Origin of the sequence: Dryocola clanedunensis subsp. sulfonylureivorans, assembly GCF_016756775.1 — a bacterium.
Classification (GTDB): Bacteria; Pseudomonadota; Gammaproteobacteria; order Enterobacterales; family Enterobacteriaceae; genus Dryocola; species Dryocola clanedunensis.
The window spans coordinates 56,121-113,791 of sequence record NZ_JAERMU010000009.1 but is presented as its reverse complement, the minus strand read 5'-3'; the positions used below and the strand labels follow the sequence as shown (position 1 = coordinate 113,791).

General features: G+C 52.2%; 52 protein-coding genes and 7 tRNA genes (1 of these 59 only partly in view). 47 read left to right on the top strand and 12 right to left on the bottom strand.

The window, feature by feature from the left end; translation table 11 throughout:
* Window positions 1–240: 240 nt before the first annotated feature.
* Both speF and potE read left to right on the top strand, forming a co-directional pair.
* Window positions 241–2,400 carry an ornithine decarboxylase SpeF gene (gene speF / locus HYQ67_RS11340; RefSeq protein WP_202303795.1) on the top strand — a complete coding sequence of 720 codons (2,160 nt, stop codon included), beginning with the start codon at window positions 241–243 and terminating at the stop codon, window positions 2,398–2,400.
* 31 nt (window positions 2,401–2,431) lie between these two features.
* Window positions 2,432–3,751 carry a putrescine-ornithine antiporter gene (gene potE / locus HYQ67_RS11335; RefSeq protein WP_202303794.1) on the top strand — a complete coding sequence of 440 codons (1,320 nt, stop codon included), beginning with the start codon at window positions 2,432–2,434 and terminating at the stop codon, window positions 3,749–3,751.
* A 40-nt stretch (window positions 3,752–3,791) separates the two neighbouring features.
* On the opposite strand, the gene pgm is transcribed toward potE, so the two are convergent.
* Together pgm and seqA are read right to left on the bottom strand one after the other, a co-directional pair.
* A complete protein-coding gene (pgm, locus tag HYQ67_RS11330) occupies window positions 3,792–5,435 on the bottom strand; it encodes a phosphoglucomutase (alpha-D-glucose-1,6-bisphosphate-dependent) (protein ID WP_202303793.1) in 1,644 nt (547 codons plus the stop codon).
* 22 nt (window positions 5,436–5,457) lie between these two features.
* Window positions 5,458–6,012 carry a replication initiation negative regulator SeqA gene (gene seqA / locus HYQ67_RS11325; RefSeq protein ID WP_202303792.1) on the bottom strand — a complete coding sequence of 185 codons (555 nt, stop codon included), beginning with the start codon at window positions 6,010–6,012 and terminating at the stop codon, window positions 5,458–5,460.
* A 168-nt stretch (window positions 6,013–6,180) separates the two neighbouring features.
* On the opposite strand from seqA, the gene ybfF reads away from it, so the two are divergent.
* From ybfF to fur, 4 genes are all read left to right on the top strand, one after another.
* Window positions 6,181–6,951 carry an esterase gene (ybfF, locus tag HYQ67_RS11320; protein WP_202303791.1) on the top strand — a complete coding sequence of 257 codons (771 nt, stop codon included), beginning with the start codon at window positions 6,181–6,183 and terminating at the stop codon, window positions 6,949–6,951.
* A gap of 131 nt (window positions 6,952–7,082) precedes the next feature.
* Window positions 7,083–7,364 carry a LexA regulated protein gene (gene ybfE / locus HYQ67_RS11315; RefSeq protein WP_202303790.1) on the top strand — a complete coding sequence of 94 codons (282 nt, stop codon included), beginning with the start codon at window positions 7,083–7,085 and terminating at the stop codon, window positions 7,362–7,364.
* A 181-nt stretch (window positions 7,365–7,545) separates the two neighbouring features.
* Window positions 7,546–8,076: a flavodoxin FldA gene (fldA, locus tag HYQ67_RS11310; RefSeq protein WP_202303789.1), complete on the top strand. Its 531-nt coding sequence runs from the start codon at window positions 7,546–7,548 to the stop codon at window positions 8,074–8,076.
* 300 nt (window positions 8,077–8,376) lie between these two features.
* Entirely contained in the window at window positions 8,377–8,829 is a 453-nt protein-coding gene (fur, locus tag HYQ67_RS11305) for a ferric iron uptake transcriptional regulator (RefSeq protein WP_202303788.1), read from the top strand.
* Between the two features lie 77 nt (window positions 8,830–8,906).
* On the opposite strand, the gene chiQ is transcribed toward fur, so the two are convergent.
* The 4 genes from chiQ to nagE form a co-directional block, all read right to left on the bottom strand.
* Complete coding sequence (gene chiQ / locus HYQ67_RS11300; RefSeq protein ID WP_202303787.1) at window positions 8,907–9,233, bottom strand: ChiQ/YbfN family lipoprotein; 327 nt, start codon at window positions 9,231–9,233, stop codon at window positions 8,907–8,909.
* A 47-nt stretch (window positions 9,234–9,280) separates the two neighbouring features.
* Complete coding sequence (gene chiP / locus HYQ67_RS11295; protein WP_202303786.1) at window positions 9,281–10,699, bottom strand: chitoporin ChiP; 1,419 nt, start codon at window positions 10,697–10,699, stop codon at window positions 9,281–9,283.
* A 462-nt stretch (window positions 10,700–11,161) separates the two neighbouring features.
* Window positions 11,162–12,829, bottom strand: coding sequence for a glutamine--tRNA ligase (gene glnS / locus HYQ67_RS11290; RefSeq protein ID WP_202303785.1), 1,668 nt, complete (start codon window positions 12,827–12,829; stop codon window positions 11,162–11,164).
* A 186-nt stretch (window positions 12,830–13,015) separates the two neighbouring features.
* Window positions 13,016–14,965: a PTS N-acetyl glucosamine transporter subunit IIABC gene (gene nagE / locus HYQ67_RS11285; RefSeq protein WP_202303784.1), complete on the bottom strand. Its 1,950-nt coding sequence runs from the start codon at window positions 14,963–14,965 to the stop codon at window positions 13,016–13,018.
* Between the two features lie 334 nt (window positions 14,966–15,299).
* On the opposite strand from nagE, the gene nagB reads away from it, so the two are divergent.
* From nagB to HYQ67_RS11225, 12 genes are all read left to right on the top strand, one after another.
* Complete coding sequence (nagB, locus tag HYQ67_RS11280) at window positions 15,300–16,100, top strand: glucosamine-6-phosphate deaminase (protein WP_202303783.1); 801 nt, start codon at window positions 15,300–15,302, stop codon at window positions 16,098–16,100.
* Window positions 16,101–16,126: 26 nt separating this feature from the next.
* Window positions 16,127–17,275, top strand: a complete 1,149-nt coding sequence (nagA, locus tag HYQ67_RS11275) for an N-acetylglucosamine-6-phosphate deacetylase (RefSeq protein ID WP_202303782.1) — start codon at window positions 16,127–16,129, stop codon at window positions 17,273–17,275.
* Window positions 17,276–17,282: 7 nt separating this feature from the next.
* Window positions 17,283–18,503 (top strand): DNA-binding transcriptional regulator NagC, encoded by a 1,221-nt coding sequence (nagC, locus tag HYQ67_RS11270; protein ID WP_202303781.1) that lies wholly within the window; start codon window positions 17,283–17,285, stop codon window positions 18,501–18,503.
* 62 nt (window positions 18,504–18,565) lie between these two features.
* Window positions 18,566–19,318, top strand: a complete 753-nt coding sequence (locus tag HYQ67_RS11265; protein ID WP_202303780.1) for an HAD-IIA family hydrolase — start codon at window positions 18,566–18,568, stop codon at window positions 19,316–19,318.
* Window positions 19,319–19,630: 312 nt separating this feature from the next.
* On the top strand, window positions 19,631–21,295 hold the full coding sequence (asnB, locus tag HYQ67_RS11260) for an asparagine synthase B (protein ID WP_202303779.1): 1,665 nt from the start codon (window positions 19,631–19,633) through the stop codon (window positions 21,293–21,295).
* Window positions 21,296–21,543: 248 nt separating this feature from the next.
* A tRNA-Met gene (locus tag HYQ67_RS11255) sits at window positions 21,544–21,620 on the top strand.
* 13 nt (window positions 21,621–21,633) lie between these two features.
* Window positions 21,634–21,718: transfer RNA gene (locus HYQ67_RS11250), tRNA-Leu, on the top strand.
* A 19-nt stretch (window positions 21,719–21,737) separates the two neighbouring features.
* Window positions 21,738–21,812: transfer RNA gene (locus HYQ67_RS11245), tRNA-Gln, on the top strand.
* A gap of 37 nt (window positions 21,813–21,849) precedes the next feature.
* Window positions 21,850–21,924: transfer RNA gene (locus HYQ67_RS11240), tRNA-Gln, on the top strand.
* A 16-nt stretch (window positions 21,925–21,940) separates the two neighbouring features.
* A tRNA-Met gene (locus tag HYQ67_RS11235) sits at window positions 21,941–22,017 on the top strand.
* A 6-nt stretch (window positions 22,018–22,023) separates the two neighbouring features.
* Window positions 22,024–22,098, top strand: a tRNA-Gln gene (locus HYQ67_RS11230).
* A gap of 35 nt (window positions 22,099–22,133) precedes the next feature.
* Window positions 22,134–22,208, top strand: a tRNA-Gln gene (locus HYQ67_RS11225).
* 86 nt (window positions 22,209–22,294) lie between these two features.
* On the opposite strand, the gene ubiF is transcribed toward HYQ67_RS11225, so the two are convergent.
* A complete protein-coding gene (gene ubiF, locus HYQ67_RS11220) occupies window positions 22,295–23,470 on the bottom strand; it encodes a 3-demethoxyubiquinol 3-hydroxylase (protein ID WP_202303778.1) in 1,176 nt (391 codons plus the stop codon).
* A gap of 122 nt (window positions 23,471–23,592) precedes the next feature.
* Here ubiF and miaB point away from each other — a divergent pair, with 122 nt between their 5' ends.
* The 11 genes from miaB to HYQ67_RS11165 all read left to right on the top strand — a co-directional run bounded on the left by miaB (window position 23,593) and on the right by HYQ67_RS11165 (window position 35,805).
* Window positions 23,593–25,020: a tRNA (N6-isopentenyl adenosine(37)-C2)-methylthiotransferase MiaB gene (miaB, locus tag HYQ67_RS11215; protein ID WP_202303777.1), complete on the top strand. Its 1,428-nt coding sequence runs from the start codon at window positions 23,593–23,595 to the stop codon at window positions 25,018–25,020.
* Window positions 25,021–25,245: 225 nt separating this feature from the next.
* The gene (locus HYQ67_RS11210; protein ID WP_202303776.1) at window positions 25,246–26,307 is read left to right on the top strand and encodes a PhoH family protein; all 1,062 of its coding nucleotides are present in this window, start codon (window positions 25,246–25,248) and stop codon (window positions 26,305–26,307) included.
* Entirely contained in the window at window positions 26,304–26,771 is a 468-nt protein-coding gene (gene ybeY / locus HYQ67_RS11205; RefSeq protein ID WP_202303775.1) for an rRNA maturation RNase YbeY, read from the top strand. The genes HYQ67_RS11210 and ybeY overlap by 4 nt, the downstream gene beginning before the upstream one ends.
* 99 nt (window positions 26,772–26,870) lie before the next feature.
* Entirely contained in the window at window positions 26,871–27,749 is an 879-nt protein-coding gene (gene corC / locus HYQ67_RS11200) for a CNNM family magnesium/cobalt transport protein CorC (RefSeq protein WP_202303774.1), read from the top strand.
* A gap of 7 nt (window positions 27,750–27,756) precedes the next feature.
* Window positions 27,757–29,298 (top strand): apolipoprotein N-acyltransferase, encoded by a 1,542-nt coding sequence (gene lnt / locus HYQ67_RS11195; protein WP_202303773.1) that lies wholly within the window; start codon window positions 27,757–27,759, stop codon window positions 29,296–29,298.
* 366 nt (window positions 29,299–29,664) lie between these two features.
* A complete protein-coding gene (locus tag HYQ67_RS11190) occupies window positions 29,665–30,579 on the top strand; it encodes an amino acid ABC transporter substrate-binding protein (protein WP_202303772.1) in 915 nt (304 codons plus the stop codon).
* Between the two features lie 165 nt (window positions 30,580–30,744).
* On the top strand, window positions 30,745–31,485 hold the full coding sequence (locus HYQ67_RS11185) for an amino acid ABC transporter permease (RefSeq protein WP_202303771.1): 741 nt from the start codon (window positions 30,745–30,747) through the stop codon (window positions 31,483–31,485).
* Window positions 31,486–32,163 (top strand): glutamate/aspartate ABC transporter permease GltK, encoded by a 678-nt coding sequence (gltK, locus tag HYQ67_RS11180; RefSeq protein ID WP_202303770.1) that lies wholly within the window; start codon window positions 31,486–31,488, stop codon window positions 32,161–32,163.
* Window positions 32,160–32,885: an amino acid ABC transporter ATP-binding protein gene (locus HYQ67_RS11175; protein WP_202303769.1), complete on the top strand. Its 726-nt coding sequence runs from the start codon at window positions 32,160–32,162 to the stop codon at window positions 32,883–32,885. Before gltK ends, HYQ67_RS11175 begins: the two co-directional genes overlap by 4 nt.
* 320 nt (window positions 32,886–33,205) lie before the next feature.
* Window positions 33,206–33,577, top strand: a complete 372-nt coding sequence (locus HYQ67_RS11170) for a hypothetical protein (protein ID WP_237391204.1) — start codon at window positions 33,206–33,208, stop codon at window positions 33,575–33,577.
* A gap of 77 nt (window positions 33,578–33,654) precedes the next feature.
* A complete protein-coding gene (locus tag HYQ67_RS11165; RefSeq protein WP_202303768.1) occupies window positions 33,655–35,805 on the top strand; it encodes an FKBP-type peptidyl-prolyl cis-trans isomerase N-terminal domain-containing protein in 2,151 nt (716 codons plus the stop codon).
* Between the two features lie 63 nt (window positions 35,806–35,868).
* Here HYQ67_RS11165 and HYQ67_RS11160 read toward each other — a convergent pair whose 3' ends face one another.
* Complete coding sequence (locus HYQ67_RS11160) at window positions 35,869–36,351, bottom strand: zinc ribbon-containing protein (protein WP_202303767.1); 483 nt, start codon at window positions 36,349–36,351, stop codon at window positions 35,869–35,871.
* Between the two features lie 254 nt (window positions 36,352–36,605).
* Between HYQ67_RS11160 and leuS the strand changes: the two genes are divergently transcribed.
* The 15 genes from leuS to lipA all read left to right on the top strand — a co-directional run bounded on the left by leuS (window position 36,606) and on the right by lipA (window position 52,359).
* Complete coding sequence (gene leuS / locus HYQ67_RS11155) at window positions 36,606–39,188, top strand: leucine--tRNA ligase (protein WP_202303766.1); 2,583 nt, start codon at window positions 36,606–36,608, stop codon at window positions 39,186–39,188.
* Window positions 39,189–39,202: 14 nt separating this feature from the next.
* On the top strand, window positions 39,203–39,820 hold the full coding sequence (lptE, locus tag HYQ67_RS11150) for an LPS assembly lipoprotein LptE (protein WP_202303765.1): 618 nt from the start codon (window positions 39,203–39,205) through the stop codon (window positions 39,818–39,820).
* A complete protein-coding gene (gene holA / locus HYQ67_RS11145; protein WP_202303764.1) occupies window positions 39,817–40,848 on the top strand; it encodes a DNA polymerase III subunit delta in 1,032 nt (343 codons plus the stop codon). The genes lptE and holA overlap by 4 nt, the downstream gene beginning before the upstream one ends.
* A complete protein-coding gene (nadD, locus tag HYQ67_RS11140; protein ID WP_202303763.1) occupies window positions 40,841–41,512 on the top strand; it encodes a nicotinate-nucleotide adenylyltransferase in 672 nt (223 codons plus the stop codon). Before holA ends, nadD begins: the two co-directional genes overlap by 8 nt.
* Window positions 41,509–42,135: an adenosylcobalamin/alpha-ribazole phosphatase gene (locus tag HYQ67_RS11135; protein WP_202303762.1), complete on the top strand. Its 627-nt coding sequence runs from the start codon at window positions 41,509–41,511 to the stop codon at window positions 42,133–42,135. Before nadD ends, HYQ67_RS11135 begins: the two co-directional genes overlap by 4 nt.
* 246 nt (window positions 42,136–42,381) lie before the next feature.
* The gene (gene rsfS, locus HYQ67_RS11130) at window positions 42,382–42,699 is read left to right on the top strand and encodes a ribosome silencing factor (protein WP_202303761.1); all 318 of its coding nucleotides are present in this window, start codon (window positions 42,382–42,384) and stop codon (window positions 42,697–42,699) included.
* A 3-nt stretch (window positions 42,700–42,702) separates the two neighbouring features.
* Window positions 42,703–43,173: a 23S rRNA (pseudouridine(1915)-N(3))-methyltransferase RlmH gene (rlmH, locus tag HYQ67_RS11125; protein ID WP_202303760.1), complete on the top strand. Its 471-nt coding sequence runs from the start codon at window positions 42,703–42,705 to the stop codon at window positions 43,171–43,173.
* A 29-nt stretch (window positions 43,174–43,202) separates the two neighbouring features.
* A complete protein-coding gene (mrdA, locus tag HYQ67_RS11120) occupies window positions 43,203–45,104 on the top strand; it encodes a peptidoglycan DD-transpeptidase MrdA (protein ID WP_202303759.1) in 1,902 nt (633 codons plus the stop codon).
* Window positions 45,105–45,106: 2 nt separating this feature from the next.
* Window positions 45,107–46,219: a peptidoglycan glycosyltransferase MrdB gene (mrdB, locus tag HYQ67_RS11115; RefSeq protein ID WP_202303758.1), complete on the top strand. Its 1,113-nt coding sequence runs from the start codon at window positions 45,107–45,109 to the stop codon at window positions 46,217–46,219.
* A gap of 11 nt (window positions 46,220–46,230) precedes the next feature.
* On the top strand, window positions 46,231–47,430 hold the full coding sequence (gene rlpA, locus HYQ67_RS11110; RefSeq protein ID WP_202303757.1) for an endolytic peptidoglycan transglycosylase RlpA: 1,200 nt from the start codon (window positions 46,231–46,233) through the stop codon (window positions 47,428–47,430).
* Between the two features lie 141 nt (window positions 47,431–47,571).
* Complete coding sequence (gene dacA / locus HYQ67_RS11105) at window positions 47,572–48,783, top strand: D-alanyl-D-alanine carboxypeptidase DacA (RefSeq protein ID WP_202303756.1); 1,212 nt, start codon at window positions 47,572–47,574, stop codon at window positions 48,781–48,783.
* A gap of 111 nt (window positions 48,784–48,894) precedes the next feature.
* A complete protein-coding gene (ybeD, locus tag HYQ67_RS11100; protein WP_202303755.1) occupies window positions 48,895–49,158 on the top strand; it encodes a DUF493 family protein YbeD in 264 nt (87 codons plus the stop codon).
* An 86-nt stretch (window positions 49,159–49,244) separates the two neighbouring features.
* On the top strand, window positions 49,245–49,886 hold the full coding sequence (lipB, locus tag HYQ67_RS11095) for a lipoyl(octanoyl) transferase LipB (protein ID WP_202303754.1): 642 nt from the start codon (window positions 49,245–49,247) through the stop codon (window positions 49,884–49,886).
* Between the two features lie 310 nt (window positions 49,887–50,196).
* Window positions 50,197–51,159, top strand: a complete 963-nt coding sequence (locus tag HYQ67_RS11090) for a YbeF family transcriptional regulator (protein WP_202303753.1) — start codon at window positions 50,197–50,199, stop codon at window positions 51,157–51,159.
* A 234-nt stretch (window positions 51,160–51,393) separates the two neighbouring features.
* Complete coding sequence (gene lipA / locus HYQ67_RS11085) at window positions 51,394–52,359, top strand: lipoyl synthase (RefSeq protein ID WP_202303752.1); 966 nt, start codon at window positions 51,394–51,396, stop codon at window positions 52,357–52,359.
* A gap of 98 nt (window positions 52,360–52,457) precedes the next feature.
* On the opposite strand, the gene tatE is transcribed toward lipA, so the two are convergent.
* Window positions 52,458–52,661 (bottom strand): twin-arginine translocase subunit TatE, encoded by a 204-nt coding sequence (tatE, locus tag HYQ67_RS11080; RefSeq protein WP_202303751.1) that lies wholly within the window; start codon window positions 52,659–52,661, stop codon window positions 52,458–52,460.
* 127 nt (window positions 52,662–52,788) lie between these two features.
* Window positions 52,789–53,577 carry a deaminated glutathione amidase gene (locus HYQ67_RS11075; protein WP_202303750.1) on the bottom strand — a complete coding sequence of 263 codons (789 nt, stop codon included), beginning with the start codon at window positions 53,575–53,577 and terminating at the stop codon, window positions 52,789–52,791.
* Between the two features lie 103 nt (window positions 53,578–53,680).
* Here HYQ67_RS11075 and crcB point away from each other — a divergent pair, with 103 nt between their 5' ends.
* Complete coding sequence (gene crcB, locus HYQ67_RS11070) at window positions 53,681–54,064, top strand: fluoride efflux transporter CrcB (RefSeq protein ID WP_202303749.1); 384 nt, start codon at window positions 53,681–53,683, stop codon at window positions 54,062–54,064.
* Between the two features lie 232 nt (window positions 54,065–54,296).
* Here crcB and cspE read toward each other — a convergent pair whose 3' ends face one another.
* Window positions 54,297–54,506: a transcription antiterminator/RNA stability regulator CspE gene (cspE, locus tag HYQ67_RS11065; protein WP_007373839.1), complete on the bottom strand. Its 210-nt coding sequence runs from the start codon at window positions 54,504–54,506 to the stop codon at window positions 54,297–54,299.
* Between the two features lie 194 nt (window positions 54,507–54,700).
* The gene (pagP, locus tag HYQ67_RS11060; protein WP_202303893.1) at window positions 54,701–55,252 is read right to left on the bottom strand and encodes a lipid IV(A) palmitoyltransferase PagP; all 552 of its coding nucleotides are present in this window, start codon (window positions 55,250–55,252) and stop codon (window positions 54,701–54,703) included.
* A gap of 773 nt (window positions 55,253–56,025) precedes the next feature.
* On the opposite strand from pagP, the gene dcuC reads away from it, so the two are divergent.
* Together dcuC and rna are read left to right on the top strand one after the other, a co-directional pair.
* Window positions 56,026–57,402 carry an anaerobic C4-dicarboxylate transporter DcuC gene (dcuC, locus tag HYQ67_RS11055; protein ID WP_202303748.1) on the top strand — a complete coding sequence of 459 codons (1,377 nt, stop codon included), beginning with the start codon at window positions 56,026–56,028 and terminating at the stop codon, window positions 57,400–57,402.
* Between the two features lie 106 nt (window positions 57,403–57,508).
* Window positions 57,509–57,671, top strand: the start of a protein-coding gene (gene rna, locus HYQ67_RS11050) for a ribonuclease I (protein WP_202303747.1). The gene runs 644 nt beyond the window's last position; only the first 163 of its 807 coding nucleotides appear in the window; the start codon lies at window positions 57,509–57,511; the stop codon falls past the right edge of the window.

Genomic DNA, 57,671 nt, shown 5'->3' with positions numbered 1-57,671 from the left:
TATCTACCTGCCTGACTCTTTATAGGTTTAGTTATTTACCTGCGCCCGACGCTGTCCGCAATAATTTAAAACCAATTAATTTCGGTTGCTGGACCGACGGTTTTTTATTATCTAAAAAAGACAATCGCCACGATCATTATTAATGACCATCGGAACCGCGTTGTCATTTTTCCAACCATAAACAGTTTTCATATATTTTGAATGCTGAAGAGAAGTGCTATCTGAAATATAGGCTACGCCATGAAATCTTTAAAAATTGCGTTAAACCGTACCTGCCCTGACTGTTTTACTACTACCCGCGAAGTCGCTAATTTACTGGCGACCGACTTTGTCGATGTTGCTGCTGTCGTGCTGTCTGTGCCAGACCTGCACAGCGGAATGCTTGAGGAAGTGGAGCTGACCGGCTTCGGTTTACCCATTTTTGTTGCGACGCTTGAAAATGAAATCATCCCGGCCGAGTATTTAACCCGTATTACCGGCGTCTTCGAAAAAAGCGAAACCCAGGCCGATTATTATGGCCGCCAGCTAGAAGCAGCTGCCGTAAAATATGAAAAAAACCTCCTGCCACCATTTTTTGATGCGATGGTAGATTACGTTGGCCAGGGAAACAGCGCTTTCGATTGTCCCGGACACCAGGGCGGACAATTTTTCCGCCAGCACCCAACCGGCAACCAGTTCGTTGAATACTTTGGCGAAACATTATTCCGCTCTGATTTATGTAATGCCGACGTTTCAATGGGTGATTTGCTTATTCATGAAGGTGCGCCGAGCACCGCGCAGCAGCATGCTGCAAAAGTTTTTAACGCCGACAAAACCTATTTCGTGCTAAACGGAACGTCGTCCTCAAATAAAGTCGTTTTAAACGCCCTGCTCACTCCAGGGGATCTAGTTCTGTTTGACCGTAACAACCATAAATCAAACCACCACGGTGCGTTAATTCAGGCAGGCGCCACGCCGGTTTATCTGGAGACGGCCCGCAACCCGTACGGCTTCATCGGCGGGATTGACGCCCACTGCTTCGAAGAGCGCTATTTACGCGAGCAGATTGAGCAGGTTGCCCCAAACCGTATCGGGGAAAAACGCCCGTTCCGCCTGGCGATTATCCAGCTCGGCACCTACGACGGCACCATCTATAACGCCCGCCAGGTGGTGGATAAAATTGGTCATCTTTGCGACTACATTCTGTTTGATTCCGCCTGGGTCGGCTACGAGCAGTTTATTCCAATGATGGCTGACTGTTCGCCGCTGCTGCTGGAGCTGACGGCTAACGATCCGGGGATTATCGTCACCCAGTCCGTGCATAAGCAGCAGGCAGGCTTCTCGCAGACGTCGCAAATCCATAAAAAAGACAGCCATATCAAAGGCCAGGCCCGCTACGTTAACCATAAGCGCATGAACAATGCCTTTATGATGCACGCCTCCACCAGCCCGTTCTATCCGCTGTTTGCGGCGCTCGACGTCAACGCCCGTATGCATGAAGGGGAAAGCGGTAAGCGCATGTGGATGCGCTGCGTTGAAACCGGGATTGATACCCGCAAGCTGCTGCTGAAAAACTGCAAATATCTGCGTCCGTTCGTTCCGGCTACCGTCGATGGCCAGCCGTGGGAGTCGTTTGACACGCCGGTAATTGCTAACGATCTGCGCTTCTTCAATTTCATTCCTGGCGAACGCTGGCACACCTTTGAAGGCTACGCCGAGCATCAATACTTTGTCGATCCCTGCAAGCTGCTGCTCACCACTCCGGGCATCGACGCGCAGACCGGCGAATACGAAGACTTCGGCGTACCGGCGACTATTCTGGCGAACTACCTGCGCGAGAACAGCATCGTCCCGGAAAAATGCGATCTGAACTCCATCCTCTTCCTGCTGACCCCGGCAGAAGACATGGCCAAGATGCAGCACCTGGTGGCGCATCTGGTGCGCTTTGAACAGCTTCTGGAAACCGACGCGCCGCTCGCTGACGTTCTGCCATCATTCTATAGCCAGCATCAGCAGCGCTATGAAGGCTACACGCTGCGTCAGCTCTGCCAGGAAATGCACAACCTTTATGCCAGCCATAACGTAAAACAGCTGCAAAAAGAGATGTTCCGTCAGGCGCATTTCCCACGCGTGGTGATGAACGCCCAGCAGGCCAACATCGCCTTTGTTCGTGGTGAGGTGGATCTGGTGCCGCTGAGCGAAGTGGAAGGCCGGATTGCGGCTGAAGGTGCGCTTCCTTACCCGCCGGGCGTGCTGTGCGTGGTCCCGGGCGAAATCTGGGGCGGCGCGGTGCAGCGTTACTTCCAGGCGCTGGAAGACGGCATCAATCAGCTGCCGGGCTTTGCTCCGGAATTACAGGGTGTGTACATCCGCGAATGCGACGGCCGTAAACAGGTCTGGAGCTACGTGCTTAAGCGCTAATCCTCGTCTACTTTCACAATGAGAAGAAATTATGAGTACTCAGAAAAGTAATAAAATGGGCGTGGTGCAGCTGACTATCCTTACCACGGTCAACATGATGGGCTCCGGCATCATCATGCTCCCTACCAAGCTTGCGGACGTCGGGACTATCTCCATCATCTCCTGGCTGGTAACAGCCGTAGGCTCGATGGCGCTGGCCTATGCCTTCGCAAAATGCGGGATGTTCAGCCGCAAGTCAGGCGGCATGGGCGGCTACGCAGAATATGCGTTCGGCAAGTCCGGCAACTTTATGGCGAACTACACCTACGGCGTATCGCTGCTGATAGCCAACGTCGCGATAGCCATTTCGGCAGTCGGCTACGGCAGCGAGCTATTCGGTACTGTCCTCTCGCCGGTGCAAATTGCCATTGCCACGATCTGCGTGCTGTGGATTTGCACCGTCGCCAACTTCGGCGGCGCACGCATCACCGGGCAGCTTAGCGGTATCACCGTCTGGGGTGTAATTATTCCGGTAGTTGGCCTGTCCGTTATCGGCTGGTTCTGGTTTAGCCCGTCTCTTTACGCCGCTTCATGGAACCCGCACCACGTGCCGTTCTTCAAAGCCGTTGGCTCTTCCATCGCCATGACGCTGTGGGCCTTCCTCGGCCTGGAGTCTGCCTGTGCGAATACCGACGTGGTCGAAAACCCGGAGCGCAATGTCCCTATCGCCGTGCTGGGCGGTACGTTAGGCGCGGCGGTGATCTATATCATCTCCACTAACGTTATCGCCGGTATCGTGCCGAATATGGATATTGCCAACTCTACCGCACCGTTCGGCGTGGCCTTCGCCCAGATGTTCAACCCGACGGTGGGTAAAGTCATCATGGCGCTGATGGTCATGTCCTGCTGCGGTTCGCTGCTGGGCTGGCAGTTCACCATTGCGCAGGTGTTTAAATCTTCTGCCGATGAAGGTTACTTCCCGAAAATCTTCTCTCAGGTTTCTAAAACTGAAGCGCCGGTGAAAGGCATGCTGGTCATCGTTATCTTCCAGAGCCTGCTGTCGCTGATGACTATCAGCCCGTCGCTGAACAATCAGTTCAACGTACTGGTGAACCTGGCGGTGGTGACCAACATCATTCCGTACATCCTGTCGATGGCGGCGCTGGTGATCATTCAGAAGCTGGCGAAGGTGGAGCCAGGTAAAGCGAAGTTGGGCAACTTTATTGCTCTGGTAGGGGCGATTTACAGCTTCTATGCGCTTTACTCCTCCGGGGAGGAAGCGATGCTCTGGGGGGCGATGGTGACGTTCCTGGGCTGGACGCTGTATGGCCTGGTCTCTCCGCGCTTTGAGCTGAAAGACCGTCACATCTGATAAAAAAAGGGAGCGAATAGTCGCTCCCTTTTTTAATAACTTACTTCGCGTTTTTCAGCACTTCGCTGACGATCTCTACCGCTTCCTTCTCAATTTGCTGACGGTGCTCAGCGCCTAAGAAGCTTTCACAATAGATTTTATACGCGTCTTCCGTGCCGGACGGACGTGCCGCAAACCAGCCGTTTTTGGTCATCACCTTCAGACCGCCGATGGAGGCGCCGTTACCCGGAGCGGCCGTTAAGCGCGCGGTGATCGGGTCGCCTGCCAACGTGTCTGCGCTGACCATTTCTGGGGAGAGCTTAGACAGCGCCGCTTTTTGGGCGGAAGTTGCAGAAGCCTGCAGACGGTTATAGCTCGGTGCGCCAAAGCGCCCGGCCAGCTCGTCGTAATGCTGCTGCGGGTTCTTACCGGTTACCGCGGTGATTTCCGCCGCCAGCAGACACATGATGATGCCGTCTTTGTCGGTGGACCATGGCGTGCCGTCGAAGCGCAGGAAAGATGCCCCCGCGCTCTCTTCACCGCCGAAACCGAAGCTGCCGTCAAACAGGCCGTCAACGAACCACTTGAAGCCAACCGGCACTTCCACCAGCTTACGGCCCAGATCTTCCACCACGCGGTCGATCATCGCAGAAGAGACCAGGGTTTTGCCTACCGCTACATCTTTGCCCCACTGCGGACGATGCTGGAAGAGGTAGTTGATAGCTACGGCCAGGTAATGGTTCGGGTTCATCAGGCCCGCCGGGGTCACGATGCCGTGGCGGTCGTAATCCGGGTCGTTGGCAAACGCCAGGTCGAACTTATCGCGCAGCGCCAGCAGGCCCGCCATCGCACACTCGGAGGAGCAGTCCATGCGGATTGCCCCGTCTTTGTCCAGGTGCATGAAGCGGAACGTCTGATCGACATGATCGTTAACGATAGTCAGATTCAGATTGTAGTGCTTCGCGATACGCTGCCAGTATTCGATACCGGAGCCGCCGAGCGGATCTACGCCAAGCGTCAGGCCCGACTTCTGGATGGCGGCCATATCGATAATGTCCACCAGCCCTTCGATGAACGGCTGCACCAGATCCAGCTCTTTCACGTGGCCGCTTGCCCAGGCCTGATCCAGAGAGATGCGCTTAACGCCCTTCAGCCCTTCGGCCAGCAGCGCGTTGGCACGCTCTTCAATCACTTTGGTGACGTTGGTGTCAGCCGGGCCACCGTTTGGCGGGTTGTACTTGATGCCACCATCTTCCGGCGGATTATGGGAAGGGGTAATGACGATACCGTCCGCCTGAGCGCCACCCTTTTTGTTGTGCACAAGAATAGCGTTAGACACCGCAGGGGTTGGCGTATAGCCGTTTGCTTCCTGGACAATAACATCCACACCGTTTGCCGCCAGCACTTCCAGCACGGAGATAAACGCAGGCTCGGACAGGGCGTGGGTGTCTTTTCCGACATAGCACGGCCCGGTGATGCCATTTTTAGCTCGATCTTCAGCAATTGCCTGAGCAATCGCCAGAATGTGAGGTTCGTTAAAGCTATGACGTTCCGCACTACCACGGTGTCCGGAGGTGCCGAACTTCACCGCATGTTCGCTATTACCCACATCAGGTTTCAGCACGTAGTACTGGGCCGTCAGCTGGGCTACGTTAATCAAATCGCTCTGTTGCGCAGGTTGACCCGCACGGTTGTGGTTAGCCATTGGCCCTTCCTTTTGACGCAGATTAAATGGTGCCGCAAACCTTCTCAATCAGCTCCACCGGGAACTGCATTGACTGCATAATGTGTTCAATCATGCTGCATTTACGGCCTGTATTGGTGTTGGTGATCACCCAGTATGGCGTACCTGGCACGTGTTTTGGCTTGGTCTGACTGCCGCTTGCCAGCAGCGTTTGTTCGTTACCCGCAAAGTAGATGCGGGTACGACCATGTAAAGACTCAGTCGCTTCACCAAAGGTTTTTGCATCCAGTTGGTAGAGCGTGGAAAGCACCATCATGAAACGGTTAACGGCTTTCTTTTGTTCTGCGTACTCATCTGAGAGTAGCAATTCACGGACCGCACGGACGCGATCGCGAGCCCGATTCACAGGTTTCTCTTCGGTCGCAGGCGTTGCAGCGGCTTTCGCTGCATTCGCGGTAGGAGGGGTCGTCGCTGCGGGAGTCTGACCGGCGGTGAACTTCAGCATACGCCGTAAAATGTCGGACGCGCTTTCGCCAATGTGCTGCGTGTGGCTGGCAATATAGCGATACAGCTCGTCATCAACTTCAATCGTTTTCATCTTCATCCAGTGCGATATCTTTTCTGAATACAAGTCGCTGGGATTATAGGGGCAAATCCCAACAGCGGGTAGCGCCGCGAAAGCCAGATTAAACTGAATGTTGCGGCGCTGCGGCAGGAATAGCTTCATGATACCCTAACCCTACGAATCAAAAAAAAGAACTTTGCCATGAAATTAAACGCTCGCCTGCAAACTGCGCAACAATTGATTAGCAATTCCTCGATTGTTCTCATCCACGGCCTGTTTGGCAGCCTTGATAACCTGGGTGTGCTGGCCCGGGACCTCGGTAAGGACCATACGCTGCTGCAAATTGACCTGCGCAACCATGGTTTGTCTGAACGCAGTGAGGAGATGAACTACCCTGCGATGGCGCAGGATGTTGTGGAAACGCTGGACGAATACGGCATTGAAAAAGCGATCGTCATCGGCCATTCGATGGGCGGCAAAGTCGCGATGGCGCTGACCTCCATTGCCCCGGAACGTATCGATAAACTGGTGCTGATAGATATTGCGCCCGTCGATTATCACGTCCGCCGCCACGACGAAATCTTTGCTGCCATCAACGCCGTTAGCGAAGCCGGAATCAAAACACGTTCTCAGGCTGCGGCCTTGATGCGCGAACATATAAAGGAAGAAGGCGTGATTCAGTTCCTGCTGAAGTCCTTTGCCGACGGAGCCTGGAAGTTCAACGTCCCGGTACTCTGGAATGAGTACGAGCAGATTGTTGGCTGGCAGACCCTCCCTGCGTGGGATCATCCAGCACTATTTATTCGCGGCGGCGACTCTCCATACGTGGATGAATCCCATCGGGAGGCGCTGCTTGCACAGTTCCCCAAAGCACGCGCTCACGTGATTGCTGGTGCCGGACATTGGGTGCACGCCGAAAAACCGGATGCGGTTTTACGCGCCATTCATCGTTTTATTGACGAAACTGATTAAAAACAGACCGACTGGCCGCAAGTTGTGGCTAACGCGTTGGCGCGCCGGGCCTGCTAATGTATGATGGCGCGCTTAAATGCGCCGGAGCATTCTGCTCGCAGCATCCTGAATTTCCTGTCAGTACTCTAATCATGGCAAAAGAACAAACGGACCGTACAACATTAGATCTGTTCGCGGACGAGCGTCGCCCAGGGCGGCCCAAGACTAACCCGCTAACGCGGGATGAGCAGCTGCGTATCAATAAACGCAACCAACTCAAACGCGATAAAGTACGCGGCCTGAAACGAGTAGAGCTAAAACTCAACCACGATGCGGTGGATGCGTTAAACCAGCTTGCTGATGCGCGTAATATCAGCCGCAGCGAGCTGATAGAAGAGATGTTGCTGGCCCAGCTAAAGCAACACCTGAGCTAAAACACGTCATCCAGCCGTACTATCAAGTCAAAATAGTGAACACTAATTGCCCTGCATGTTGCAGTCTGTGCACAGCAAACGGTTAGCAGTTTCCGCACTGTCGCGTGTTCTGCTATGATTGCCGTATCTGTGGGCAATAAGCCGCCACCATATCATTAAGTTTCAAGAGGTTATTCAACTCATGGCAATCGTAGGCATTTTTTTCGGCAGCGACACCGGTAACACCGAAAATATCGCGAAGATGATTCAAAAACAGCTCGGTAAAGACGTTGCTGAGGTGCGTGACATTGCGAAGAGCAGCAAAGAAGATTTAGAAGGGTTCGACATCCTGCTGCTTGGCATCCCTACCTGGTACTATGGCGAAGCACAGTGCGACTGGGATGATTTTTTCCCAACGCTGGAAGAAGTGGATTTCAACGGTAAGCTCGTTGCGCTGTTTGGCTGCGGTGACCAGGAAGATTACGCAGAGTATTTCTGTGATGCCCTGGGGACTATCCGCGACATCATCGAACCGAACGGTGCGACCATCGTCGGGCACTGGCCAACGGCCGGTTATCACTTTGAAGCTTCCAGAGGCCTTGCGGATGACGATCATTTCGTTGGCCTGGCTATCGATGAAGACCGTCAGCCGGAGCTGACCGCCGAGCGCGTGCAGAAGTGGACTAAGCAGATCTCTGATGAGCTGCATCTTGCAGATATCATCAACGCCTGATGAATCGAGACGCAGGTTACCCGCCTGCGTCTTATTGATAGTTATTACCAATGAAAATAATTGCTACAATTTTGTAACTTTTCCAACTATCCCTGTACAATATCCCACGAGTCACATTTGTTGAAACATCTGCAAATAGCGATTCGGCCACGATTTTTTAGCTGTGTTATGCTTCATACTTACAGTTTCTATTTAGACGTGGTGGTTATATGCATCCTGCATAAGGGTGTATAATGAGACGCATTAATCTTAACGCTCAACTAGTCCGAGCAAAACGTTAAGCAACAGGACAAATTCCGCATGACTGACAACAATACCGCATTAAAGAAGGCCGGCCTGAAAGTCACGCTTCCTCGTTTGAAAATTCTGGAAGTGTTACAGGGACCGGTAAACCACCATGTCAGTGCGGAAGACTTATACAAACGTCTGATTGATATGGGTGAAGAGATTGGTCTGGCCACGGTGTACCGCGTGCTGAACCAGTTTGATGACGCAGGAATCGTTACCCGTCATAATTTCGAAGGTGGCAAGTCGGTGTTTGAGCTGACGCAGCAACACCATCACGATCATCTGATTTGCCTGGATTGCGGCAAAGTTATCGAATTCAGCGATGACTCTATCGAAGCCCGCCAGCGTGAAATCGCAGCTCGTCACGGCATCCGTCTGACCAACCACAGCCTCTACCTGTATGGCCACTGCGCCGAAGGTGACTGCCGCACTGACGAAACTTACCATGAGTCCCGCGACAAGTAATCATTAGCCCCTCGCGGGGACTTGGGATAAAAAAACCGGTGAGCATGCTCACCGGTTTTTTATTGCTCCAGCAACGCTTATTTGTTGTTGTTGCGGATTTCCTGCCAGATTTTATCGCACTTCGCTTTCACCGCCTGGTCATTGCCTGTGTGAGTGGCCTGGATACAGTTCTGATAATCCAGGGTACGCACCGTCTCTTTCTTAGCGAAGTCCTGATGTTCCTTCTCCTGCCCCAACACGTTCAGCACGCTCTGGCAGGCCTCAATTTTGTCCGGGTTACCTTCAGCAGTGTTGATACAAGTGCTGTAAGCTTGCTTCAATTTCGAATCTTCTGGCGCAGTGTTTGGCTGTGCACATGCCGTTAATCCCAGAGCGAGTACGGACAGCATAATTATTTTTTTCATGGTTGATATCCTTAAGAAAGCCGGGTGCTCGCACACCCGGAATCACATCAGAAGATAGTGAAAGGTGCGATAACGATGAACTTCACGTCACGCTCATCCTGGAAGATGTTGTTGTAACCGCCGCCATAGCTTGGGAGATCGGAGTGGTTGTCGTACTGAGTGAAGTGCAGCTTAAACAGCGTACCTTTCGCACGACCATCCTGTACGGTATACAGCGCATCCAGGCTGTATGCAGATTCTCTCAGGCGCTGGTCCTGATCATAAATCGGCGCACTGCTTGGTTTCGCATCCCAACCGTAAACGTAAGAAGCGCCTACAGCCCAACCGGCCAGATTCCAGTTGCTCAGGTCATACATCGCCCCGGCAAAGATGGCTTTCTCACCGTTAGCGTTGAAGTCAGAGCGGTTATCCCACCAGATATCCAGACGACCGTTGGAAGAGGAATAGGTTGGGGTCATACGCTGCAGGAAGTAGCCCTGGTTACCATCTGCTTTAACCCAGGTGCCTTCCAGACGCAGATCGACCTGCCCCACTTTATAACCAAACGTTAACGCCTGAAGCCATGCCATACCGTCATAAAGGTCGTTTGCTAAGGCCACCTGATCGCCGGTGGTCAAATTTTTCTGATCGCTTACTCGATCGTGCGCACCATAAAACTGATAGCTGGTGGTCAGAGGGCTGCCCGCCAGTTCGAACTTATAGGAAGCTTTGGCGAAATACTGATCCATGTATTGCTCAGCCTGTCCAAACGCGGCTTCCACAACGAGGTCATTTTTGAAATCATATTTCGCACCCAGGGAGTGCAGGTAGGAGACGCCCGTTTTACGGTCTCCCTGATAAAAGTGATCCATCTCAAGGTGCCACGGTGACTTATATTTATCCGTCCACATATAAGAAAAGCTGAGCGCACCGGCATCGCCATAGTCAAAGTTCATACCTGCTTCTGCACCGCGGTAAGTACCGGGCATGAAGCTCCAGTGCGGTGCCAGCAGACTCTGGCCCGTTGGTTGAATATAACCACCGCGGGCCCAGAGCGGACCATATTTAAATTTACCGGCAGCTTTATAGAGGCTGATTCCGCTTTTATCGCCCGACCAGTCTTCATCGTAAGCATGGTTTGAAGAAGAAAAAGCAATTTCGTTCGGGTGGCCGCTGTCACCGTTTTCGGCCATTTCAATGGCGGTAAAGGCTGCGATATCCAGACCAAACATGTCGGCCGCATAGCCGGACTGGAAGTCGAGATTAGCGTTCCAGGTAGAGTGCGAGAGGTTAGTTTCGTATTTGTCGTGATTATCTACATTTTTACGGTCACGTTCGCGCTGCCAGTAATAGATACCGCCGGTCAGCGTTGAGTCATCGATAAAACCTTCCGCTGCTGCCTGAGGGGCGATAACAATGCCTGAAAGAGCTGTCACACCGGCGATAGCAAGCGCCAGCGCACTACGTTTGCCACTAAACGTACGCATGTTGAAATCCTCTTTGACGTATAAATATTCACCCGGTGTGAAAGCACCTGACGGTGAAAAAAAATTAAAATGCCTTACGGCTAAAAAAGCGGTTTTGAAATATTGCCCGCATTACTGCTGCACTAAGACTATTTTTCGCGGCGCGAATTATCAACGACTTTGTAAGAGATAATTCCTATATTATGACGAAGAGCACATATTCTGTGTGAATATGTAACAAATTGCTCCAATGGAACTTTCCACCTTTAATTGCATTTTTCATGGAGCAAACGACCAAATGAAAGCGCTCTCATACTTTTTAAATGAGAATAATTTCACTTTCAGGTCAATAGGGGATTATTAGAAATGGTTATGCGTGTAGGTATTAATTCGCGACGCGAAAAGGATGGTAATCTTATCTAACTGATTTTTAAGTAAAAAAAAGCGCCACTTTATGCGGCGCTTCAGGAGCAGGACGAAGAATTAATCGCCGATTTTTGCCCAGGTATCACGCAGGCCAACGGTGCGGTTGAACACCAGTTTGGTAGCGGTTGCATAACGGCTGTCGAGGCAGAAATAACCTTCACGTTCAAACTGGTACGCTTTGCCTGTTTCCGCATTTTGCAGACTTGGCTCAACGAAACCTTGTTTAATCACAAGGGATTCCGGATTGATTGTTGCCAGGAAATCCTCTGCGCTGCCCGGATTGGCTACGCTGAACAGACGATCGTAGAGACGAATTTCAACGGGCAGAGCATGCGCTGCGCTAACCCAGTGAATGACGCCTTTAACTTTACGGCCATCCGCAGGATCTTTGCTGAGCGTTTCCTGGTCATAGGAGCAGTGCAGCGTCGTGATATTACCTTCTGCGTCTTTCTCAACGCTTTCAGCTTTAATCACGTAAGCATTACGCAGACGCACTTCTTTGCCCATTACCAGACGCTTATACTGCTTGTTCGCTTCTTCGCGGAAATCAGCACGATCGATATAGATCTCGCGGCTAAACGGCACCTGACGGCTACCCATTTCTGGCTTATTCGGATGGTTAGGCATTGTCACCATCTCTTCACTACCCTGCGGGTAGTTTTCGATGATCACTTTTACCGGATCCAGCACGGCCATGGCGCGTGGTGCATTTTCATTCAGATCGTCACGGATACAGGATTCCAGAGAAGCCATTTCCACCGTGTTGTCCTGTTTGGTCACGCCAATGCGCTTGCAAAACTCACGAATGGACGCTGCGGTGTAACCACGACGACGCAAGCCTGAGATCGTCGGCATGCGCGGGTCATCCCAGCCCTCAACAATCTTCTCAGTCACCAGCAGGTTCAGCTTGCGCTTGGACATGATGGCGTATTCGAGATTCAGACGAGAGAACTCGTACTGACGCGGATGGGCCGGGATAGTGATGTTATCCAACACCCAATCGTACAGACGACGGTTATCCTGGAACTCCAGCGTACACAGTGAGTGCGTGATCCCTTCCAGCGCATCGGAAATGCAGTGGGTGAAATCGTACATCGGGTAGATGCACCACTTGCTGCCGGTCTGATGGTGATCGGCAAATTTAATACGATAAATGACCGGATCGCGCATCACGATAAACGGAGACGCCATATCGATTTTCGCACGCAGAGAGGCGGTGCCTTCTGCAAATTCACCGTTACGCATTTTCTCGAACAGCGCGAGGTTTTCCTCAACCGTACGATCGCGATATGGGCTGTTTTTACCCGGAGCGGTCAGAGAGCCACGGTATTCGCGGATCTGCTCAGGAGTCAGCTCGTCAACGTACGCCAGCCCTTTGTTAATTAGCTCAACGGCATAATTAAACAGCTGGTCGAAGTAATCAGACGAGTAACGCACGTCGCCAGACCAGTGAAAGCCCAGCCACTCAACGTCACGCTTAATTGAATCAACGTATTCGATGTCTTCTTTTACCGGGTTGGTGTCATCGAAACGTAAATTGCACAGCCCCTGATAATCCTGGGCGATACCAAAGTTCAGACAGATAGACTTTGCATGGCCGATATGCAGATAGCCGTTTGGCTCAGGCGGAAAGCGGGTGCAGATACGGTCGTGCTTACCATTAGCCAGATCTTCATCGATAATCTGGCGAATAAAGTTAGTTGGGCGGGCTTCAGCCTCACTCATCGCGGATTCCTCAAGACAAAACTTTCGTTAACGGCACATGATCTTATAAGCAGGCGTATGAAACAACCATTAGTTGCATTTATTGGGGCGCTGGGGAGGAAAGTAAAGGGGGTTGATTCGAATACAGAAAAAAGCGGCTGAGGAAATCCCCCAGCCGCTTAAGGCACAATGCTAACTCAGGAGCAATTATTTGCCTTTAATTTCGTACAGAGGTGTCTGTCCTGCAACAACGGAGCCCTGCGCCTGAATAACCAGGCCGCTGAAATCATCGATGTTGCTGCACACGACCGGGCTTATCATGGAGCGCGCATTAGCGTTCAGGAATTCAAGATCCATTTCCAGAACTGGCTGGCCGGCGACCACTTCAGCCCCCTCTTCCACCAGGCGAGTAAAGCCCTGACCGTTCAGCGCAACGGTATCAATGCCCATGTGGACAACGATCTCCGCGCCTTTTTCGGTTTCCAGGCAGAACGCATGGTTGGTGTTAAAGATTTTAACGATGGTACCTGCCGCTGGAGAGACAACGAATTTATCCGTTGGCTTAACCGCCACGCCATCGCCCACAGCCTTGCTGGCAAAGGCTTCATCAGGAACCTGCTCCAGCGCAACAACGTCACCGGTAACCGGAGAGACCAGCGCCGCGATGGTAACCGCATTGGCTACGGCCTGTGGTTTAGCTGCAACAGGAGCTTCCTGAACCGCGCTAACAGCAGCAGCGGCAGCAATTGGCCCCTTAGCAATCTCGCTCTTCATGACCGCAGCAACCGCTTCGGCCTTAGCACCGACGATAACCTGCACTGTCTGCTTGTTCAGTTTCACAACACCCGAAGCCCCAAGGCGCTTACAGGCTGCATCATTAACTTGTGCAGAATCTACAACGGACAGGCGTAGACGGGTAATACAGGCATCAATACCTTTCAGGTTGGCAGAGCCACCGACTGCTGCAACATACTTACGCGACAGTTCAGCCAGACCTTCTTCGGTGTTGCTGTTGGCTTCTTCAGTCACCACGTCGTCGGAAGCATCTTCACGACCAGGCGTTTTCAGGTTGAACATGCGGATAACTGCACTGAACAGGAAGAAGTAAACCGCGAAGGCCACAATCCCCATGACAACCAGAATCCAGACGTTCTTACTTGCAGCCGGCAGGTTGTACATCAACACGTAGTCGATAGCACCTGCGGAGAAGGAGAAGCCGGCATGGATACCAAGCGCCGTCGCAACGAACAGGCTCAGACCAGTCAACAGCGCGTGAATGAGATACAGCACCGGAGCCAGGAACATAAACAGGAATTCAAGTGGCTCGGTGACCCCCGTCAGGAATGCCGTTACCGCTACGGACAGCAGCATACCGCCAACCATAGGACGACGCTCTTTAGGCGCTGACAGATACATGGCCAGTGCCGCACCCGGCAGACCAAACATCATAATAGGGAAGAAGCCGGACATGAACATCCCGGCAGTGCCGTCACCCGCATAGAAGCGGTTGATGTCACCGTGGAAGATAGTCCCTGCCGCGTTAGTGAACTCACCAATCTGGAACCAGGCGATAGTGTTCAGTACCTGATGCAAACCCGTTGGGATTAACAGACGGTTTACGAAACCGAAGACACCCGCACCGAATGCACCCGCAGAAACAATCCACTCACCACCGGCATGAATCGCATCCTGCACAGGAGGCCAGACATAACCGAAGATAGCAGCCAGGATCAGACAGAAGAAGCCAGTGGCGATAGGGACGAAACGCTTGCCGCCGAAGAAGCTCAGGAAGTCAGGCAGTTTGATATCAGACCAGCGGTTATAAACAGCACCAGCGACCAGGCCGGTGATGATACCGGACAGTACGCCCATGTTGACCACAGGGTTAATTGTCACCATCGCTTTGGTCATAATGAACCAGCCAACGGCACCCGCCAGTGCAGCAGCACCCGCGTTATCTTTAGACCAGGTCGATGCAACACCAATTGCAAAGACTAAAGCCAGGTTATCAAAAATAGAACCGCCCGCCTGCGCGATGAACGGCATGTTCAAAAGATCGGGCTGACCGAAGCGCAGCATCAATGCCGCAACCGGCAGTACTGCGATGGGTAGCTGTAACGCCCTACCTAATCTTTGGAAAAAACCAAGAATATTCACTCTCTTCCCCCTTGAATCACCTGTACGGATCATCATGACTACAACTTTTTATTTGAAAGTCATCATTACATTGATGACGACGATTCACATCTCAGCGTGAAGTGTGAAAAAAATTAATTCGTATCGCAAATTAAACACACGTTTTTTGTGACTTTAGTCACCAAATATCGCTAAAACCCCCCCTTCTGACTGGCTATCCCCTAAAACTTATTTTATCATCCAAAAAATCGAGACGGATTGAACCCTCGGGCATTGCCAGCAATCTGGGTTACCCTTAGAGAGATATATTCATTCCGCCAAAGCCGTTTTCTATTAACTCTTAATGAGGTGAATAATGAGACTGATTCCCCTGGCTACCCCAGCACAAGTAGGCAAATGGGCTGCGCGCCATATCGTTAACCGTATTAATGCATTCAAACCAACCGCGGACCGTCCATTTATCCTGGGCCTGCCTACCGGTAGCACACCAATGGAAGCGTACAAAGCGCTGGTTGAGATGCATAAAGCGGGCCAGGTCAGCTTCAAGAATGTAGTGACTTTCAATATGGATGAATATGTTGGCCTGCCAAAAGAGCATCCGGAAAGCTATCACACCTTCATGCACAAGAATTTCTTTGACCACGTTGATATCCCGGCAGAAAACATTAACCTGCTGAACGGCAACGCGGAAGATGTTGATGCAGAATGCCGCCGCTACGAAGAAAAAATTCGTTCTTACGGCAAAATTCACCTCTTTATGGGTGGCGTGGGCAACGACGGCCACATCGCATTCAACGAACCAGCCTCTTCACTGGCTTCCCGCACCCGAATCAAAACGCTGACCCATGACACTCGTGTGGCAAACTCCCGCTTCTTCGATGGCGATGTGAATCAAGTACCAAAATTCGCACTGACCGTTGGCGTCGGCACCCTGCTGGATGCAGAAGAAGTGATGATTCTGGTTCTGGGCCACGTTAAAGCGCAGGCTCTGCAAGCTGCCGTGGAAGGCAACGTTAACCACATGTGGACCATCAGCTGCCTGCAGCTGCATCCAAAAGCCATCATGGTTTGCGACGAACCGTCCACCATGGAGCTGAAAGTGAAGACGCTCAAGTACTTCAACGAGCTCGAAGCAGAAAATATTAAAGGTCTTTAAGCACTACTTTTTAACCGGGGGTAATTATGTTTGCACTAACCCACGGTCGGATTTATACCGGCCATGAAATTCTGGATGACCACGCGATTGTTATCGCTGACGGCCTGATTGAGCGCCTTTGTCCGCGTTCCGAACTCCCTGCGGGTATCGAAACTCGCGATCTGGGCGGTGCTATCATCGCCCCCGGTTTTATTGATGTGCAGCTGAACGGCTGCGGTGGCGTACAGTTTAACGACAACATTGACGCCGTCACGGTTGAAACGCTGGAGATCATGCAGAAGGCGAACGAACGTTCGGGCTGCACCAGCTATCTGCCAACGCTTATCACCTCCAGCGACGAACTGATGGCGCAGGGTGTGAAAGTGATGCGCGAGTACCTGGCGAAATATGACAACCAGGCGCTTGGTCTTCACCTGGAAGGCCCGTGGCTAAACATGGTGAAAAAGGGGACGCATAACCCGAGCTACGTCCGTAAACCAGACGCAAAATTAGTCGATTTCCTCTGCGCAAACGCAGATGTGATCACCAAAGTGACGCTGGCCCCGGAAATGGTTGAACCAGAAGTGATCAAAAAACTGGTCGCCGCCGGAATCATTGTTTCCGCTGGTCACTCTAATGCTACGGTCAAAGAAGCGAAGACTGGCTTCCGCGCGGGTATCACCTTTGCCACCCACCTGTTCAACGCAATGCCTTATATTACAGGCCGTGAACCAGGGCTTGCGGGGGCAATCTTTGATGAACCTGATGTTTACTGCGGCATCATTGCCGATGGCCTGCACGTAGACTATGCCAATATTCGTACCGCTAAACGTGTGAAGGGCGACAAGCTCTGCCTGGTCACCGATGCGACTGCTCCGGCAGGGGCGAATATTGAACAGTTCATTTTTGCTGGTAAAACAATATACTACCGTGACGGTTTGTGTGTAGATGAGAACGGTACGTTGAGCGGATCGGCCCTGACAATGATTGAAGGGGTACGTAACCTGGTTGAACATGCCAACATTGCGCTGGATGAAGTCCTGCGTATGGCCACTCTCTATCCGGCCCGTGCAATGGGCGTTGAAAAGCAGTTGGGCACCATTGAGGCTGGCAAAGTAGCCAACCTGACCGCCTTCAACCGCGATTATAAAATCATCAAGACTTTCGTTAATGGTAACGAGGTCGTAACTGAGTAAATAAGGCATGACGACTGGCGGACAGGCTCAAATAGGTAATGTCGATCTCGTAAAACAGCTGAATAGTGCGGCGGTTTACCGCCTGATTGACCAGCAAGGTCCTATTTCACGCATTCAGATTGCCGAACAGAGCCAGCTTGCTCCCGCCAGCGTCACCAAAATTACTCGTCAGCTGATTGAGCGCGGCCTGATTAAAGAAGTCGATCAGCAGGCCTCCACCGGGGGCCGTCGCGCTATCTCCATCATTACCGAAACCCGTAATTTTCAGGCCATCGGCGTACGACTTGGACGCCACGATGCGACCATCACACTGTTCGATCTCAGTGCCAAAACCCTTGCCGAAGAGCACTATCCCCTGCCTGAACGTACGCAGGAAACGCTTGAGCACGCCCTGCTGAAGGCTATTGCCAGTTTTATCGAACAGTCACAGCGTAAAATTCGCGAGTTAATTGCCATCTCTGTCATCCTGCCCGGTCTGGTCGAGCCAGATACCGGTGTCATTCGCTATATGCCCCACATTCAGGTCAACAACTGGTCTTTGGTTGAAAGTCTTGAAAAACGTTTCAATCTCACCTGCTTTGTTGGCCACGATATCCGCAGCCTGGCGCTTGCCGAGCACTATTTTGGTGCGACACAGGACTGCGAAGACTCTATTTTAGTGCGCGTGCACCGAGGGACGGGCGCAGGCATTCTCTCCAGCGGCAGAATTTTTATCGGCCGTAACGGTAACGTCGGCGAGATCGGCCACATCCAGGTTGACCCTTTAGGAGAGCGCTGCCATTGCGGTAACTTTGGCTGCCTCGAAACCATTGCGGCCAATGCCGCGATTGAAGGTCGCGTCCGTCATCTGCTGGAGAACGGTTATAACAGCCGTCTCACCCTTGAAGATTGCGATATTGTGGCAATTTGCAAAGCCGCGAATAAAGGTGATTCGCTGGCCTGCGAAGTTATCGAGCACGTTGGCCGCCATCTTGGTAAAGCCATCTCCATCGCGATAAACCTGTTTAACCCGCAAAAAGTAGTGATTGCCGGGGAGATTATTGAAGCAGAAAAAGTACTGCTTCCCGCTATCGAAGGCTGCATCAATACCCAGGTGCTCAAGGCGTTCCGTAAAAACCTTCCTGTCGTGCGCTCACGTCTGGATGACCGCTCGGCAATCGGCGCTTTTGCTTTAGTGAAACGCGCCATGCTCAACGGCACGCTGCTGCAACGCCTGCTGGAAAGTTAACGGGATCCCTCCCCGAATTACGCTATAGTGACGCTTTCTTTGAATACGAGCCAGATTAGTCAATGACCATCAAGAATGTAATTTGTGATATCGACGGCGTGCTGATGCACGACAACGTCGCCGTGCCGGGTGCCAATGCTTTTCTGGCAGGCATCCTTGAAAAAGGGTTACCGCTGGTTCTGCTCACGAACTATCCTTCGCAGACGGGCCAGGATCTGGCAAACCGCTTCGCCTCGGCGGGCGTCGATGTGCCGGACAGCGTGTTTTATACCTCAGCCATGGCAACCGCAGATTTCCTGCGCCGTCAGGAAGGCAAGAAGGCTTACGTTGTCGGCGAAGGCGCGTTAATCCACGAATTATATAAAGCCGGCTTTACCATTACCGACATCAACCCCGATTTTGTCATCGTGGGTGAAACCCGCTCCTTTAACTGGGAGATGATGCACAAGGCCGCCTACTTTGTGGCAAACGGCGCGCGCTTCATCGCCACTAACCCGGATACCCACGGTCGTGGTTATTATCCGGCCTGTGGTGCACTCTGCGCGGGTATCGAAAAAATATCTGGTCGTAAACCTTTCTGCGTCGGCAAGCCAAGCCCGTGGATAATCCGCTCTGCGCTCAATAAGATGCAGGCTCATTCAGAACATACGGTCATCGTCGGCGACAACCTGCGTACCGATATCCTTGCGGGCTTCCAGGCGGGGCTTGAGACAATTCTGGTGCTCTCCGGCGTCTCAACGCTGAACGACATCGACGCCATGCCGTTCCGCCCTTCTTATATTTATCCGTCAGTTGCGGAAATCGACATTATCTAATCAAACGACGCCTGGCAGTGCCGGGCGTTTTTTATCGCTTCGGTATTTATCCTTCAGCGCATCAGGACGCCATCAATAAAAACCCAGGATTATTAACGATTCGTTAATTTTCACCCTGCTTTCCTGCTCTTTTTTCATAAATCAACAATGCTCGTTGCGATATTTTCTTTCCGAAAGCTAAAAGGCTTGCATTCCCGCGCCTGAATGAGCAAATTCGATGTATGCAAAGCAACAACGCCGCTAAAAAATCATGACACGGAAGCGGTGACAACACGAATAAGCCGCTCAGGCAGGCATGACGGAGAAAGTACTATGTGTTCTATTTTTGGTGTTCTGGATATAAAAACCGACGCGGTCGAGCTGCGTAAGAAAGCGCTGGAGCTGTCCCGTCTGATGCGCCACCGCGGCCCGGACTGGTCAGGCGTCTATGCCAGCGACAAAGCGATCCTCTCCCATGAACGCCTTTCCATTGTCGATGTGAATGCCGGTGCCCAGCCGCTCTATAACAAAGAGAAAACCCACGCGCTGGCGGTGAACGGTGAAATCTACAACCATCAGGCCCTGCGCGCTGAATATGGCGATCGCTATGATTTCCAGACTGGCTCTGACTGCGAGGTCATTCTCGCGCTATATCAGGAAAAAGGCCCTGAATTCCTGGACGATCTGCAGGGCATGTTCGCTTTCGTGCTGTACGACAGTGAAAAAGACGCTTATCTGATTGGCCGTGACCACATCGGCATCATCCCTCTTTATATGGGCCATGACGAACACGGCAACATGTATGTTGCCTCTGAAATGAAGGCACTGGTTCCGGTATGTCGCACCATTAAAGAATTCCCGGCGGGCAGCTACCTGTGGAGCCAGGACGGCGAGATCCGCAGCTACTACCAGCGCGACTGGTTCAGCTATGACGCCGTGAAAGACAACGTGACCGACAAAGACGAGCTGCGCCAGGCGCTGGAAGATGCGGTTAAGAGCCACCTGATGTCCGACGTACCGTACGGCGTGCTGCTGTCAGGCGGCCTGGACTCTTCTGTGATTTCAGCCATCACCAAGAAATTTGCCGCTCGTCGCGTAGAAGATGAAGAGCGTAGCGAAGCATGGTGGCCGCAGCTGCACTCCTTCGCCGTTGGTCTGGTCGGCTCCCCTGACCTGAAAGCCGCGCAGGAGGTGGCAAACCACCTGGGCACCGTCCACCACGAAATCCACTTCACCGTGCAGGAAGGGCTGGATGCGATTCGCGACGTTATCTACCACATTGAAACTTATGATGTGACCACGATCCGTGCCTCAACGCCGATGTATCTGATGTCCCGCAAAATCAAAGCCATGGGCATCAAAATGGTGCTTTCTGGCGAAGGCTCCGACGAAGTGTTCGGCGGCTACCTTTACTTCCACAAAGCGCCAGACGACAAAGAGCTGCATGAAGAAACGGTGCGTAAACTTCAGGCTCTGCATATGTTCGACTGCGCCCGTGCGAACAAAGCGATGTCCGCATGGGGTGTTGAAGCCCGCGTACCTTTCCTGGACAAGAAGTTCCTCGACGTGGCGATGCGCATCAATCCAAAAGATAAGATGTGCGGCAACGGCAAAATGGAAAAACACGTCCTGCGCGAGTGCTTTGAATCCTACCTGCCGGCAAGCGTGGCATGGCGCCAGAAAGAACAGTTCTCTGACGGCGTGGGTTACAGCTGGATTGATACGTTAAAAGAAGTGGCTGCCGGTCAGGTGACGGATCAGCAGCTGGCAACAGCTGCATACCGTTTCCCGTACAACACGCCGGGTTCAAAAGAAGCATATCTGTATCGTGAGATCTTCGAAGAATTGTTCCCGCTACCAAGCGCAGCAGAGTGTGTTCCCGGTGGCCCATCAGTGGCATGTTCGTCCGCTAAAGCGATTGAATGGGACGAAACATTCAAAACCATGAATGATCCTTCAGGACGCGCCGTAGGTGTTCACCAGTCAGCCTACAAATAGACGATCCTGACTCATAAACGGGCCTGCGGGCCCGTTGTCATTTCTACAAAATACCTCCCGATTTTATCCTCCTGACCGTCGGTTAATTCTTCGAAATAACCGATTGTTGCTGATATTTCCAGCAAGCTGTTCGCAAGCTGGTCAAACAGACAATTTCCGCCGCTTTTCGGGAAAAAATTTGTTGACGCTGTACGGTCAACTACGCATAATGCGCCCCGCAACGCCGATAAGGTGACGCATAAAAAGAAGGCTACTTAGCTCAGCTGGTTAGAGCACATCACTCATAATGATGGGGTCACAGGTTCAAATCCCGTAGTAGCCACCATTCTTTTTACGCCGCGGGAGTGGCGAAATTGGTAGACGCACCAGATTTAGGTTCTGGCGCCGCAAGGTGTGCGAGTTCAAGTCTCGCCTCCCGCACCATTTTAACGCGTTGCATGGATGGGGTATCGCCAAGCGGTAAGGCACCGGTTTTTGATACCGGCATTCCCTGGTTCGAATCCAGGTACCCCAGCCAATTTTTCTTCGATATGTTGCGTCTGTCGCAAGGTTATTGGGGTATCGCCAAGCGGTAAGGCACCGGTTTTTGATACCGGCATTCCCTGGTTCGAATCCAGGTACCCCAGCCATCGAAGAATGCACTTCGGCTACGTAGCTCAGCTGGTTAGAGCACATCACTCATAATGATGGGGTCACAGGTTCGAATCCCGTCGTAGCCACCATATTATTGGGGTATCGCCAAGCGGTAAGGCACTGGTTTCTGATACCAGCATTCCGAGGTTCGAATCCTCGTACCCCAGCCAAAAAAAAGACGTTTGCTTTTGTGAACGCACCCCGTTGGGGTATCGCCAAGCGGTAAGGCTCTGGTTTCTGATACCAGCATTCCGAGGTTCGAATCCTCGTACCCCAGCCAACATTTAGAAAGCTCGCTTCGGCGGGCTTTTTGCTTTTCTGCGTCCGGAGAAAACAGGCGGTTCCCCGCCCGTTGTAACCCGCCAGTCATAAGCCTAACGCATACTTCAGCGCTTTACGTTTTAGCCCACCTCCGCGTTCGGCCGCCATCAGGCCCAGATTACGAATCACACGAAGTGGCCCCAGATTGTTGCTGAAACCCGCGTAGAACAGGTCCATACCGCTTTGCATCAGGAAATTATCGGCCTGGCGGCGCGTCTGGTAACGTTTCAAAATTGTGGCATCGGCCCAGCCTTCGCCGTAACTGCGCGCGTTAATCATGACCTCAAGCAGCGCATCCACATCACGATAGCCCAGGTTGACTCCCTGCCCCGCCAGAGGATGAATGGTGTGTGCCGCGTCGCCGATTAATGCCAGGCCCTGCCGGGTATATTTCAAAGCATGGCGGCGAGTTAACGGGAAAGCTCCGCATGCGACAGGCATTACCGTACCCAGGCGCTGCGGGAAAGTGGCCGCTATCGCTTTTTGCAGCTGCGGCATCGTCATTGCTTTTAGCTGACGAATACGCGCAGGAGAGTCGTACCAGACCAGAGAAGCCCAGTTATCGAACAGAGGCAGGAAGGCGTGCGGGCCCGTAGGCGTGAAGTGCTGCCAGGTACTGTAACCCGGAGCTTCCTCGCACTTAACGGTTATTAGCATGCAGGACTGGCGATAGTCCCAGGCGTGGATGCCAATGCCGGCCCACTGGCGGATCTGTGAGTTTGCCCCGTCGGCGCCAATAATCATCGGCACGGTCAGCGTTTCACCGTCTGCAAAGTCCAGCGTCCAGCGCCCCTCTTTACTTGCCATATGCGTTAGCTGTGCCGGACAAAGCAACGTGACGTTGGCGTGCGTCTCCAGCGCTTTCCACAAAGCTATCTGCAGGACATTGTTCTCGACCATATAACCCAGTTCGGGCAAGCCAAGCTCCTGCGCCTCAAACGCAACGTGGGCGGTTTCCCACTCCCAGGTTTCCAGCTTGCGGTACGGATGGCTGCGCATGGCGCGGATTGAATCCCAGACGCCCAGCGACTTCAGCAACGCGACAGAAGCGCTGCTGATAGCGGAGATCCGGACATCTGGCTGGCTGTTTCCATCAAACTCTGCCGGAACATGGTGTTCAATGACCGCGACCTTAAAGCCGTTTTGCGCAAGCCCCAGCGCCGCCGCTGCGCCGACCATGCCCCCACCCACCACTGCGACGTCGATTGGTTGAATTGCCATAGTGAACATTTCCTTAATTTGTCTAAGCTAATTCTACCGGGTTTCGTGGCTGGTCACATCCCCGTCAAAGCATTACAATACGCGGCCTCGAATACGGGCTCACATTAAGCAATGGCAAGTCGATGACAAAAAAACTCCATATCAAAACCTGGGGCTGTCAGATGAACGAATACGATTCATCGAAGATGGCCGATCTGCTGAACAGCACGCATGGCTATACGCTCACGGATAATCCGAAAGAAGCAGATGTGTTGCTGCTCAACACCTGCTCTATCCGTGAAAAAGCACAGGAAAAAGTCTTCCATCTGCTGGGCCGCTGGAAGCTTCTGAAGCGTAAAAATCCCGATTTAATTATCGGCGTCGGCGGCTGCGTGGCTTCCCAGGAAGGAAAGCTCATCCGTCAACGCGCGCATTATGTGGATATTGTCTTTGGCCCGCAGACCCTGCATCGCCTGCCGGAGATGATCAATAAAGTCAGCGGTAACCGCAGCCCGATCGTCGACGTCAGCTTCCCGGAAATCGAAAAGTTTGATCGTCTTCCTGAGCCGAAAGCAGATGGCCCAACGGCATTCGTTTCTATTATGGAAGGCTGCAACAAATACTGTACGTACTGCGTGGTGCCGTATACCCGTGGGGAAGAAGTTAGCCGTCCATGTGATGACATCCTGTTTGAATGTGCCCAGCTTGCGGCGCAGGGTGTACGTGAAATTCACCTGCTCGGCCAGAACGTCAATGCCTGGCGTGGTGCGGCTTACGACGGCGGCATCTGCTCATTTGCCGAACTTCTGCGTCTGGTCGCGGCCATCGACGGCGTGGATCGTATTCGCTTCACCACCAGCCACCCGATTGAGTTTAGCGACGATATCATCGACGTTTATCGCGATACGCCAGAACTGGTCAGCTTCTTGCACCTGCCGATTCAGTGCGGCGCCGACCGGATATTGAATCTGATGGGCCGTACCCACACGGCGCTGGAATACAAAGCAATTATCCGCAAGCTGCGTGCTGCGCGTCCGGATATCCAAATCAGCTCTGACTTTATCGTTGGCTTCCCCGGCGAAACCCAGCAGGACTTTGAGCAGACGATGAAGGTCATTGCCGACGTGAACTTCGACGTCAGCTACAGCTTTGTCTTCTCGGCCCGCCCGGGTACGCCTGCGGCAGATATGGTTGATGACGTGCCGGAAGAAGAGAAGCTGCAACGTCTGTATATCCTGCAAGACCGTATTAACCAGCAGGCGATGGAATGGAGCCGAAAAATGGTCGGTACCACCCAGCGCGTTCTGGTTGAAGGCACATCGCGCAGAAACATCATGGAGTTGACCGGACGCTCCGAAAACAATCGCGGAGTCAACTTTGAAGGGACTCCGGATATGATCGGTAAATTTGTTGATGTCGAAATTACTGAAGTTGCAACTAACAACTCTCTGCGCGGTAAAGTTGTGCGCACAGAGGCAGAAATGGGGCTACGCGTTATCGAAGCGCCAGAGTCAGTGATTGCTCGCACACGTAAAGAAAACGAGATCGGCGTCGGTCTCTATCAGCCATAATTCCGCTCTGTTTTGCTCATCGGTTTGCTCACGCCGTGGACCGATGGGCAATTTCATCGTTTGCACTTGCTTTCTGAAGCAGCCACCCAAATATCCAAACCGAGGCTTGCGCCAATATCACTCGCCGTAAATAATCACTTTATGGCCTGACGATAGCAGGCACGGCATAATTGATGACCACTCCCGTTTTATGACAACCGGCCCTGAGTGACCCAGAGGATAAGTTTGAATATCGAAACACGTGAAATTACGCTGGAACCTGCAGACAATGCCCGTTTGCTGAGCCTGTGCGGCCCGTTTGATGACAATATCAAGCAGCTCGAACGTCGGCTGGGTATCGAAATCAACCGTCGTGACAATCAATTCAAGCTCACCGGGCGCGCCATTCTGGTGAACGCCGCCGCAGATATCCTGCGCAACCTGTATGTGGATACCGCCCCGATGCGCGGTGAGTCTCAGGATATCGACCCGGAACAAATTCATCTCGCTATTAAAGAGATCCGCGTGCTGGAGCAGTCCGCAGAGCATGTGCCGGAGTATGGCAAGGCAGTGAATATCAAGACCAAACGCGGCGTCATTAAACCGCGTACGCCAAACCAGGCGCAGTACATTGCCAATGTTCTCGACCATGACATCACCTTTGGTGTTGGCCCCGCCGGTACGGGTAAAACCTACCTGGCCGTTGCCGCAGCGGTAGATGCGCTGGAGCGCCAGGACGTCAGGCGTATCCTTCTGACCCGCCCGGCGGTAGAAGCAGGTGAGAAACTGGGCTTCCTGCCGGGTGACTTAAGTCAGAAGGTCGATCCTTATCTGCGTCCGCTGTACGACGCCCTGTTCGAAATGCTCGGCTTCGAACGCGTCGAAAAGCTGATGGAGCGCAACGTGATTGAAGTTGCCCCGTTGGCCTATATGCGTGGCCGTACGCTCAATGACGCCTTTATCATCCTGGATGAAAGCCAGAACACCACCATCGAACAGATGAAGATGTTCCTGACCCGCATTGGCTTTAACTCCAAAGCGGTTATCACCGGTGACGTAACGCAAATTGACCTGCCTCGCAATATGAAGTCCGGCCTTCGTCATGCCATTGAAGTGCTGTCCGAAGTCGATGAAATCAGCTTTAACTTCCTCAACAGCGAAGACGTTGTGCGTCACCCCGTCGTTGCCCGCATCGTTAACGCCTATGAAGCGTGGGAAAGCGCCGAACAGACCCGTAAGGATGAGCTGGCCGCAGAGCGCAAGCGTGAAGCTATGGCCATTAACCACGCCGCTCAGGAGAGCAAATGAGTCAGGTCATTCTGGATTTACAACTTGCCTGTGAAGAGACCGCAGGCCTGCCGACAGAAGCGCAGTTTCAGGCCTGGCTTGATGCGGTGATCCCGCAGTTTCAGGAAGAATCAGAAGTTACGATTCGCCTGGTGGACGATGCAGAGAGCCACGAGCTGAATCTGACCTGGCGCGGCAAAGATAAATCCACCAACGTACTCTCTTTCCCTTTCGAAGCGCCGCCGGGCATTGAGCTTCCCCTGCTGGGAGATCTGATCATCTGCCGTCAGGTCGTTGAAAAAGAAGCCAAAGAGCAGGAGAAGCCGCTGGAGGCGCACTGGGCGCATATGGTCATTCACGGTAGCCTGCATCTGCTGGGTTATGACCATATAGAGGACGAAGAGGCCGAAGAGATGGAATCTCTTGAAACAGAGATAATGCTTGCTCTTGGCTACCTCGATCCGTACATTGCCGAGAAAGAATAGCCGCTAACGTCATGATGACGGCAGCGTAAAAGGTGCAGGTAGCGCAATATCAGGCTGCCTGTTATCTATCCATAACCGAGGGGCCACAAACCTAACGCCATGAGCGACGACAACTCACAAAACAGTGACACGCCTGCCAGTAAAAAGGGATTTTTCTCCCTTATTCTCAACCAGCTATTTCACGGTGAGCCAAAAAACCGTGACGATCTGCTGACGCTAATCCGCGATTCGGAGCAAAACGATCTTATCGATCAGGACACCCGTGACATGCTCGAAGGGGTAATGGATATCGCCGACCAACGCGTCCGCGACATCATGATCCCACGTTCGCAAATGGTGACGCTCAAACACAACCAGACGCTGGATGAGTGCCTCGATGTCATCATCGAATCGGCCCACTCCCGCTTCCCGGTGATTAGCGAAGACAAAGATCATATTGAAGGGATTCTGATGGCCAAGGATCTGCTGCCGTTTATGCGCAGCGATACCGAGCCGTTTAGCATGGAAAAGGTATTACGTCAGGCCGTTGTAGTCCCTGAAAGTAAGCGTGTTGACCGCATGCTTAAAGAGTTCCGTCAGCAGCGCTATCACATGGCGATTGTGATTGATGAATTCGGCGGCGTCTCGGGTCTGGTGACCATTGAAGATATTCTCGAACTGATTGTTGGTGAAATCGAAGATGAGTACGACGATGAAGAAGACAGCGATTTCCGCCAGCTGAGTCGCCACACCTGGACGGTGCGCGCCCTTGCCTCTATTGAAGATTTTAACGATACCTTCAACACCAATTTTAACGACGATGAAGTGGATACTATTGGTGGACTGGTCATGCAGGCGTTCGGGCATCTGCCGGCGCGCGGCGAAACCATTGACATAGACGGTTACCAGTTCAAGGTCGCGATGGCTGACAGCCGCCGTATTATTCAGGTCCACGTCAGAATTCCGGACGATTCGCCGCAACCGAAACTGGAAGATTAATTTAAAGATGGCTATCGCTTTACAACTTCAACGCCAGCGCATTCGCCTGCTGCTGGCGCTGCTTTTTGGTGCCTGCGGGACGCTGGCCTTTTCGCCCTATGATTTCTGGCCGGCTGCCATTGTCTCGCTGGCAGGTCTGCAAGGACTTACGCTTAACCGCCGCGCCATTCAAAGCGCCTGGATAGGCTTCTTCTGGGGCCTGGGGCTGTTTGGTTCAGGAATTAACTGGGTCTACGTCAGCATCGCCCAGTTCGGCGGTATGCCCGGCTTCGTTAACGTCTTCCTTGTCGTGCTGCTCGCCGCTTACCTTTCCCTGTATACCGGGCTGTTTGGTGGTCTCCTCAGCAAGCTGTGGCCGAAAACGACCTGGTGGCGCGTGGCCATTGCCGCACCAATGCTATGGCAGCTTACAGAGTTCCTGCGCGGTTGGGTGCTAACCGGTTTCCCGTGGCTACAGTTCGGCTACAGCCAGATTGATGGACCGCTGAAAGGTGTCGCGCCAATCTTCGGCGTTGAGGCCATCACCTTCCTGTTGATGATTATCAGCGGCCTGATTGTTTACGCCCTGCATGAGCGCAAATGGCGCCCGGCAGTGATTGCCGCAGCCCTTTTGCTGCTGCCGTGGCCACTGCGCACTATTCAGTGGTTCCATCCAGAAAAAGACCGCACCGTGGATGTGGCTATGGTGCAGGGGGATATCCCTCAGTCCCTGAAATGGGATGAGAACCAGCTGCTGAACACGTTAAAAATCTATCTGGATAAAACCCAGCCGCAGATGGGAAAAGCCCAGCTGATCATCTGGCCTGAATCCGCCATTCCCGATCTCGAAATCAACCAGCAGCAGTTCCTGACCACGATGGATGATTTGCTGCGCTCGAAGCACAGCTCGCTTATCACCGGTATTGTTGACGCGCGCCTTAATAAGCAGAACCGCTACGACACCTACAACACCATCATTACTTTGGGCGAAGGTAACAAATACAGCTACGGCAGCACCGACCGTTATAACAAGAACCATCTGGTTCCGTTTGGCGAGTTTGTCCCGCTCGAATCTATTCTGCGTCCGCTGGCGCCGTTCTTTGACCTGCCCATGTCGTCCTTCAGCCGCGGGCCTTACCTCCAGCCGCAGCTTCTGGCTAACGGCATTAAGCTGACGCCAGCTATCTGCTACGAGATTATTCTTGGCGAGCAGGTACGCGACAACTTCCGGCCGGATACCGATTTCCTGCTGACTATCTCTAACGATGCATGGTTTGGTAAATCCATCGGTCCGTGGCAGCACTTCCAGATGGCTCGTATGCGTTCACTTGAACTGGGTCGCCCTCTGCTGCGAAGCACCAATAACGGCGTGACCGCCGTCATTAACGCCAGCGGTGACGTTGACGCAATGATCCCACAGTTCAAACGTGAAGTGCTGGAGGCGAAAGTCACGCCAACTACCGGTCTGACTCCCTATGCCCGCTTTGGTAACTGGCCGCTGTGGGTCCTGACGCTGATCTTTGGTTTTAGCGCCGTTCTCATCAGCCTGCGCTGTCGCAAAAAAGCTTAATCCTCTCAAATCTGGCCAGCAAATCTGCTGGCCTTTTCATTTCTGGCACATCAATTGCTTAGTAAAAACGAGATAAAGCACGACTGAAACGGTCGATGGGGAAGCGGCGATCGCACGCCACGCCGGTCTGCACCAGCGGATAGCATCGCGAGCACTGAATTGGTGCAATGGCAGATTTTTGCCTTTAAACGGTGCGGCCCTCCTCGCAAAAATAAACATTTGAATAGCAATATCTTTACATTCAGCTAGGTTAAATGTTAACAAAAGGCGACATTTCGCCCGTTTTATTCGGCTTGATAAAAAAAATACACACAACACACATCAGGTATCAGTGCCGTTCCTGGCACTCATATTAAGGAGTTGGAAATGCAATTGAGAAAACTAGCACCGGCTTTGCTGGTCATGGGAATGAGCGCTGGCCTTGTCCACGCTGAAGATGCAAAAGCTGCATCAGGCGTACAAAGCACGCTGGACAAAATCAAAGCTAATGGCGTGATTGTCGTCGGTCATCGCGAGTCTTCTGTTCCTTTCTCTTATTATGATAACCAACAAAAGGTTGTTGGCTACTCACAGGACTACTCTAACGCTATCGTTGAAGCCGTTAAAAAACAGCTTAACAAACCAGATCTGCACGTGAAGCTGATTCCAATCACTTCGCAAAACCGTATTCCTCTGCTGCAAAACGGGACCTTCGATTTTGAGTGCGGCTCTACTACCAACAACCTGGAACGCCAGAAACAGGCTGCTTTCTCCGATACTATCTTCGTAGTGGGTACTCGCTTACTGGTGAAGAAGGGTGGCCCAATTAAAGATTTTGCCGACCTGAAAGGGAAAGCGGTTGTTGTGACCTCCGGTACCACCTCAGAAGTGCTGCTGCATAAGCTGAACGAAGAGAAGAAAATGGACATGCGCATCATCAGCGCCAAAGACCACGGTGACTCCTTCCGTACGCTGGAAAGTGGCCGTGCGGTGGCGTTTATGATGGATGATGCTCTGCTGGCGGGCGAGCGTGCTAAAGCGAAGAAACAGGATAACTGGGACATCGTAGGCACTCCGCAATCACATGAAGCCTACGGCTGTATGCTGCGTAAAGACGATCCGGAGTTCAAAAAACTCGTGGATGAAACTATCGCCAAAGCCCAGACCTCAGGCGAAGCGGCCAAATGGTTTGATAAATGGTTTATGAATCCAATCCCACCGAAAAACATCAACATGAACTTCGCTCTGTCTGACGACATGAAAGCCTTGTTCAAAGAGCCAAACGATAAAGCACTGAACTAATTAGAACTAAGGGGCCGGGATGACCCGCCCTCCCGATTGACGAACTGAAGCCAGGACAGACTATACGCTGGATGGCCGTTCCCCATCCGGCGTAAATAAATAGGCTTCTCATCAATCTTCGAGGGTAGCGCTGCTTGCTACCCTCAATTTTTCCTGGAGTACGTTATGTCTATAAACTGGAACTGGGGGATCTTTCTGCAGCCCGCCCCGTTCGGCAACACTACCTATCTGGGCTGGATCTGGAATGGTTTCCAGGTCACCGTCGCCCTTTCCGTTACTGCCTGGATAATCGCCTTCTTCGTCGGCTCACTGTTTGGCATTCTTCGCACCGTCCCTAACCGCTGGCTTTCCAGTATTGGGACTCTGTATGTCGAATTATTCCGTAACGTGCCGCTAATCGTGCAGTTCTTTACCTGGTACCTGGTGATTCCGGAGCTGTTACCTGAAGACGTCGGTATGTGGTTTAAAGCAGAACTCGATCCAAACGTGCAGTTTTTCGTATCCTCAATGCTGTGCCTTGGCCTGTTCACCGCAGCCCGTGTTTGTGAGCAGGTGCGTGCCGCCATTCAGTCTCTGCCGCGCGGTCAGAAAAATGCCGCCCTGGCGATGGGCCTGACGCTCCCACAGGCATACCGCTATGTTCTGCTGCCTAATGCCTACCGCGTTATCGTGCCGCCAATGACTTCAGAGATGATGAACCTGGTGAAAAACTCCGCCATCGCCTCAACCATTGGTCTGGTGGATATGGCCGCACAGGCGGGCAAACTTCTGGATTACTCGGCTCACGCCTATGAATCCTTCACCGCGATTACCCTCGCCTACGTCCTGATTAACGCGGTCATCATGCTGATCATGTACGTGGTTGAGCGCAAAGTACGCCTGCCTGGCAATATGGGGGGCAAATAAATGTACGATTTTGACTGGAGTTCCATTATCCCCGCCATGCCGTATCTGATGCAGGGTCTGGTTATCACCCTGAAGATCACAGTTACGGCAGTCGTGTTCGGCATTTTGTGGGGCACCCTGCTAGCCGTCATGCGGCTGTCACCTCTTAAACCTGTTGCATGGTTTGCGAGCGCTTACGTTAACGTCTTCCGCTCCGTGCCGCTGGTGATGGTGCTGCTATGGTTCTATCTCGTGGTTCCTGGTTTCTTGCAAAAAGTACTGGGTCTGTCGCCACAAACGGATATTCGCTTAATCTCCGCCATGGTCGCGTTTTCAATGTTTGAAGCTGCCTACTACTCGGAAATTATTCGCGCCGGTATCCAGAGCGTCTCCCGCGGGCAATCTGGCGCAGCCCTGGCGTTGGGCATGACCCACTGGCAGTCAATGAAACTCATTATTTTACCGCAGGCCTTCCGGGCCATGGTGCCTCTTCTGTTAACCCAGGGCATCGTGCTGTTCCAGGATACTTCACTGGTCTATGTATTAAGCCTTGCCGACTTCTTCCGCACCGCCTCAACCATTGGCGAACGTGATGGAACCCAGGTCGAAATGATCCTGTTTGCCGGCCTGGTCTACTTTGTTATCAGTCTTAGCGCCTCGCTGTTGGTCAGTTATTTGAAGAAAAGGACAGTGTCATGATTTCCTTGAAAAATGTTTCTAAATGGTACGGCCACTTTCAGGTGCTAACCGACTGTTCAACGGAAGTGAAAAAGGGTGAAGTGGTCGTCGTATGCGGACCATCTGGCTCCGGTAAATCCACGTTAATCAAAACCGTGAATGGCCTGGAATCCGTGCAAAAAGGCGAAATTGTCGTTAACGGCACCCAGGTTAACAGCAAAAAAACCAACCTTGCTGAACTGCGATCGCATGTGGGTATGGTGTTTCAGCATTTTGAACTGTTCCCTCACCTGTCGATTATTGAGAACCTCACGCTGGCGCAGGTGAAAGTCCTCAAGCGCAATAAAGAAGAGGCGCGTAAAAAAGGACTCAAACTGCTCGAGCGTGTAGGTCTGACTGCCCATGCCGATAAGTACCCGGCGCAGCTATCCGGCGGTCAGCAGCAGCGCGTAGCCATCGCACGTGCGTTGTGTATGGATCCTGTGGCGATGTTGTTTGACGAACCAACATCCGCCCTCGATCCAGAAATGATTAACGAAGTGCTGGACGTGATGGTTGAACTGGCTCATGAAGGGATGACAATGATGGTGGTGACTCACGAAATGGGCTTCGCCCGTAAAGTGGCACACCGCGTCATCTTTATGGATGAAGGCAAAATCGTCGAGGATTCTAATAAAGAAGACTTCTTTAATAATCCTCAGTCTGAACGCGCAAAAGACTTCCTCGCCAAGATATTGCATTAATAAACTGTCCCAGGAGAAAGAGGTATACCTTTCTCCTGGGAGAACGCCTCGCCGCATAACATTCAACAAACAAATACAAAAACCAATCACATTCAAACTATTTATAATCACGCCTACGAACATCCTGCAATGTCACTTATTCAAAAACACCTAAGCGAAGCATTATTAAAATATTATTTTGTGATTATTCAGAATTCAGCGCGGTAGAAAGCATGGACAAATGATTAACAATAGATCTATGATCGGCAATCACTGTTTTTATATTAGTCATCCTTTTATATTGACCAGATCAATATTTCTCCGTGTTTATGAGGCTGTAAATGATTTCTAAAACTCTGCAGGTTTCTTTGTTGCTCATGGCAGCAGTCAGTGTGACATCATGCGCGAGAAAGCCCCTCGTTGCACCAACCAAAGTGGCGGCGGGAATGCCAACAAATCAGCAACAGTGCCGCAACGAACTTTCCGCACTGCAAACACTGGATAAATCCTCCTACGATCTTTACCTGAGCCAGTTCAATAAAATTAATAAAAGCTATGAGGTTTATATCAAAAATAAACCTATTATCAGCAAAGATGCTTCAGACGTAATGGCTGCAGAGATTGCAAACAAACTCAAAGTGGTTTGTTCACGTGTGAATGATGCAGTATTTCAGAACATGGAAAAGCGTCGACAAGAGATTATTGATATATGAAACCCAAGTATTTTCGCATCGTCTTTCTCCTGGGTTCGATAACAGCTTTTTGCGCTCGGGCTGATGACAGTTTTGAAATGCTTAATACCCTGCGCCAGGATGGCCTTATTGGCAATGAGGCCTCAACAGTCTTTACTGAGTCAGCAGGCTCCTCTGATACCCAAAATCCCAAAAATAGTGCTACGGCGACAAGCTCAAAACCGATAAATAAAACCGTCAAAAATACCGATACAAAGAAATCGTCAGCCGGGGGGCATACAAATGCCAAATCCAGACAGGCGACTCAGCCAGCAGCCAGCAGTTCTGCAGTTGAGAAAGACAAAATCGTTGCTGAACAGCGAATCATACATCTTGATAAACTTTTAAAGCAGCAGACCGCAGAAGCCAGCGCGCTGAACCAGCAGCTTAAGTCTTTCCAGGACGCGGCAAAAAGCGCCGAGGCGAAAAATGCCAACCTCACCGCTCAGCTTGCAACCCTCCAGAAACAGCAGGGGGCCAGCTCCAGCGATCTGAAAAGCCAGCTGCTTAAATCGCAGGAGGATGCAAGGGTCGCGGCCAGCGCCCGGACTGAGCTGCAGGCTAAGCTTGATAAGCTCACAAATCAGCAGACCGCAGAAGCCAGCGCGCTGAACCAGCAGCTTAAGTCTTTCCAGGACGCGGCAAAAAGCGCTGAGGCGAAAAATGCCACCCTCACCGCCCAGCTCGCAACCCTCCAGAAACAGCAGGGTGCCAGCTCCAGCGAGCTGAAAAGCCAGCTGCTTAAATCGCAGGAGGATGCAAGGGTCGCGGCCAGCGCCCGGACTGAGCTGCAGGCTAAGCTTGATAAGCTCACAAAGCAGCAGACCACCGAAGCCAGCGCGCTGAACCAGCAGCTTAAGTCTTTCCAGGACGCGGCAAAAAGCGCCGAGGCGAAAAATGCCACCCTCACCGCCCAGCTCGCAACCCTCCAGAAACAGCAGGGTGCCAGCACCAGCGAGCTGAAAAGCCAGCTGCTGAAATCGCAGGAAGAAGCAAAGCTCGCGGCCAGCGCCCGGACTGAGCTGCAGGCTAAGCTTGATAAGCTCACGAAGCAGCAGACCGCAGAAGCCAGCACGCTGAGCCAGCAGCTTAAGTCTTTCCAGGACGCGGCAAAAAGCGCCGAGGCGAAAAATGCCACCCTCACCGCCCAGCTCGCAACCCTCCAGAAACAGCAGGGTGCCAGCACCAGCGAGCTGAAAAGCCAGCTGCTGAAATCGCAGGAAGAAGCAAAGCTCGCGGCCAGCGCCCGGACTGAGCTTGAATCGCAGTTAGATAGTTTGAAAAAGCAGCAAGTCGTTGAGATCACCGCTCTGCAGAAACAGCTTAGCGAAGCACAGGTTGCAACGCAGCTTGCTATCAAAGATAAAACTGAGCTGGCAGCTCGAAACACAGCTCAGGATAACAAGCAGAGCACGGATAATGCAGAGCTAACAAAGCAACTATCAGCGGCCCAGGCCCAGGTGAAGTCTTACGAAGCCAGCCAGAAAGAAGCTGAAGAAACACTGGCGTCATTACAGAAAAAGCTGAAGGATACGGAAACCAGTTTAGACAGTGCTAAAAAGGCTAAGGCTTCAGTGGATACCGTCACTGTTAACGGCAACAGCAGCGCGGAGGCTCGCGAGGCCTATACATTAGGCTATTACTTTGCTGCAAGCGTTGAGAAGAGTGGCGTGATTGCACCGATGAACAGAAATGTGCTCGGCACTCCGGAATTCTTACAAGGTACCGTCGACAGACTGAAAGGTCGTCAGCAGTTAGATCAATCCCAGATGGGGAAAGTCCTCTCCGCCATCAACAATTCGATAAAAAACAGGATTGAGTCTGAAGGTAAGAAAAATGGACGTGTCACTCAGGAAGTACTCGCAAACGCCTTGAAAATGGATGGGGCGAAAAAAACCAAAAAAGGGGCGATTTACGTCATCGAATCTAAAGGGAATGGGCCAAAAATCACGCAAAAAAGCTCAGTTAAGGCGCTACTGACTGAAACATTGAGCAATGGGCAAGTCATCTCCCGGGATGAAAGCATCAGTAATTTTGTTTATGAAATGCCCAAGGAGATGCAGGAAGTTCTTGTTCAGCTCTCCACAGACGGTTCAGCCACGCTGTATGTTCCACCTGAGCTGGCTTATGGGAAAGAGGGGATTATCGGCAGCATCCCTCCAAACGTTGCATCGATTATCAACATCAAAATCGTTGCGACTAAAGGCTAAGCAAGGCTCTTCTCCTCTACATAGCAGCGACAATAAAAAAGGCCCTTGGGGCCTTTTTTACTGCTAAGGTTCAAAGGGTCGGCGATGGAATTGATTATGCCCACACTTAGGGCACGCAGGCAGGACATCTGGCGTATAGACAGCCAGGTGGAAATGACAATTCTCACAAACCAGATTACCAAGACCGACGACTTCACCGCTGTGGTACACACCGTGATGGTTAAGATCCTGGAAGACTTCCCGCCACTCCAGCTGCGTTTTATCCGTGATATCCGCCAGCTCCTGCCAGAGGCTCTCTTTGATGACGCGCATGAATACGCTATCGGTAAATTCATCCTGGCTTTCGTTGTAACTACGGGCAAACTCTTCCAGGTCGCGACGCACAGCCCGCGTCACTTCATCCACTTCGGTGCGGGTCAACTCCCCAGTTTCGTTCATGCGTTTACGCGCGCTGGCGACCAGTTCGTCGATATCGCGCTCTCCGTTGCGTAACCGTTCGGTGAGCGAGGCCACCAGTTCACGGTAAAATTGCGCCACCTTATTCATCGTCTGCCTGCCTCCATGAAGAGTTTCCTGCATTCTTAGGTCATGTAACCTACTCTAATAGTAGACCTTAATTGGCCATCGCTTTGTTAGATTGCCCACACGCAAGGTAAAAAACTGCAAAGGAGAAATGGTCTGCCGGGGTGTCGAAAGGCTGTTTTGCCGCTGCCTTATCAGCTATGCTATGCGGATCTGAAACCTAATACGTTACAGGCTACAACTTGTAGCTGTCTTTCATTACAGGACCACTGGCTACCATGCAAGAGCAATACCGCCCGGAAGAGATAGAATCCAACGTCCAGCAACACTGGCAAGAGAAGCGTACCTTTGAGGTCACCGAAGACGAAGGCAAAGAGAAATACTACTGCCTGTCCATGCTCCCCTATCCTTCTGGCCGACTACATATGGGCCACGTCCGCAACTACACCATTGGCGACGTTATCGCACGTTACCAGCGTATGCTGGGCAAAAACGTTATGCAGCCAATCGGCTGGGATGCGTTCGGCCTGCCTGCGGAAGGTGCAGCGGTAAAAAACAATACCGCGCCCGCGCCGTGGACATATGACAACATCAATTATATGAAGAACCAGCTGAAAACGCTGGGCTTTGGCTATGACTGGAGCCGCGAGCTGGCAACCTGTACCCCGGAATATTACCGCTGGGAACAGCAGTTCTTCACTCAGCTGTACAACAAAGGGCTGGTTTATAAAAAAACCTCCGCCGTTAACTGGTGCCCGAACGATCAGACCGTGCTGGCCAACGAACAGGTTATCGACGGCTGCTGCTGGCGCTGCGACACCAAAGTTGAGCGCAAAGAGATCCCGCAGTGGTTCATCAAAATCACCGCTTACGCAGATGAACTGCTTAGCGATCTGGATACGCTGGATCAGTGGCCAGATCAGGTTAAGACCATGCAGCGTAACTGGATTGGCCGTTCTGAAGGCGTGGAAATTACCTTCGGCGTTGAAAACAGCGCAGAAAAACTGACGGTCTATACCACCCGCCCGGACACCTTCATGGGTGTGACCTATCTGGCGGTGGCGGCGGGTCACCCGCTGGCACAGCAGGCGGCGGTCAACAACCCAGCGCTCTCTGACTTTATCGAGGAGTGCCGTAACACCAAAGTTGCCGAAGCAGAAATGGCGACCATGGAGAAAAAAGGTGTGGCGACGGGTATTAACGCCATTCACCCGCTTACCGGCGAAACCGTTCCTGTCTGGGTTGCGAACTTCGTCCTGATGGAATATGGCACAGGTGCTGTGATGGCAGTACCAGGCCATGACCAGCGCGACTGGGAATTTGCGACCAAGTACAACCTGCAAATCAAACCGGTTATCCTGAATGCCGACGGCAGCGAGCCAGACTTGTCTGCACAAGCCATGACCGAAAAAGGCACCCTGTTTAACTCAGGTGAGTTCGACGGACTGGACTTCCAGAATGGCTTTAACGCCATCGCGGATAAACTGGCCGAAAAAGGCGTAGGCGTTCGTAAAGTTAACTACCGTCTGCGTGACTGGGGTGTCTCTCGCCAGCGCTACTGGGGCGCACCGATTCCAATGGTGACCCTGGAAGACGGCACCGTTATGCCAACCCCGGAAGACCAGCTGCCGGTTATCCTGCCCGAAGACGTCGTGATGGACGGCATCACCAGCCCAATCAAAGCCGATCCTGAGTGGGCAAAAACCACCGTTGACGGCAAGCCTGCGCTGCGTGAAACCGACACCTTCGACACCTTTATGGAGTCTTCCTGGTACTACGCGCGCTACACCAGCCCGCAGTACGACAAAGGCATGCTGGACTCCAAAGCGGCCAACTACTGGCTGCCGGTTGATATCTACATTGGCGGCATCGAACACGCTATCATGCACCTGCTCTACTTCCGCTTCTTCCACAAGCTGATGCGCGATGCGGGCATGGTGACCTCCAACGAACCGGCTAAGCAGCTGCTTTGTCAGGGTATGGTGCTGGCAGATGCCTTCTACTACACCGGCGTAAACGGCGAGCGCAACTGGGTTTCCCCGACCGACGCTGTCGTTGAGCGCGATGAGAAAGGCCGCATCATCAAAGCCTCTGACGCACAGGGCAATGAACTGGTCTATGCTGGCATGAGCAAAATGTCGAAGTCGAAGAACAACGGCATCGACCCGCAGGTGATGGTTGAGCGTTACGGCGCGGATACCGTTCGTCTGTTTATGATGTTTGCGGCACCGGCAGATATGACGCTCGAATGGCAAGAGTCCGGCGTTGAAGGGGCCAACCGCTTCCTGAAACGCGTCTGGAAACTGGTATACGAGCACACCAGCCGTGGCGAAACGCCAGCGCTGGATGTTGCTGCATTAAACGAAGATCAAAAAGCCCTGCGCCGCGACGTTCATAAAACTATCGCCAAAGTGACCGATGATATCGGCCGTCGTCAGACCTTCAACACGGCTATTGCCGCGATTATGGAACTGATGAACAAGCTGGCGAGAGCGCCGCAGGAAAGCGAGCAGGACCGTGCATTGCTGGGCGAAGCTCTGCTCGCCGTGGTGCGTATGCTTTATCCGTTCACCCCACACGTTTGCTTCGATATGTGGCAGTCGCTGGGCGGTGAAGGTGAAATTGACAACGCGCCGTGGCCACAGGCTGACGAAAAAGCAATGGTGGAAGACTCCCTGCTGGTTGTCGTACAGGTTAACGGCAAAGTTCGTGGCAAAATCACCGTTCCGGCGGATGCCACAGAAGAACAGGTCCGTGAACGTGCAGGTCAGGAACATCTGGTCGCGAAATATCTTGAAGGCGTCACCGTGCGTAAAGTGATTTACGTTCCGGGTAAGCTGCTCAACCTGGTAGTGGGCTAAGCGCAGGAGGAACCGTGCGAAATCCCTTTGTCACCTTGTTAGTTACTTTGGCGGTGCTGGTCACCGCCGGGTGTGGTTTTCACCTGCGTGGCAACACGCAGGTACCCAATGAAATGAAAACTTTGATCCTGAACTCCAGCGATCCAAACGGTCCATTAACACGTGAAGTTCGCTCTCAGCTGCGTCTGAACGGCGTAACGATTGTGGAAGACACCGGCACTGGTGTACGCAAAGATATTCCGTCTCTGCGCATACTGGGAAGTTCGCTCGGCCAGGATACCGTGTCCATCTTCCAGGATGGCCGTACTGCGGAATATCAAATGGTGATGATCGTCAGGGCTCAGGTTCTGATCCCAAACCACGATATTTATCCGATCAGCACGAAAGTGTATAAATCGTTCTTTGATAACCCATTGACCGCTCTGGCAAAAGATGCAGAGAGAGATGTGTTAGTCAAGGAGATGTACACCACATCAGCACAACAGCTGATTCGGAAACTGCTGGCTGTCCATACGGCTGACGTTGCAGAGACCAAAGAGGCAGAAGAAGCGGCGACGAGCAATACGCCTGCTGCTGATGCAACTTCTGGTCGTGTGACCACAACGTTGCCAGCAACAACCAGTAGCCAATGATCCGTTTGTACCCGGAACAACTCCGCGCGCAGCTCGATGAAGGGCTGCGCGCGGCGTATCTGCTGCTCGGTAACGATCCGTTGCTGTTGCAGGAGAGCCAGGACGCCATCCGACAGACTGCGATTACCCACGGCTTTGAAGAGCATCACACGGTGCAAATCGATGCCAGTACTGACTGGCAGGCAGTTTTCTCTGTCTGTCAGGCATTGAGCCTTTTTGCTACCCGCCAGACCCTCCTGCTTCAGCTTCCCGATAATGGCCCCAATGCGGCAATTAACGCTCAGCTCGAAACGCTGATCGGTTTGCTGCATGACGATCTTCTCCTGCTGGTTCGTGGGAATAAACTCACAAAAGCACAGGAAAATGCGGCCTGGTATTCCCGGCTTGCAGACAAAAGCGTGGTAGTCACCTGTCAGACGCCCGAACATGCGCAGCTACCGCGCTGGGTTGCTCAGCGGGCCAAACAGCTCAACCTCTCTCTTGATGATGCCGCCAACCAGCTGCTTTGTTACTGTTATGAAGGTAATCTGCTGGCACTTTCTCAGGCGCTGGAACGGTTATCACTCATCTGGCCGGATGGAAAACTTACGCTGCCAAGGGTTGAGCAGGCGGTCAGTGATGCCGCTCATTTCACTCCGTTCCACTGGGTGGATGCCGTGCTGGGGGGTAAGAGCAAGCGCGCTATCCACATCCTTCAGCAGCTTCGTCTTGAAGCAAGCGAGCCGGTAATTTTACTGCGCACCATCCAGCGCGAGCTGATGCAGCTGGTGAATCTCAAACGCCTGTCGGCAACCACGCCTCTGCGCACGCTTTTTGATCAACAACGAGTCTGGCAGAACCGACGGGCGCTGGTCACCGAAGCATTGAACCGACTGACTGAGGCGCAGCTGTACCAGGCTGTGCGTCTGCTGAGTAAGATTGAACTGACGCTAAAGCAAGATTACGGACAATCCGTCTGGGCTGAGCTGGAGGAACTTTCCTTACTGCTGTGCCATAAAGCCCTGCCGGATATCTTTATCCATGGCTAAACAGCGTCTTCCGCTATGCGCTATCTATGGCGGAACCTTTGATCCCATTCATTACGGTCACCTGAAATCCGTTGAAGCTCTGGCAAAGCTGGCTGCACTTCACCAGGTGACGATTATGCCAAACAATGTCCCCCCACATCGCCCCCAGCCTGAGGCAAGCAGCCAACAGCGTAAAGAGATGGTGGAGCTGGCAATCGCAGGAAACCCACTGTTCAGGCTCGACGCCCGTGAGCTACAGCGATCAACCCCCTCTTACACTGTCGAAACGCTTGAACAGATACGAGCTGAGCATGGCCCGGAGCAGCCGCTGGCGTTTGTTATTGGCCAGGACTCGCTGTTGAGCCTGCACCACTGGCATCGCTGGGAAGCCCTTACAGGGTTATGCCACCTGCTGGTTTGTCAACGCCCCGGCTATGCTATCGCGATGGACAATGCCGACCAGCAACGCTGGCTGGACAGCCACCTGACGTCACACGTTAACGATCTGCACTCCGCGCCCGGCGGGAAAGTTTTCCTGGCGCAAACGCCACCGTATGATATTTCCGCCACCGTCATTCGTCAGCGGCTTGAAAATAATTTGCCGTGTGACGATCTGGTGCCTGCCCCGGTGCTTGAGTTTATTCATCTGCATCATCTCTACCGCAGCGTACCGGAGGCAAAATGACATTGTGGCTGGTTCGCCACGGGCAAACTCATGCCAACCTGGCAGGATTGTATAGCGGAGCTTCGGAAACTGAACTGACCGGGACGGGCATCATCCAGGCTCAGGCCGTCGGTAAAATGCTTGCGTCGGTCCCCCTGGACAGAGTCCTTTGCAGTGAGCTTGGCCGGGCAAAGCACACGACAAAGCTGATTTTGCAACAGCGAGATATCCCCGTCGCTATCGAGCCGCGCCTCAATGAGATGAACTTTGGCGACTGGGAAATGCGCCATCATAGTGAACTTAAGCTTGCCGACGCGGAAAACTACGCGGCCTGGTGTCAGGACTGGCAGAACGTCATTCCGGGCAACGGCGAAGGTTTCCAGCTTTTTGCGCAGCGGGTCGCTTCGTTTAGCGAATCAATAAAACAGACTGGTGGTGAAGAAAATATCCTGATTGTCAGTCATCAGGGCGTGCTGAGCCTGTTGATTGCCTCGATGCTAAACATGCCGGCGGCATCACTCTGGCATTTTTTAATTGAGCAAGGTGCATGGAGTGCCATTGATATTCATGAAGGCTTTGCCACCCTGCGAACTTTAAACAATCGAGCAGAATACCAGGCGTTGACACCCCACCACGAGAGTTAAAGCGACCAGCCATTGACTCTGCCCCTCAGGCTGTTATGCTCCGCTGCCATAATTTCCTGCCCGTATGCATGACTTACCAAAAATAGTTTTACAAAAATGGCGATGCAAAACAGGTCACTCGGTGGGATGATAGCCCACCTTGAGCGCCCCGCAGCCATTTTTCGGAAACTAACGACACGCCTGACAGGTATAATGGCATTCAGTTACGGGCGACATCGAACACTTTAATTCTCCCAGGGGGAACACTTGCAGGGTAAAGCACTCCAGGATTTCATCGTCGACAAGATCGACGACCTTAAAGGCCAGGACATCATTAAGATTGATGTACAGGGCAAATCAAGCATCACCGATTGCATGATCGTTTGCACCGGTACTTCGAATCGCCACGTCATGTCTATTGCTGAGCACGTTGTTGAATCCTCTCGTAAAGAAGGGATCGACGCGCTGAGCGTGAAGGGAATTACTGCCACAGACTGGATCGTCGTTGATTTGGGCGAAGTGATCGTCCACGTCATGCAGGAAGAGAGCCGCCAGCTGTACGAACTGGAAAAACTCTGGGGTTAATGCGTGAAGCTTCAACTGGTGGCGGTCGGAACCAAAATGCCGGACTGGGTACAAACCGGTTTTACCGAGTACCTGCGTCGTTTTCCTAAAGATATGCCGTTTGAACTCGTTGAGATCCCGGCGGGAAAACGCAGCAAAAATGCCGATATCAAACGCATTCTCGAAAAAGAGGGTGAAATGATGTTGGCCGCTGCGGGTAAAGGCAACCGCATCGTCACGCTGGATATCCCCGGTCAGCCGTGGGATACCCCGCATCTCGCCACCCAGCTTGAACGCTGGAAGCAAGATGGCCGTGATGTCAGCTTGTTAATCGGTGGCCCGGAGGGCCTGGCGCCTGCATGTAAGGCAGCCGCAGAACAGAGCTGGTCGCTTTCTACTCTGACCCTTCCCCATCCTCTGGTACGGGTGCTGGTAGCCGAAAGTCTCTATCGTGCATGGAGCATTACCACCAATCACCCCTATCACCGTGAGTAAACAACGACTTTGGTAGAACAAACCTGCGGATGAAACTACAGAACTCTTTTCGCGACTATACGGCAGAGTCTGCGCTCTTTGTGCGCCGGGCGCTGGTCGCTTTCTTCGGCATCCTGCTGTTGACCGGCGTGCTTATCGCCAATCTTTATAATCTGCAAATCGTCCGTTTTACCGACTACCAGACTCGTTCAAACGAAAACCGCATCAAGCTGGTACCGATCCCGCCAAGCCGTGGGATTATCTACGATCGCAACGGCACGCCGCTTGCGCTCAACCGCACGATCTATCAGATAGAAATGATGCCGGAAAAGGTCGATAACGTGCAGGCAACCCTTGATGCCCTGCGCCCTGTCGTCGACCTCACCGATGAAGACATAGCCAACTTCAAAAAAGAGCGCGCGCGCTCGCACCGTTTTACCTCTATACCGGTCAAAACCAACCTCACGGAAGTTCAGGTCGCACGCTTTGCCGTTAACCAGTATCGCTTTGCAGGCGTCGAGGTTAAGGGCTACAAACGCCGCTATTATCCTTATGGTTCAGCCCTGACCCACGTGATTGGCTACGTATCCAAAATCAATGACAAAGACGTAGAACGCCTGGATAAAGACGGCAAGCTCGCTAACTACGCGGCCACGCACGATATCGGAAAGCTGGGTATTGAGCGCTATTATGAAGAGGTACTTCACGGCCAGACTGGCTATGAAGAGGTTGAGGTAAACAACCGCGGCCGCGTTATTCGTCAGTTAAAAGAGGTATCACCGCAGGCGGGGCACGATATCCATCTGACCATCGATCTTGAACTACAGAATTATATTGAGACGCTGCTCGCCGGCAGCCGCGCGGCCGTGGTGGTTACCGACCCACGCTCCGGTGGCATTTTGGCGTTGGTTTCAATGCCCAGCTACAATCCAAACCTGTTCGTGGACGGCATCTCCACGAAAGATTACTCAGGCCTGCTGAACGACCCGAACACGCCGCTGATAAACCGCGCCACCCAGGGTATTTATCCGCCAGCCTCAACGGTCAAACCGTATATGGCTGTTTCAGCGCTCAGCGCGGGCGTAATCACCCGTAACACCTCCCTCTTTGACCCTGGCTGGTGGCAGCTCCCAGGCTCAGAAAAGCGCTATCGTGACTGGAAACGATGGGGCCACGGCCGGCTGAACGTCACCAAAGCCCTTGAAGAATCTGCAGATACCTTCTTCTACCAGGTTGCCTATGACATGGGCATCGACCGCATCGGCGAATGGATGAATAAGTTCGGCTACGGTCATTACACAGGCATTGACCTCTCCGAAGAGCGCTCGGGCAACATGCCAACCCGCGACTGGAAGCTCAAGCGCTTTAAAAAGCCATGGTATCAGGGCGACACCATTCCGGTCGGTATCGGCCAGGGCTACTGGACCGCCACGCCTATTCAGATGAGTAAGGCGATGATGATCCTGATTAACGACGGTATTGTCCGCGTCCCTCACCTGCTGATGAGCACCATGGAAAATGGCAAGCAGGTGCCATGGAAACAGCCGGTTGAAGCACCTGTGGGTGATATCCACTCCGGCTTCTGGGAGATAGCCAAAGACGGGATGTACGGCGTTGCTAATCGTCCTAACGGTACGGCGCATAAATATTTCGCCAGCGCGCCATACAAAGCCGCAGCCAAATCTGGTACCGCGCAGGTTTATGGTCTGAAAGCCAACGAAACGTATAACGCGCACAGAATTGCCGAGCGTCTGCGCGACCACAAACTGATGACCGCATTCGCCCCGTACGACAAACCGCAGTACGCCGTGACCATTATTCTGGAAAACGGCGGCGTCGGCCCGGCAGTCGGGACAATCATGCGTCAAATCCTCGACCACCTGATGTTAGGGGATAACAATACGAAGTTGCCGGCTGAGGCGCCTGCTGCGCCCGGCACTGAGGATCAATAATCATGACTGATAATCCGAACAAGAAATCGATTTGGGATAAAATCCATATCGATCCGTTCTTCCTGGTCACCGTGCTTGCCTTACTGGTATTCAGCGCGCTGGTTGTCTGGAGCGCCAGCGGCCAGGACATGGGGATGATGGAGCGTAAAATCGGCCAGATCATGATGGGTCTGGTGGTCATGATAGTCATGGCGCAAATCCCCCCTCGCGTTTACGAAGGCTGGGCGCCCTATCTGTACATCATCTGTATTATTTTACTGATTGCGGTGGATGCTTTTGGTGCCATCTCTAAAGGGGCACAGCGCTGGCTCGACCTCGGCATCGTACGTTTCCAGCCTTCTGAAATCGCTAAAATTGCTGTACCGTTGATGGTCGCCCGCTTTATTAACCGTGACGTCTGCCCGCCAACGCTGAAAAACACAGGTATCGCGCTGATACTCATCTTCATGCCTACCTTACTGGTTGCGGCTCAGCCTGACCTGGGGACGTCCATCCTGGTTGCTGCATCCGGTCTGTTTGTCCTCTTCCTGGCAGGAATGAGCTGGCGTTTGATTGGCGTTGCTGTGCTGTTGGTTGCCGCCTTCATCCCTATTCTCTGGTTCTTCCTGATGCACGACTACCAGCGAGACCGTGTCATGATGCTACTCGACCCGGAAACCGATCCTCTGGGTGCGGGTTACCACATCATCCAGTCTAAAATTGCTATTGGCTCCGGTGGCCTGCGCGGAAAAGGATGGCTGCACGGAACGCAATCACAGCTGGAGTTTCTTCCTGAACGCCATACCGATTTTATTTTTGCGGTACTGGCTGAGGAACTTGGGCTTGTCGGTGTCCTTGTCCTGCTGGCGCTCTACCTGCTGCTTATCATGCGTGGGTTATATATTGCCGCCAGGGCGCAGACAACATTCGGCCGAGTGATGGCCGGCGGTCTTATGCTAATTTTATTCGTATATGTATTTGTTAATATTGGCATGGTTAGTGGTATCTTACCTGTGGTCGGCGTGCCGTTACCGCTGGTGAGTTACGGGGGCTCGGCCCTGATCGTACTGATGGCCGGGTTTGGTATCGTAATGTCGATCCATACCCACAGGAAGATGTTGTCGAAAAGTGTGTAACGAGGTGCGCAATGGTTAAGTATTGGCCAGGGATTTTCGTAGCAGCCGCCATTCTGGCTGGCTGTTCGTCAAGCGATGACGAGCAACAGCAGGCCCCCCAGCAGCCGCAGCCAGCGGTCTGTAATGGCCCGGTCGTGGAAATCAGCGGGGCGGAGCCTCGCTATGAAGTCCCTAACCCTGCGGTGAATCAGGATTATGAAAATAACGGCAAAAGCTACAAAATCGTACAGAATCCGGCTAATTTTAGTCAGGCTGGTCTTGCCGCTATTTATGATGCCGAGCCGGGCAGCAACCTGACCGCCTCAGGAGAACCGTTTGATGCAATGGCGCTAACGGCGGCGCATCCAACGCTCCCTATTCCAAGCTATGCGCGTATCACTAACCTCGCCAATGGCCGTATGATCGTCGTGCGTATCAACGATCGTGGCCCATACGGCAACGACCGGGTGATTTCACTTTCCCGCGCTTCGGCAGATCGTCTGAATACCTCAAACAATACCAAAGTTCGTATCGACCCTATCATCGTGTCACAAGACGGTACGATGTCCGGCCCCGGTACGGCCTGTACGACCATAGCGAAACAAACCTATGCGCTGCCGGCTCGTCCGGACTTATCCACGGGCCTCGGCAGCGCGTCTCCAGCACCAACGGGAACAGCCCAGGGCGATGTCCGGGCGATTAGCAACTCGACTTTACAGCCTGCGCAGACAACCGCTGCTCCGGTTAACAGTGGTGGACTGACTGCTGCCGCAGCCCCCGTTGCAGCAGGTACAGCTGTTGCAGCAGCAACCACTGAGCCAGCGGCAACCAACGAGCCAGCGGCAACGGCTACGACGGCACCAGAAGCCGCTACGGCAGCCACTCAAGCACCTGTCGCCGCAGCGCCAGTTGCGACAGGCACACAGAGCGCGCCTGTTACCGCCCCGGGTTCTGTGCAAGGCAGTACACAAGCAGCAGCCCCTGCCGCAACGGCAACCACCGGTCGTTATGTGGTGCAGGTTGGTGCGGTCAGCGATAAAGCGCGCGCAGCGCAGTGGCAGCAGAAGCTTAGCGAACAATTTAGCGTGCCGGGTGCGGTTTCCAGCAATGGTGCCGTATATCGTGTACAGCTGGGGCCATTTGGTAGCCGCGGCGAAGCCGCTGCTTTGCAACAGCGCCTAATGAGCGAGGCCCAGCAACAGTCATTTATTACAAACGCACCTGCTATGTAAGGTAATTTGACTGGCATCCTTCAAACGTAAATTTGTGTAAGCACCATTAACAAATCATGCGCAAAGACGGATGTCAGTAAAAAACGCTTTTGCTATAGTTAGGCACTTTTTAACTCCATCATGGATGTCGTTGTTCTTATCATGAATACAGCCCTACCTGTACGTTTTGTTAAGCGCCTGGCGCTCTCCACGGCCTTCGCCCTTACGGCTCTGGCTTCCGCTCATGCTGACGACCTGAATATTAAAACGATGATCCCAGGCGTCCCGCAGATTGATGCGGAAGCGTACATCCTGATCGACTACAACTCAGGAAAAGTGCTGGCTGAATCCAACGCTGATGCTCGTCGCGATCCGGCAAGCCTCACCAAAATGATGACCAGCTACGTCATCGGCCAGGCCATGAAGGCCGGCAAGTTTGATGAGAACGCCGTCGTTACCGTTGGCAACGATGCGTGGGCCACCGGCAACCCGGTCTTTAAGGGCTCCTCCCTGATGTTCCTGAAGCCTGGTATGCAGGTTCCCGTCTCCCAGCTGATTCGCGGGATCAACCTGCAGTCAGGTAACGATGCCTGTGTGGCAATGGCGGACTTCGTCGCCGGTAGCCAGGATGCCTTTGTTGGCCTGATGAACAGCTATGTTTCCGCTCTGGGTCTGAAAAACACCCACTTCCAGACCGTACACGGCCTGGATGCAGACGGGCAGTACAGCTCAGCGCGTGATATGGCCCTGATCGGTCAGGCCCTGATCCGCGATGTGCCAAACGAATATAAGATTTACCAGGAAAAAGAGTTTACCTTCAATAATATCCGCCAGATGAACCGTAACGGTCTGCTGTGGGATAAGAGCCTGAACGTTGACGGTATCAAAACCGGTCACACTGATGCAGCAGGCTACAACCTGGTCGCATCCGCCACCGAAGGCCAGATGCGTCTGATCTCGGCGGTGATGGGCGGTCATACCTATAAAGGCCGTGAAACCGAAAGTAAAAAACTCCTGACCTGGGGCTTCCGCTTCTTTGAAACAGTCTCGCCACTGAAATCAGGTAAAGAGTTTGCTTCCGAGCCAGCCTGGTTTGGTGACAATGACCGCGTATCGCTGGGCGTAGACAAAGATGTTTACCTCACCATTCCACGTGGCCGTATGAAAGACCTGAAAGCCAGCTACGTGCTGAACACGCCTGAGCTGCATGCCCCGCTGCAGAAAAATCAGGTTGTCGGCACCATCAACTTCCAGCTGGATGGCAAAACGATCGAACAGCGCCCGTTAGTGGTTCTGCAAGAGATGCCGGAAGGGAATTTCTTTAGCCGAATCATCGACTACATCAAACTGATGTTCCACCACTGGTTCGGTTAATAATTGAACGCTTGAAAGTGTGACGAACGTCCCCATATACTGTTCATCACTGCAACTCCCGCACCTTGCTGCGGGAGTTTATTTTTTTAACGCCGTAACGCTGGAGCTACCATGAAAACCAACCTTAAAGAACTGCTCGAATTCCCGACTCCTTTTACTTATAAAGTGATGGGACTGGCGAAGCCGGAGCTGGTTGATCAGGTCGTTGAGGTGGTGCAGCGCCACGCCCCTGGTGACTACACGCCTCAGGTTAAACCAAGCAGCAAAGGAAACTATCACTCTGTTTCCATCACCATCACCGCGACCCATATCGAACAGGTTGAAACCCTTTACGAAGAACTGGGTAATATCGAAATCGTTCGTATGGTGCTGTAACGCCTCTACCCGGCCCCGGCCGGGTAAATTTTTTCCTCTATGATATACTCCCCTCTTCTCTTTCACCTCCAGCTGGAGACAGCACTTTGTCTCAAGATACCATTCTGATTCGCCAGCTTGGCCGTCAACCTTACGAGCCTGTCTCACAGGCAATGCATACCTTCACCGACACGCGCGATGAAACCACACCTGATGAAATCTGGCTCGTAGAGCATGACCCCGTATTTACCCAGGGCCAGGCTGGAAAAGCCGAGCACGTGCTGGTCCCGGGTGACATCCCTGTTATCCAAAGCGATCGTGGTGGCCAGGTAACCTATCATGGGCCAGGCCAGCAGGTGATGTACGTGTTACTGAATTTGCGCCGCAGAAAGCTGGGGGTCCGTGAATTAGTCACCGTCCTTGAGCAAACCGTGGTCAATACCCTGGCAGACATTGGCATCGAAGCTTATCCACGCGCCGACGCCCCGGGCGTATATGTTGAGGGGAAGAAGATTTGTTCTCTTGGTTTGCGCATTCGTAAAGGGTGTTCTTTCCATGGCCTCGCCTTAAATATTGATATGGATCTCAGCCCATTTTTACGTATAAATCCCTGTGGATATGCGGGACTGGAGATGACGCAGGTAAAAAATCTGCGCGAGGAGATTTCACTTAAGGATATTCAACCGCGCCTTGTCAGCCAGTTAATTGCCCTGCTGAATTATCCCGCCGTTGAATATATTTCTAATTAGATAAGCCCCGTGAATACGGGGATCTTTACAAAAATAAGATACTTTTCAGGATTATTCCTCTTTTTTTTAGGATTTTGCGCATTCCATTTTCCTCCCCAGATAATTATCATCTACTGCTTAATGATTAGTTCAGCTGCGCTACTAAAAAGAGCGCAGGCTCCTGCCCAGGACTCCTCGGTCCGTTAATAGACCTATTTCATTTTGTCATTACCGCACCTCGCTGGTGCTGAGTTGCTACACTTGGGGCGGAATATTAACGACTTCAAGCGGGAGATGGCATTCATCAAGTGAATGTTTCTGGAGGCTGAGCATGGGTATCCCCCCAACATCAGAGAATAAAGTCATGGACCGAGACGATAAGAATAATCATCCAGTTTTTAAAACATTACGTAATGTAGATCTCAACTTATTGACGATATTTGAAGCTGTTTATGTGCATAAAGGCATTGTAAACGCCGCGAAAGTGCTGAATCTAACCCCTTCAGCCATCAGTCAATCCATTCAGAAACTGCGCCTTATTTTCCCGGACCCACTCTTTATTCGTAAAGGGCAAGGGGTTGCTCCCACGGCGTATGCGGCACATTTGCATGAATATATTAGCCAGGGGTTAGAGTCGATTCTAAGCGCGCTGGATATTAATAATTCTTTTGGAAAGCAGCGCACGATAACTATTGCTACTCAACCCACCGTGGGCGCACTGCTGATACCGAAAATATATTCTGTTATTCAACGCGTAAATTCCAGGCTGCTCATCCGAAATATTCCAATTGTCGATGGTGAATCGCAGCTTGCTCAATTCCAGACGGACATGCTGATTGACGTCAACCACCATTCCGGGCGCAGCATCGCCACGCAGAAACTCTTTGAAGACAGAATCATTGCTGTTTGCCGTAAAGATCATCCAGTACTTCAGTCGCATCAGACGCTGGAAGATATGCGCGCGGCAGAACACACGTTCCTGATCCTGCAAGATGACCTGCTGCGCGATATCCGTCAGTTGATCAGCGAACTTTTCCCGCAGCGGCAAATCACTTTTGGCAGCTACAACTTCGTGACCGTCGCCTCGGTGCTTGGCAGCAGCGACTTGATTGGTTTTATGCCCTACAGGCTGTTTGAGATGTTCAGTGCGACCTTCGGACTGCGTGAGATACAAAGCACGATCTTCACGACAGCAAGCATCGACTACAACCTGCATTTCAATAAGCTCAGCATGCGCGATATCGTGTTACAGGAAGTGATAGATGCCGTGCGCAGCGAGTTTCAGACAAGCTAATATTGAGCCTCTTGCTAACCCAGCAAGGGGCTGGTTTCTGCTCTTTAACCGTACCAGAACAGAAAACAACAACTCATTTACAATTCTTTCCCCGTTTCCTGCACAGTGTGGCTGATCTCTCCCCGGGAGTAATGTTATACTTCGCAGCGAAAATTCAAAAATAGTTGATAAATCTAACACTAACTTGAATTCCATCAGCCTGACTTCGTTATCCGCAACTGGAATACGCACGATATGAGTAAACCCATCGTAATGGAGCGCGGCGTTAAGTACCGCGACGCCGACAAAATGGCTCTGATCCCGGTCAAAAACGTGGTGACAGAGCGCCAGGAGCTGTTAAGAAAGCCAGAATGGATGAAAATCAAACTTCCTTCTGACTCTACCCGTATCCAGGGTATCAAAGCCGCCATGCGTAAAAATGGTTTGCACTCCGTCTGCGAAGAAGCGTCATGTCCAAACCTGGCCGAATGCTTCAACCACGGTACGGCAACCTTTATGATCCTGGGCGCAATTTGTACCCGCCGCTGCCCATTCTGCGATGTTGCCCACGGCCGCCCGGTAGCACCTGATGCTAACGAGCCGGTTAAACTGGCACAGACCATTGCCGATATGGCACTGCGTTATGTCGTCATCACCTCGGTTGACCGTGACGATCTGCGCGACGGAGGTGCCCAGCACTTTGCGGACTGTATTGCAGCTATTCGTGAAAAGAACCCAACCATTAAAATCGAAACGCTGGTTCCTGATTTCCGTGGACGTATGGATCGTGCCTTAGAGATCCTCACCGCCACTCCTCCGGACGTCTTTAACCACAACCTGGAAAACGTGCCGCGCATTTATCGCAAAGTTCGCCCTGGTGCAGATTACAACTGGTCGCTGAAGCTGCTCGAGCGCTTTAAAGAAGCCCATCCGGATATTCCGACCAAGTCGGGACTGATGGTTGGCCTGGGTGAAACCAACGAAGAAATCGTTGAAGTAATGCGCGATCTTCGTCGTCACGGTGTGACCATGTTGACGCTGGGCCAGTATCTACAGCCAAGCCGTCACCACCTGCCAGTTCAGCGTTATGTCAGCCCGGATGAATTCGAAGAGATGAAAGCAGAGGCGCTGGCAATGGGCTTCACCCATGCCGCCTGTGGCCCGTTTGTCCGCTCTTCCTACCATGCTGACCTGCAGGCAAAAGGTATGGAAGTGAAGTAAACGGGTAACAAATAATTACACATGCTCACTGGAGCAATAAAAAACCGGCCACTGAGTGCCGGTTTTTTTATTCCTGAGACAAAAGAGTTGTCCCGAAATCAGTCTTTATGCGAGATACGTTCCGCAGGCGCTTCGCTGCCTGAAGCAGGCTTTGCCGAGGTGTCATCGTCATTCATGGCCTTTTTAAAGCCTTTGATTGCCGTACCCAAATCGCCTCCCAGCGAACGTAACTTCTTGGTGCCAAATAACAATACAATCAGTGCGCCGATAACCAGCAGCTTAGTAATGCTAATCTCTCCCATACCTACCTTCTTAAGTCAATTTGCCGCGGAGACGGCGAAAAATAATCTGAGCTAATTAACGGTCAAAAGCTTACGCAACACAATAGCAATCTGTAACAAGGTGAATCAAGAACCGATTAAAAAACCATCACTCCAGCACCGGACCGCTGAAACGCCGATTTTGTAGTACCGGCAGCATGGCGCGTACATCGGTTATTCGCTGACTCTCCAGCTCAGCAAAGAAAAGCGCAGGTGCCTCTGCTGCACCGGCAATCGTCACTCCCAGAGGATCGATAACCTTACTTTGACCAATATTTCTGTTGCCACACTCGCCGGATGCTACCACATAACAGGTTGTATCAAGTGCGCGCGCGATCAATAACGTGGACCAATGTAACTCTTTATGTGCGCCCCGAAGCCATGCCGCGGGAAGCACGAGCACCTCAGCCCCGGTCAGAGCCAGACTTAACGCCATCTCAGGAAAGCGAAGATCGTAACAGGTCAGCAGGCCAACTTTCATGCCTGCCACCTCAATTAACGGTGCGACCTGTTTGCCGGCATCGACCAGCCGCGACTCCTGCACATTAAACGCGTCATACAGATGGATCTTTTGGTAGCGGGCAATCACTTCGCCACCGCGCAGGGCAAAGAGCGTATTAGCCGCTCTGCCCGCAGTGGTACGCACGTGAAGCGTCAGAATGGTTGTCAGCGTGCTCTTGCGGCTCTCTTCCAGCAGCAAGTTGAGGAATCCGCCGTTTGCCGCCTGTGCTGACTTTACCGACAAATCAGGATCGTTATCGTCACGTGCCAGCAGCGCTTCGGGTAACACCAGCATTGCCGCTCCGGCCGAGGCTGCCTGTGCCATAAGCCCTGTGCAAGTTTGCGCATTCTCCTGCCAGACCTTACCTACAGCAAACTGTCCAACCGCAACTTTCATTTCTACGCCCTTTTGCCCGATGATGAATTTCAGTATACAGGCTGTAAAACAAGTTGGGCGAGCGCTACACTCCCGGCACGAAGAATGAAAAGCGAGAAGAGCCGTGCTTCAAATACTTTTAGCCGTATTTATCGGTGGTGGTACTGGCAGCGTGCTGCGCTGGTTCCTGAGCCTGAAACTTAACCCCGTACACAGCGCCATCCCCATCGGTACGCTGACTGCTAACCTTATCGGTGCTTTTATTATTGGCCTGGGTCTTGCAACGTTTAGCCGTCTGATCCACCTTGATCCCGTCTGGAAGCTACTGATCACCACCGGGTTCTGCGGCGGATTGACCACGTTTTCGACTTTCTCTGCCGAGGTTGTTTACCTGCTTCAGGATGGACGCCTGGCCTGGGCGGGACTTAACGTTCTGGTGAACATGTTAGGTTCCTTTATGATGACCGCGATCGCATTCTGGTTAGTTTCATTAGCGACCAGCCACTAACAGCAGGTACGTTAATGTTCGCTTAATCTTTGTCTGCCAGTATCCGTAAAAACAACTATGAGGGTACGGATATGGCGATGAAAGAACAGATTTTTGGTACAGCAGCGTTGCTGGTTAGCGCGCTGGCGGTGCTCTGTTTTCTTAAGCTGTACTTATTTGCATAAGCGTTAACCCGGAAAATGGCCGAAAAAAAACCCGCCTTAGCGGGTTTTTATATTCTGCCTGTAGCGCCTTAGACAGGCATTACGTTTGCAGCAGAAGGGCCTTTGGCACCGTTAGTGATTTCGAACTCAACGCGCTGGCCTTCAGCCAGGGTTTTGAAACCATTGCTCTGGATTGCAGAGAAGTGTACGAACACATCTTTGCTGCCATCTTCCGGAGTAATGAAACCAAAGCCTTTGGACTCATTAAACCACTTAACGTTACCTTTAATCTTAGACATCAAAATTACCTTTACATGAAAAATAGACACAAATGCTGTGTCGCCAATCAGTACACCAATTGTGGTGCATTTTGTCCAGTCCAGAAACGTGAAAAAGTGACAAAAGTCGCGATTTTTCCCTTCTGTTAAACACCCCTCTGTACCCATTTCGGAGTAGGAGAAATTTCCGTCTCTTCTCCCCCGTTTGCTTCCCCTTAAAACTGGAAGCGCAGCCACGCGAAATACACATTGCCATTGTTATAGGTGCCGGGAATGTAGGTCATCTGGAAGGTCGCCGGACCATAGCCTATCGAGGCCAGCGGCAGAAGGACCGGCACAGGAATATAGTTCCAGTTATCGCGTGCTGTGGCCCCGACGGTATAACCCAGCCCAAGGTGGAAACGCTCGTCAGCCAGGGGACGCCATGTTTTCTCCCAGCCGTAGCCGCCAATCGGCTCCCACTTGTTGTAAGAGTCTTTAAAGGCCATCAGATAGATTCCATGCCAGTTGCCTTGATCATCCCAGCGAGACTGTCCGAAGCCTGCGCCCCAGGGCCGCTCATTATAGAGATCGGTCTTTTCTTTATCGTACGCAAAACGGGCATGCCAGGTGATCGCCGGGACATACAGGTCATAATGCTCGGGTGCGTTCCAGGTTTGCGACACGTTGTCAGAAAAAATTTGCCAGTTCTTGCTAAAAAATCCCTGCTCTGCCGCAGAGCTATAAGGCGCTGTAGCCACCGAGAATAATAATCCTATTAAAATAATTAACTTTCTTGTCAGATTCACAGTTTTATACCACGTCAAAATAAGCGATAAAGCTTAGCAAATTTTAACTTAATGAAACCTTAACAAGTTTATGGCAAAGTCTTAAAGTTAATGCTTCACCCTGTAAGGAAGCGTCTTCTCTTATCCATTGATATACGATAATTCCTACTTATCTATTTCTATTATTAGCGATTCCACGGGTGACTGGCAGAAGCTCTACCGGCGTAGTTCCTGTGACTTACAGCAGCGTAGCTAGTTCCGATCCCAAGACGCTTAAGTTGCTAACTATTAATTGATAAGACGCGTAAACCTGGTGGTAAATAATAATGGTCACCTTACCGTATAATAATAAAAAACAAGTATTCTCGCGCCCATTGGTGTAATTAAGATTACGGCTAAAGAAATAGCCCCTGATTGTATTGGCATGCATTTTATTTCTAACCTGTCATTTGGTTAAGTCGTTGAGCCCAACGAAGATGACAAACAAAAAATCAACATCAACGCAACATAGACAGCTCTTTACGCAGAAATAGCGATAATTTTGGCCTGTAATAAATAACTACAATCAATCATTAAATGTCATAATTGCCGGGTTGCCCGCAAAAGCGCCACCTCTGACAGGGAGAGTCAGTGAAAATTGACCCCTATCAGAAAAACGTATTGTTCACTCAGGCACATTTCTACCGCTTTGCAGAAGGCTGCAAAGGTCACTATTGTTTATTTTTCAGGCATGCGGTTGCGATGGGGCATCGCTCAGCGCAACGGGGGAGATTATGCTTACTTTTCTGGAACTACTGATTGGGATTGTGGTGATTGTGGGTGTGGCCCGCTACATCATCAAAGGCTACTCTGCGACCGGGGTACTTTTCGTCGGCGGCTTATTGCTACTGATAGTTAGCGCATTGATGGGCCACAAGGTTTTACCGGCCAGCGCAGAGAGCACCGGTTATAACGCAACGGATATCGTCGAATACGTCAAAATCCTGCTGATGAGCCGCGGCGGCGATCTTGGCATGATGATTATGATGCTGTGTGGTTTTGCCGCCTATATGACACATATCGGCGCGAATGACATGGTGGTTAAACTCGCCTCTAAGCCACTGAAGTTTATCAACTCCCCTTATATTCTGATGATTGCTGCCTATTTTGTGGCCTGCCTGATGTCCCTCGCGGTTTCCTCCGCAACCGGTCTGGGCGTGCTGCTGATGGCAACGTTGTTCCCGGTCATGGTCAACGTCGGGATCAGCCGTGGCGCGGCAGCGGCTATCTGCGCCTCCCCAGCGGCCATTATCCTTTCGCCAACGTCCGGTGACGTGGTGCTGGCGGCGAAAGCGGCAGAAATGTCGCTGGTCGATTTCGCTTTTAAAACCACGGTACCGATTTCCGTGGCGGCGATTATCGCGATGGCGATTGCACACTTCTTCTGGCAGCGCTATCTGGATAAAAAAGAGAACATCAGCCACGAGATGCTCGACGTCAGTGAAATCCAGACGACCGCCCCCTCTTTCTATGCCATCCTGCCCTTTACGCCCATAATCGGCGTACTGATTTTTGACGGCAAATGGGGCCCGCAGCTCCATATCATCGCTATTCTGGTGATTTGTATCCTGATAGCCGCAATCATTGAATTCTGCCGTAGCTTCAGTGCACAGCATGTCTTTTCCGGTCTGGAAGTCTGCTACCGCGGCATGGCTGATGCTTTTGCCAACGTGGTTATGCTGCTGGTTGCGGCCGGTGTCTTTGCCCAGGGGCTTAGCACCATCGGCTTTATCCAGAGTCTGATTACGCTTGCAACCTCGTTTGGGTCTGCAAGTATCATTCTGATGCTGGTTCTTGTTGTGCTCACCATGCTGGCGGCGATGACCACCGGTTCCGGTAACGCACCGTTCTACGCCTTTGTGGAGATGATCCCTAAGCTCGCACACTCTTCGGGCATCAACCCGGCTTACCTGGCGATACCTATGCTTCAGGCCTCCAATCTGGGTCGCACCATTTCTCCGGTATCCGGCGTTGTGGTCGCCGTGGCAGGTATGGCAAAAATTTCGCCGTTCGAAGTGGTAAAACGCACCTCCGTGCCCATTGCCGTTGGCCTGCTGGTCGTTATTATCGCGACAGAGATTCTGGTGCCGTCCGCAGCCCTGGTGCCTTAAGATAAAGGAAGTTTATTTTTAATACTGAGCGCCGCTCTACGGCGCTTTTTTTATGCTTAAATAGTTCACTTACTGGAACTTTTTACCGAACGGAACGAGAGACCGCATGAAATCGACGTGGCGCAACGCCCTGCTCCTGACCACTACGCTTACCACCAGCTTGTTTGCCCAGGCGGACCCGTTACAGCCAACCCAGTACGGTGACTTTGACACCTATGTGCTGGCGCTTTCCTGGCAAACCGGTTTTTGTCAGAACATGCATGAGCGCA

Coding starts and splice junctions, on each gene's coding strand:
- speF (WP_202303795.1), top strand. CDS start 241: ATGAAATCTTTAAAAATTGCGTTAAACCGTACCTGCCCTGACTGTTTT.
- potE (WP_202303794.1), top strand. CDS start 2,432: ATGAGTACTCAGAAAAGTAATAAAATGGGCGTGGTGCAGCTGACTATC.
- pgm (WP_202303793.1), bottom strand. CDS start 5,435: ATGGCTAACCACAACCGTGCGGGTCAACCTGCGCAACAGAGCGATTTG.
- seqA (WP_202303792.1), bottom strand. CDS start 6,012: ATGAAAACGATTGAAGTTGATGACGAGCTGTATCGCTATATTGCCAGC.
- ybfF (WP_202303791.1), top strand. CDS start 6,181: ATGAAATTAAACGCTCGCCTGCAAACTGCGCAACAATTGATTAGCAAT.
- ybfE (WP_202303790.1), top strand. CDS start 7,083: ATGGCAAAAGAACAAACGGACCGTACAACATTAGATCTGTTCGCGGAC.
- fldA (WP_202303789.1), top strand. CDS start 7,546: ATGGCAATCGTAGGCATTTTTTTCGGCAGCGACACCGGTAACACCGAA.
- fur (WP_202303788.1), top strand. CDS start 8,377: ATGACTGACAACAATACCGCATTAAAGAAGGCCGGCCTGAAAGTCACG.
- chiQ (WP_202303787.1), bottom strand. CDS start 9,233: ATGAAAAAAATAATTATGCTGTCCGTACTCGCTCTGGGATTAACGGCA.
- chiP (WP_202303786.1), bottom strand. CDS start 10,699: ATGCGTACGTTTAGTGGCAAACGTAGTGCGCTGGCGCTTGCTATCGCC.
- glnS (WP_202303785.1), bottom strand. CDS start 12,829: ATGAGTGAGGCTGAAGCCCGCCCAACTAACTTTATTCGCCAGATTATC.
- nagB (WP_202303783.1), top strand. CDS start 15,300: ATGAGACTGATTCCCCTGGCTACCCCAGCACAAGTAGGCAAATGGGCT.
- nagA (WP_202303782.1), top strand. CDS start 16,127: ATGTTTGCACTAACCCACGGTCGGATTTATACCGGCCATGAAATTCTG.
- nagC (WP_202303781.1), top strand. CDS start 17,283: ATGACGACTGGCGGACAGGCTCAAATAGGTAATGTCGATCTCGTAAAA.
- HYQ67_RS11265 (WP_202303780.1), top strand. CDS start 18,566: ATGACCATCAAGAATGTAATTTGTGATATCGACGGCGTGCTGATGCAC.
- asnB (WP_202303779.1), top strand. CDS start 19,631: ATGTGTTCTATTTTTGGTGTTCTGGATATAAAAACCGACGCGGTCGAG.
- ubiF (WP_202303778.1), bottom strand. CDS start 23,470: ATGGCAATTCAACCAATCGACGTCGCAGTGGTGGGTGGGGGCATGGTC.
- miaB (WP_202303777.1), top strand. CDS start 23,593: ATGACAAAAAAACTCCATATCAAAACCTGGGGCTGTCAGATGAACGAA.
- ybeY (WP_202303775.1), top strand. CDS start 26,304: ATGAGTCAGGTCATTCTGGATTTACAACTTGCCTGTGAAGAGACCGCA.
- corC (WP_202303774.1), top strand. CDS start 26,871: ATGAGCGACGACAACTCACAAAACAGTGACACGCCTGCCAGTAAAAAG.
- lnt (WP_202303773.1), top strand. CDS start 27,757: ATGGCTATCGCTTTACAACTTCAACGCCAGCGCATTCGCCTGCTGCTG.
- HYQ67_RS11190 (WP_202303772.1), top strand. CDS start 29,665: ATGCAATTGAGAAAACTAGCACCGGCTTTGCTGGTCATGGGAATGAGC.
- HYQ67_RS11185 (WP_202303771.1), top strand. CDS start 30,745: ATGTCTATAAACTGGAACTGGGGGATCTTTCTGCAGCCCGCCCCGTTC.
- gltK (WP_202303770.1), top strand. CDS start 31,486: ATGTACGATTTTGACTGGAGTTCCATTATCCCCGCCATGCCGTATCTG.
- HYQ67_RS11175 (WP_202303769.1), top strand. CDS start 32,160: ATGATTTCCTTGAAAAATGTTTCTAAATGGTACGGCCACTTTCAGGTG.
- HYQ67_RS11170 (WP_237391204.1), top strand. CDS start 33,206: ATGATTTCTAAAACTCTGCAGGTTTCTTTGTTGCTCATGGCAGCAGTC.
- HYQ67_RS11165 (WP_202303768.1), top strand. CDS start 33,655: ATGCTTAATACCCTGCGCCAGGATGGCCTTATTGGCAATGAGGCCTCA.
- HYQ67_RS11160 (WP_202303767.1), bottom strand. CDS start 36,351: ATGAATAAGGTGGCGCAATTTTACCGTGAACTGGTGGCCTCGCTCACC.
- leuS (WP_202303766.1), top strand. CDS start 36,606: ATGCAAGAGCAATACCGCCCGGAAGAGATAGAATCCAACGTCCAGCAA.
- holA (WP_202303764.1), top strand. CDS start 39,817: ATGATCCGTTTGTACCCGGAACAACTCCGCGCGCAGCTCGATGAAGGG.
- nadD (WP_202303763.1), top strand. CDS start 40,841: ATGGCTAAACAGCGTCTTCCGCTATGCGCTATCTATGGCGGAACCTTT.
- HYQ67_RS11135 (WP_202303762.1), top strand. CDS start 41,509: ATGACATTGTGGCTGGTTCGCCACGGGCAAACTCATGCCAACCTGGCA.
- mrdA (WP_202303759.1), top strand. CDS start 43,203: ATGAAACTACAGAACTCTTTTCGCGACTATACGGCAGAGTCTGCGCTC.
- mrdB (WP_202303758.1), top strand. CDS start 45,107: ATGACTGATAATCCGAACAAGAAATCGATTTGGGATAAAATCCATATC.
- rlpA (WP_202303757.1), top strand. CDS start 46,231: ATGGTTAAGTATTGGCCAGGGATTTTCGTAGCAGCCGCCATTCTGGCT.
- dacA (WP_202303756.1), top strand. CDS start 47,572: ATGAATACAGCCCTACCTGTACGTTTTGTTAAGCGCCTGGCGCTCTCC.
- ybeD (WP_202303755.1), top strand. CDS start 48,895: ATGAAAACCAACCTTAAAGAACTGCTCGAATTCCCGACTCCTTTTACT.
- HYQ67_RS11090 (WP_202303753.1), top strand. CDS start 50,197: ATGGGTATCCCCCCAACATCAGAGAATAAAGTCATGGACCGAGACGAT.
- lipA (WP_202303752.1), top strand. CDS start 51,394: ATGAGTAAACCCATCGTAATGGAGCGCGGCGTTAAGTACCGCGACGCC.
- tatE (WP_202303751.1), bottom strand. CDS start 52,661: ATGGGAGAGATTAGCATTACTAAGCTGCTGGTTATCGGCGCACTGATT.
- HYQ67_RS11075 (WP_202303750.1), bottom strand. CDS start 53,577: ATGAAAGTTGCGGTTGGACAGTTTGCTGTAGGTAAGGTCTGGCAGGAG.
- cspE (WP_007373839.1), bottom strand. CDS start 54,506: ATGTCTAAGATTAAAGGTAACGTTAAGTGGTTTAATGAGTCCAAAGGC.
- dcuC (WP_202303748.1), top strand. CDS start 56,026: ATGCTTACTTTTCTGGAACTACTGATTGGGATTGTGGTGATTGTGGGT.